51 protein-coding genes (2 of these 51 running past the window's edge) are annotated in these 57,671 nt (G+C 34.1%); 10 read left to right on the top strand and 41 right to left on the bottom strand.

The annotated features are described in order from the left end of the window. From F7O84_RS03380 to F7O84_RS03360, 5 genes are all read right to left on the bottom strand, one after another. Positions 1 to 532, bottom strand: partial view of a glycosyltransferase family 2 protein gene (locus F7O84_RS03380; protein WP_151141958.1) — the 5' end (the start) only. 761 nt of this gene lie to the left of the window's left edge; 532 of the gene's 1,293 nt are visible here — the first part of the coding sequence; its start codon is at positions 530 to 532; its stop codon lies off the left edge, out of view. A gap of 1 nt (position 533) precedes the next feature. Next, on the bottom strand, positions 534 to 2,180 hold the full coding sequence (locus tag F7O84_RS03375; protein ID WP_192451641.1) for a DUF2334 domain-containing protein: 1,647 nt from the start codon (positions 2,178 to 2,180) through the stop codon (positions 534 to 536). Further along, positions 2,173 to 3,036, bottom strand: a complete 864-nt coding sequence (locus F7O84_RS03370; protein ID WP_151141954.1) for a diguanylate cyclase domain-containing protein — start codon at positions 3,034 to 3,036, stop codon at positions 2,173 to 2,175. Before F7O84_RS03370 ends, F7O84_RS03375 begins: the two co-directional genes overlap by 8 nt. Positions 3,037 to 3,062: 26 nt before the next feature. Continuing rightward, positions 3,063 to 4,673 carry a glycan biosynthesis hexose transferase WsfD gene (gene wsfD, locus F7O84_RS03365; RefSeq protein WP_151141953.1) on the bottom strand — a complete coding sequence of 537 codons (1,611 nt, stop codon included), beginning with the start codon at positions 4,671 to 4,673 and terminating at the stop codon, positions 3,063 to 3,065. Positions 4,674 to 4,783: 110 nt separating this feature from the next. Further along, positions 4,784 to 5,149 (bottom strand): phenylpyruvate tautomerase MIF-related protein, encoded by a 366-nt coding sequence (locus F7O84_RS03360; protein WP_330578716.1) that lies wholly within the window; start codon positions 5,147 to 5,149, stop codon positions 4,784 to 4,786. Positions 5,150 to 5,423: 274 nt separating this feature from the next. Between F7O84_RS03360 and F7O84_RS03355 the strand changes: the two genes are divergently transcribed. Then, complete coding sequence (locus F7O84_RS03355) at positions 5,424 to 6,194, top strand: lytic transglycosylase domain-containing protein (protein ID WP_151141951.1); 771 nt, start codon at positions 5,424 to 5,426, stop codon at positions 6,192 to 6,194. A gap of 53 nt (positions 6,195 to 6,247) precedes the next feature. On the opposite strand, the gene nadC is transcribed toward F7O84_RS03355, so the two are convergent. From nadC to nadA, 3 genes are read right to left on the bottom strand one after another with little or no spacing between them, the layout of a single operon-like run. After that, positions 6,248 to 7,108: a carboxylating nicotinate-nucleotide diphosphorylase gene (gene nadC, locus F7O84_RS03350; RefSeq protein ID WP_151143658.1), complete on the bottom strand. Its 861-nt coding sequence runs from the start codon at positions 7,106 to 7,108 to the stop codon at positions 6,248 to 6,250. Beyond that, positions 7,095 to 8,402, bottom strand: a complete 1,308-nt coding sequence (locus F7O84_RS03345; RefSeq protein WP_151141949.1) for an L-aspartate oxidase — start codon at positions 8,400 to 8,402, stop codon at positions 7,095 to 7,097. Before F7O84_RS03345 ends, nadC begins: the two co-directional genes overlap by 14 nt. Then, a complete protein-coding gene (nadA, locus tag F7O84_RS03340) occupies positions 8,399 to 9,307 on the bottom strand; it encodes a quinolinate synthase NadA (protein WP_151141947.1) in 909 nt (302 codons plus the stop codon). Before nadA ends, F7O84_RS03345 begins: the two co-directional genes overlap by 4 nt. A 178-nt stretch (positions 9,308 to 9,485) precedes the next feature. Between nadA and acpS the strand changes: the two genes are divergently transcribed. Beyond that, a complete protein-coding gene (gene acpS / locus F7O84_RS03335) occupies positions 9,486 to 9,896 on the top strand; it encodes a holo-ACP synthase (protein ID WP_151141946.1) in 411 nt (136 codons plus the stop codon). 15 nt (positions 9,897 to 9,911) lie between these two features. Here the strand turns inward: acpS and F7O84_RS03330 are convergent, their stop codons facing one another. Further along, positions 9,912 to 10,850: a TIGR03943 family putative permease subunit gene (locus tag F7O84_RS03330; RefSeq protein WP_151141944.1), complete on the bottom strand. Its 939-nt coding sequence runs from the start codon at positions 10,848 to 10,850 to the stop codon at positions 9,912 to 9,914. Between the two features lie 71 nt (positions 10,851 to 10,921). Further along, positions 10,922 to 12,076 carry a GTP-binding protein gene (locus F7O84_RS03325; RefSeq protein WP_151141942.1) on the bottom strand — a complete coding sequence of 385 codons (1,155 nt, stop codon included), beginning with the start codon at positions 12,074 to 12,076 and terminating at the stop codon, positions 10,922 to 10,924. A gap of 294 nt (positions 12,077 to 12,370) precedes the next feature. Between F7O84_RS03325 and F7O84_RS03320 the strand changes: the two genes are divergently transcribed. Then, the gene (locus F7O84_RS03320; RefSeq protein WP_243140792.1) at positions 12,371 to 12,907 is read left to right on the top strand and encodes a sigma-70 family RNA polymerase sigma factor; all 537 of its coding nucleotides are present in this window, start codon (positions 12,371 to 12,373) and stop codon (positions 12,905 to 12,907) included. Next, complete coding sequence (locus F7O84_RS03315) at positions 12,897 to 14,081, top strand: DUF4179 domain-containing protein (protein ID WP_151141939.1); 1,185 nt, start codon at positions 12,897 to 12,899, stop codon at positions 14,079 to 14,081. Before F7O84_RS03320 ends, F7O84_RS03315 begins: the two co-directional genes overlap by 11 nt. Before the next feature lie 61 nt (positions 14,082 to 14,142). On the opposite strand, the gene F7O84_RS03310 is transcribed toward F7O84_RS03315, so the two are convergent. The 8 genes from F7O84_RS03310 to rsxC form a co-directional block, all read right to left on the bottom strand. Continuing rightward, positions 14,143 to 15,408, bottom strand: coding sequence for an L-rhamnose isomerase (locus F7O84_RS03310; RefSeq protein WP_151141937.1), 1,266 nt, complete (start codon positions 15,406 to 15,408; stop codon positions 14,143 to 14,145). A gap of 196 nt (positions 15,409 to 15,604) precedes the next feature. Next, positions 15,605 to 16,588 carry an AraC family transcriptional regulator gene (locus F7O84_RS03305; protein WP_151141936.1) on the bottom strand — a complete coding sequence of 328 codons (984 nt, stop codon included), beginning with the start codon at positions 16,586 to 16,588 and terminating at the stop codon, positions 15,605 to 15,607. Between the two features lie 89 nt (positions 16,589 to 16,677). Beyond that, positions 16,678 to 17,469, bottom strand: coding sequence for an RnfABCDGE type electron transport complex subunit B (locus F7O84_RS03300; RefSeq protein WP_151141934.1), 792 nt, complete (start codon positions 17,467 to 17,469; stop codon positions 16,678 to 16,680). Between the two features lie 10 nt (positions 17,470 to 17,479). After that, positions 17,480 to 18,055, bottom strand: coding sequence for an electron transport complex subunit RsxA (gene rsxA / locus F7O84_RS03295; RefSeq protein WP_151141932.1), 576 nt, complete (start codon positions 18,053 to 18,055; stop codon positions 17,480 to 17,482). Positions 18,056 to 18,068: 13 nt separating this feature from the next. Beyond that, entirely contained in the window at positions 18,069 to 18,740 is a 672-nt protein-coding gene (rsxE, locus tag F7O84_RS03290; RefSeq protein ID WP_151141931.1) for an electron transport complex subunit RsxE, read from the bottom strand. Further along, positions 18,740 to 19,354: an RnfABCDGE type electron transport complex subunit G gene (locus F7O84_RS03285; protein ID WP_151141929.1), complete on the bottom strand. Its 615-nt coding sequence runs from the start codon at positions 19,352 to 19,354 to the stop codon at positions 18,740 to 18,742. The genes rsxE and F7O84_RS03285 overlap by 1 nt, the downstream gene beginning before the upstream one ends. Further along, positions 19,351 to 20,283 carry an RnfABCDGE type electron transport complex subunit D gene (locus F7O84_RS03280; RefSeq protein WP_151141927.1) on the bottom strand — a complete coding sequence of 311 codons (933 nt, stop codon included), beginning with the start codon at positions 20,281 to 20,283 and terminating at the stop codon, positions 19,351 to 19,353. The genes F7O84_RS03285 and F7O84_RS03280 overlap by 4 nt, the downstream gene beginning before the upstream one ends. Positions 20,284 to 20,295: 12 nt before the next feature. Next, complete coding sequence (gene rsxC / locus F7O84_RS03275; RefSeq protein ID WP_151141925.1) at positions 20,296 to 21,612, bottom strand: electron transport complex subunit RsxC; 1,317 nt, start codon at positions 21,610 to 21,612, stop codon at positions 20,296 to 20,298. 299 nt (positions 21,613 to 21,911) lie between these two features. On the opposite strand from rsxC, the gene F7O84_RS03270 reads away from it, so the two are divergent. Beyond that, positions 21,912 to 23,045 carry a ribonuclease H-like domain-containing protein gene (locus tag F7O84_RS03270; protein WP_192451639.1) on the top strand — a complete coding sequence of 378 codons (1,134 nt, stop codon included), beginning with the start codon at positions 21,912 to 21,914 and terminating at the stop codon, positions 23,043 to 23,045. A 63-nt stretch (positions 23,046 to 23,108) separates the two neighbouring features. On the opposite strand, the gene F7O84_RS03265 is transcribed toward F7O84_RS03270, so the two are convergent. The 11 genes from F7O84_RS03265 to F7O84_RS03215 all read right to left on the bottom strand — a co-directional run bounded on the left by F7O84_RS03265 (position 23,109) and on the right by F7O84_RS03215 (position 34,264). After that, positions 23,109 to 23,882 (bottom strand): CheR family methyltransferase, encoded by a 774-nt coding sequence (locus tag F7O84_RS03265; protein ID WP_151141921.1) that lies wholly within the window; start codon positions 23,880 to 23,882, stop codon positions 23,109 to 23,111. Positions 23,883 to 24,048: 166 nt separating this feature from the next. Beyond that, positions 24,049 to 25,155 carry a 30S ribosomal protein S1 gene (gene rpsA, locus F7O84_RS03260; protein WP_151141919.1) on the bottom strand — a complete coding sequence of 369 codons (1,107 nt, stop codon included), beginning with the start codon at positions 25,153 to 25,155 and terminating at the stop codon, positions 24,049 to 24,051. Continuing rightward, a complete protein-coding gene (gene ispH / locus F7O84_RS03255; RefSeq protein ID WP_151141917.1) occupies positions 25,136 to 25,981 on the bottom strand; it encodes a 4-hydroxy-3-methylbut-2-enyl diphosphate reductase in 846 nt (281 codons plus the stop codon). The genes rpsA and ispH overlap by 20 nt, the downstream gene beginning before the upstream one ends. Continuing rightward, positions 25,978 to 26,646 (bottom strand): (d)CMP kinase, encoded by a 669-nt coding sequence (cmk, locus tag F7O84_RS03250; protein ID WP_151141915.1) that lies wholly within the window; start codon positions 26,644 to 26,646, stop codon positions 25,978 to 25,980. Before cmk ends, ispH begins: the two co-directional genes overlap by 4 nt. 48 nt (positions 26,647 to 26,694) lie before the next feature. Then, a complete protein-coding gene (locus F7O84_RS03245) occupies positions 26,695 to 27,924 on the bottom strand; it encodes a BaiN/RdsA family NAD(P)/FAD-dependent oxidoreductase (protein WP_151141912.1) in 1,230 nt (409 codons plus the stop codon). A 1-nt stretch (position 27,925) separates the two neighbouring features. After that, positions 27,926 to 28,840: a MurR/RpiR family transcriptional regulator gene (locus tag F7O84_RS03240; RefSeq protein WP_151141910.1), complete on the bottom strand. Its 915-nt coding sequence runs from the start codon at positions 28,838 to 28,840 to the stop codon at positions 27,926 to 27,928. 141 nt (positions 28,841 to 28,981) lie between these two features. Further along, positions 28,982 to 30,394: an oxaloacetate decarboxylase subunit alpha gene (locus F7O84_RS03235; protein ID WP_151141908.1), complete on the bottom strand. Its 1,413-nt coding sequence runs from the start codon at positions 30,392 to 30,394 to the stop codon at positions 28,982 to 28,984. 75 nt (positions 30,395 to 30,469) lie between these two features. Then, a complete protein-coding gene (locus F7O84_RS03230; protein WP_151141906.1) occupies positions 30,470 to 31,621 on the bottom strand; it encodes a sodium ion-translocating decarboxylase subunit beta in 1,152 nt (383 codons plus the stop codon). 34 nt (positions 31,622 to 31,655) lie between these two features. After that, a complete protein-coding gene (locus tag F7O84_RS03225; protein WP_151141904.1) occupies positions 31,656 to 32,057 on the bottom strand; it encodes a biotin/lipoyl-containing protein in 402 nt (133 codons plus the stop codon). A 31-nt stretch (positions 32,058 to 32,088) separates the two neighbouring features. Further along, on the bottom strand, positions 32,089 to 32,811 hold the full coding sequence (locus tag F7O84_RS03220; protein WP_192451638.1) for an OadG family protein: 723 nt from the start codon (positions 32,809 to 32,811) through the stop codon (positions 32,089 to 32,091). A 16-nt stretch (positions 32,812 to 32,827) separates the two neighbouring features. Next, positions 32,828 to 34,264, bottom strand: a complete 1,437-nt coding sequence (locus F7O84_RS03215) for an acyl-CoA carboxylase subunit beta (RefSeq protein ID WP_151141900.1) — start codon at positions 34,262 to 34,264, stop codon at positions 32,828 to 32,830. Positions 34,265 to 34,794: 530 nt separating this feature from the next. Here F7O84_RS03215 and F7O84_RS03210 point away from each other — a divergent pair. Continuing rightward, entirely contained in the window at positions 34,795 to 35,970 is a 1,176-nt protein-coding gene (locus F7O84_RS03210; RefSeq protein ID WP_151141897.1) for an IS110 family RNA-guided transposase, read from the top strand. A gap of 147 nt (positions 35,971 to 36,117) precedes the next feature. Here F7O84_RS03210 and F7O84_RS03205 read toward each other — a convergent pair whose 3' ends face one another. The 3 genes from F7O84_RS03205 to F7O84_RS03195 all read right to left on the bottom strand — a co-directional run bounded on the left by F7O84_RS03205 (position 36,118) and on the right by F7O84_RS03195 (position 42,333). Beyond that, a complete protein-coding gene (locus tag F7O84_RS03205; RefSeq protein ID WP_151141895.1) occupies positions 36,118 to 36,834 on the bottom strand; it encodes a DUF4163 domain-containing protein in 717 nt (238 codons plus the stop codon). Between the two features lie 240 nt (positions 36,835 to 37,074). Continuing rightward, positions 37,075 to 40,617, bottom strand: a complete 3,543-nt coding sequence (gene nifJ / locus F7O84_RS03200) for a pyruvate:ferredoxin (flavodoxin) oxidoreductase (RefSeq protein WP_151143655.1) — start codon at positions 40,615 to 40,617, stop codon at positions 37,075 to 37,077. Positions 40,618 to 40,851: 234 nt separating this feature from the next. Further along, the gene (locus F7O84_RS03195) at positions 40,852 to 42,333 is read right to left on the bottom strand and encodes a cell wall hydrolase (RefSeq protein WP_151141893.1); all 1,482 of its coding nucleotides are present in this window, start codon (positions 42,331 to 42,333) and stop codon (positions 40,852 to 40,854) included. Positions 42,334 to 42,629: 296 nt separating this feature from the next. Here F7O84_RS03195 and F7O84_RS03190 point away from each other — a divergent pair, with 296 nt between their 5' ends. Beyond that, complete coding sequence (locus F7O84_RS03190; RefSeq protein ID WP_151141891.1) at positions 42,630 to 46,379, top strand: DUF5722 domain-containing protein; 3,750 nt, start codon at positions 42,630 to 42,632, stop codon at positions 46,377 to 46,379. A 52-nt stretch (positions 46,380 to 46,431) separates the two neighbouring features. Here F7O84_RS03190 and F7O84_RS03185 read toward each other — a convergent pair whose 3' ends face one another. Beyond that, positions 46,432 to 47,169 carry a Sir2 family NAD-dependent protein deacetylase gene (locus F7O84_RS03185; protein WP_151141889.1) on the bottom strand — a complete coding sequence of 246 codons (738 nt, stop codon included), beginning with the start codon at positions 47,167 to 47,169 and terminating at the stop codon, positions 46,432 to 46,434. Between the two features lie 103 nt (positions 47,170 to 47,272). Here F7O84_RS03185 and F7O84_RS03180 point away from each other — a divergent pair, with 103 nt between their 5' ends. Continuing rightward, complete coding sequence (locus tag F7O84_RS03180; protein ID WP_151141887.1) at positions 47,273 to 47,491, top strand: chorion class high-cysteine HCB protein 13; 219 nt, start codon at positions 47,273 to 47,275, stop codon at positions 47,489 to 47,491. Between the two features lie 187 nt (positions 47,492 to 47,678). Here F7O84_RS03180 and F7O84_RS18915 read toward each other — a convergent pair whose 3' ends face one another. Further along, on the bottom strand, positions 47,679 to 47,831 hold the full coding sequence (locus F7O84_RS18915) for a hypothetical protein (protein ID WP_192451637.1): 153 nt from the start codon (positions 47,829 to 47,831) through the stop codon (positions 47,679 to 47,681). A gap of 176 nt (positions 47,832 to 48,007) precedes the next feature. On the opposite strand from F7O84_RS18915, the gene F7O84_RS03175 reads away from it, so the two are divergent. Then, entirely contained in the window at positions 48,008 to 48,469 is a 462-nt protein-coding gene (locus F7O84_RS03175) for a hypothetical protein (protein WP_151141885.1), read from the top strand. A 94-nt stretch (positions 48,470 to 48,563) separates the two neighbouring features. Further along, a complete protein-coding gene (locus F7O84_RS03170; protein ID WP_151141883.1) occupies positions 48,564 to 48,833 on the top strand; it encodes a hypothetical protein in 270 nt (89 codons plus the stop codon). On the opposite strand, the gene F7O84_RS03165 is transcribed toward F7O84_RS03170, so the two are convergent. The 7 genes from F7O84_RS03165 to F7O84_RS03135 all read right to left on the bottom strand — a co-directional run. Then, positions 48,830 to 49,618: a glycyl-radical enzyme activating protein gene (locus F7O84_RS03165; RefSeq protein ID WP_151141881.1), complete on the bottom strand. Its 789-nt coding sequence runs from the start codon at positions 49,616 to 49,618 to the stop codon at positions 48,830 to 48,832. The two genes, F7O84_RS03170 and F7O84_RS03165, sit on opposite strands and share 4 nt — an antisense overlap. A gap of 12 nt (positions 49,619 to 49,630) precedes the next feature. Further along, positions 49,631 to 52,156, bottom strand: coding sequence for a glycyl radical protein (locus tag F7O84_RS03160; protein ID WP_151141879.1), 2,526 nt, complete (start codon positions 52,154 to 52,156; stop codon positions 49,631 to 49,633). Between the two features lie 228 nt (positions 52,157 to 52,384). After that, a complete protein-coding gene (locus tag F7O84_RS03155) occupies positions 52,385 to 53,218 on the bottom strand; it encodes an undecaprenyl-diphosphate phosphatase (protein WP_151141877.1) in 834 nt (277 codons plus the stop codon). A gap of 18 nt (positions 53,219 to 53,236) precedes the next feature. Next, positions 53,237 to 54,793 carry a L,D-transpeptidase family protein gene (locus F7O84_RS03150; RefSeq protein ID WP_151141875.1) on the bottom strand — a complete coding sequence of 519 codons (1,557 nt, stop codon included), beginning with the start codon at positions 54,791 to 54,793 and terminating at the stop codon, positions 53,237 to 53,239. A gap of 340 nt (positions 54,794 to 55,133) precedes the next feature. Further along, entirely contained in the window at positions 55,134 to 56,912 is a 1,779-nt protein-coding gene (locus tag F7O84_RS03145; protein ID WP_151141873.1) for a methyl-accepting chemotaxis protein, read from the bottom strand. Positions 56,913 to 56,930: 18 nt separating this feature from the next. Further along, on the bottom strand, positions 56,931 to 57,434 hold the full coding sequence (locus F7O84_RS03140; protein WP_151141871.1) for a GreA/GreB family elongation factor: 504 nt from the start codon (positions 57,432 to 57,434) through the stop codon (positions 56,931 to 56,933). Positions 57,435 to 57,573: 139 nt separating this feature from the next. Beyond that, on the bottom strand, positions 57,574 to 57,671 hold the 3' portion of the coding sequence (locus F7O84_RS03135) for a DUF3048 domain-containing protein (protein WP_151141869.1). It continues 1,078 nt past the right edge of the window; the window shows 98 of its 1,176 coding nt (coding positions 1,079-1,176); its start codon lies off the right edge, out of view — the gene reads right to left on this strand; it ends in the stop codon at positions 57,574 to 57,576.

The raw sequence follows: 57,671 nt of genomic DNA, 5'->3' as shown, positions 1-57,671 counted from the left end.
TTCTCGTTCGAAATTTGCCAATGACTGCTCCAAGTTTTTCATCCGACATTAGATTTTCTACCAAGATACGTAACGCATCAGGAGCAGGTGTATTATCTGCGTCATAAATGGCTATTACAGAACCCTTGGCAACCGACAAGGCAATATTTAGTGCATTTGATTTTCCTTTTCCACCAACCTGATGATCCGTATTAATCACAATTAATTTTCTGCTCGGATAATTTTCCTGAATCTTTTTTAATACTTCTGCTGAATTATCCGTTGAATTATCGTTAATCACAATGATTTCGTACTTATCTTCTGGGTAATCAAAATTCAAAAGCGCCAATACTGTTCTTCTTATTACAATGCTTTCATTATGAGCTGGCACCATGATACTTACCATAGGGTATTCCTTTAGAGGAATCTTTCCATCCGTTCGATTCACTTTTAGCATATAAATAATCCCACCAATGGATAAGAAAATATTGATGAACATAATACCCCATATGGCTATGATTGAGTATAAGGATAATAAATCTGCAAGTGACATATCATGGCTTCCCCCCTTTTTTCTTACCTTTTTCTTTTTTTATAAAAAATGTCTGTTTGTTTCGATGCCTCGCTGTAAATATAAATGTCAAAAATAAAGAGGAGACAATTGCCACTGCTATCACAAGTCTTTTATTTATACGCGATAAGTCTTTCGAATACCTTTGTAATGTATTGCGATTATATTTAAAATTTTCATCATAATTGGTGGCATTAAAATCTTTTTCCACTCTTTTTTTATTGATAAAAATGATTTGATTTTTATATTCCATAATGTCTTCATCCGTCCAAAAGCTATGATTAATATCCCAAAGACTTTTTAATGGTACAAACGAGGAGATACAAGCCTGAATTTTATCTTTAATTTTCTCCATATCCTCTGTAATATCGAAACAAACAGCAAAGGAGTTTGTAGTTAGATAACTAACTCCACTATCATCTAGTTCAATAACTGGAGCAATCCATTGATGTCCATCCTTATAAACAAGATTGGTAGTAACATCCTCGCTCTGAATCAAGGCATCTTCTTCCTGTGATACTAATACGGTTCGAAAACGACTCATAATCTCAATGGTATCTTTGTTAAACATCCAATTTTTAGGAACTTCAAATCCCATAGGATAAACACCTTGCTCCATGTAGATACGGATTGCTGTTGTGATATATTCATTCACAATCTCCTTGTCAAAATCAGGCATCTGATTGGTGGGACTATGCATAATAATCGTACCCCCATTTGCCTGCGCATAGCGAAGTACTTCGCAAAAGCGTTGCATCGCTGGATAATTTCCATGTTGAAAGATTGGCATAACAGATATCACAAAGGGTTCTTTCTTTTCAATTAAATAAGTTATAATCTCTAAAAGCTTTTGCGCATCTTGAAACGGATAGACTTTATCCAATACAATGTATTGTGCATAGGTCGTAGGTTCTCCATTATAAGGCCACTTCCACTTTGCAGCCTCCTTTATAAATGCAGCTTTTATCAAATGATTGTTCATATCAGTAAGCGGAATATGATACAAAGACTCTACCTTAGCACAAAAATATCCTTTTTCCCCACCAACCTCTAAGCTTCCTACTTGATAATCTAAATTCTCTGTTAAAAATAAGAAATTTTCTTCCTTCACCAAAGCTTCTTTTAAATCAAAATCACTGAAATTATATTGTAATTTTCCCGTTTGCTTCATTGAATCCATATAGGTATCTTTTCTTCCTGTCTCATTTAAATAATAGCGAAGCAGCTCATTACCAACAAACAGCAAGCGGATATCATTTTGTCCAGTAGAATTTTTTATCCCTTCTCTTTCCCTTAGAATTAAATTACCCTTCTCTTCTCTATCTTTTAGCTTATCAACTAGTTCTTTTGGATATCGTTCTACTTTATAACATACAATGAAGTTAAATTTTTCTATTTGATTCAAGCATTTAGATGCAGGTGCATAAGTAACCTGAAATCTTTGATAAGTAAAATATTCCACGATACTCCTAATACTCTTCATATCATCGTTTTTTGCACCGTCGGAATAAATGATTAAGATGTCACCTGCTGGAAGCGATTCTTCTTTTGCTTGTGCAATGTCATAAGAAAACAATAAAAAGATAACGCAAATCGTTGCAAAAACGCCCTTCTTCCATAGACTAGACATCATATTGCAGCTCACTTTCTACTTTTTGTTTAAACGAAATCATATCATTTCCATATGCTTCTTTCTCATATTCTAGATAGGCTATTTTTACCTTTACTTGAATGGCTGCATCTGTTATCCCTTCAAAGGCATCACTTGACTCTAGTCTTGCTTTGATTCTTTTCTTTGCATACTCACTACCTTGTGAATCACAAGTTAGAATAATTCCAATGGTTCCTTGGTTATCGAGTGAATAAGTACGGTCCTCCACGCGAACTACATCCACTACCATTTCCGCCATTCTTTGAATTAACGCTTCATAGTGGCTTCGAGACAGAATACTTTTAAGCTCTTGCTCATAGCGAAGCTTTACAATCATAAGCGAAATAGCCATGTCATTTCGTTGTGCATATGCAATCTGCTTTTGCAAATCATTGTATAAACTTCTAAGATTATATAAACCAGTCATAGAATTAATCATAACCAATTCTTCTACTTGTGATTTTAATATTTCATTTTCTAGTTCTGTCTGTGCATTTCCATAAACAAAAATAATCATCGCCGCAACAGACACCAAAGGAAAAACAATCCAGATATAACAAAGAGACACAATTTCTTTTGAGTAGGCAAAAAACATATAAAGTTTGTAAGCACTATATACTAATATAGAAAAACTTGCTACCACGATTGCTAGATTATTTAATTTGAATCCAGCTAATAATATTGCAAAGAAAGTCGCCATCAGCATAATTACAAACTCCGTTAAAAGCCCACTTCCTCCATAGCCTACCGTAAATGACATTGCAACAATACACAGTAAAAAAAGCACAAGCCCAATATCTTGTAACAAATAACCGGTCTTTCTTTTCTTTAACATAGTTCCCTCCTCAATACACCGGATTATTAGAATATCTTTATGCGGTGAACAATTTCTGTAAATATAATATATGTGATAATATCGATTCCAAAACCAATTAAAAATCCATGTTGTATCATCTGGGAATCACCACTGTTTACTACTATAATAATTGCTTGAGATATACAAATTAAAACAATTAACATCACCGTATCCATAAAAACTGTATTACGTCTTTCTTCATAAAAACGAAGTGAATATCCTTTTCGAAATTGCAATACACAAACGCCAATTAAAAAAACAAAATAACCAATTGTTTTTGGTAACGTATTGCTTTTAAAATTACTCCAAGCTCCCCAAAAAAAGCTTTTTGCTCTCTCTGGAAGTCCTACGCTTTTCTCATAATTTCCACAATATTCTCTTCTGATATCAAAGCAAGACTTTATTGCAACGTCAAGCATGCCAAGAAGAGCACCTGGATGTCTTACATAGTATACTGCTATGTCAAGTTGTGTATACTTTTCTATAAATTCACTTAAAACTGGGTCCGTTGCCTTTACAACTGGTAAATAATCATGAGAAGATGCATCTGCAAGTAACTCATAAGAAGGATCGATATCAAATTCCAAGAGTGTTTCACTTGGATTTTGCGACTCATATAATACACCTCTTGTCATCGCATGAAATTTAGAAGTATTATCAAAATCGGATTCCATATCTAACATATTTATCACAGATACAATACATAAAAATATGGATGACGCGATACATATAACACCCCATATCCAGTTGTTTCGAATAAATAATAATTTCAAACAAAATACCGCTAACAAAAGAGCTATAATTGTTGTTTGGCTTCTTGAAGTTGTTAGTATAATTCCTGAAACAACTATAACCACCAACGCTCCAAAGTCCTTATAAGAGCTTCTTTGATTCTGAAACGAGAGTGCCGCAAAAATACAGTACATAAAACTAATAAACCATAGTGCTTCTGGATAAAAAGAATTGAAGTATGTAATATAACCTACATCTGCAAAAATTAAGACTCCTACAAACCCAATAACAAAACCTTCCGAAAACTCTTGTACACGCATACATGCTTGCTTTATCAATAAGTAAAAGGCAGGAATATAGAATATCCCATACAGCAATGCCAGAAAGCGAATATCAAAAAATTTATCTTTTGTGATTAGATTATCCAAATAAACAGCGGCTTTGACAAACAAAACCTGGCTGTTTAAGAGAGAGTCCCTTGTTTGATAGCCGCTTAAAACATTGGAATAGATTTTTACAAAATAATTATTATAGATTTCAGATATTTCAGACTGCGTGTAATAAATTCCTGCTGAATTCATCACCCTTGATATAGAGCCATCATCTGCTACGCCTAAATAGTTTGGCAAAAATAGCATCAATAGCATAAGGAGGCTTGCGAGTGCAGTCGCAAACAACGCAATCAAAGATGGAGAGTATTTTCCCTCCATTTTTTGATTGATATGGCTCTTAATATGTTTGACGCGTTTTATAAAACGAACCACTTGATCCATGTGATTCCTTATTTTAGCACGTTTGATTTCACTTGATTGTAAGGGTGAAATCATCGTGTTAGGATTAAAAACTTGCTCTTTCAACTTCGATTCTCCATTGTTTTGTGCCAATTTTATACTCCTGATTTCACTGATAGACAATTATAGATATGCAACCTTGCTTCATACTTGTCTCCTACATATAAACATATTACTTTTATCACATCATTACCCTATTAGGTCTAAAAGTTTGTTCCATTCCATCCCCATACACTTACTTCTTCGTATTTTACATAAATCTTGTCAGGTGATATCAAAAGCTCCTCACTTACAATTTCAGTAATCTTTTTTGTTAAAGCCGCATAAGCTTCTTTTGTAGCCTTACCAAATAGTTTCACTTCAATAAATGCAAGATTATTACTGGCATCCCCCTTAAAATATAATGTCTGCTCTCCCTCAAAAGCACACATCAACCAATTCTCACTTTTTCCTGGTATTAATTCAATTGCTTTTCCAATTTTTTCCTTTAATAATATTTCTTTTTCTTTTGTAATTGTTACATTTGTTTTTGTACTAATATATGGCATTTTACTTCCATTCCTTTCCATTCCTTACTTTACCTCATTATAGTTTATCCTCATATTCAAGTCAATTTATTCCTTCGTACATTTCCTGGCATTTTTTTATTTTTTTACTCATATTTATACAAAGAAATCGATAAATCAATCTCTTTCTAGTTTATTTTATCTATGACATAAGTACCAAATGCAAAACATTGTCTTGTATTTATTCAAAAAATACTATAAAATGACATTATATGCATAGTTTAATCGTAAATAAATAAGCAAACTATAATTTAGGGATTATGATTGAGGTGAGTACATGTTAGAAGTAAATCGTGTGAAAGGTTATGAAACTACAAACAATATAGACGTTGGTATTTCCAGTACTAAGAAAACTGGTGCTTTTTCATCATTTTTAGGAGAATCGGAATCCTTAAATGATATCTTTGAAAGAGCCGCTGCAAAATATAATATATCGGTAGATTTATTAAAAGCGGTTGGAAAGCAAGAGTCTAATTTTAATCCAACTGCTGTATCTCGATGTGGTGCACAAGGTATTATGCAATTAATGCCTGCAACTGCTGCTTCGCTTGGCGTTACAGACTCCTTTGACCCAGAACAAAATATCATGGGAGGCGCAAAGTATTTAGCTGGATTATTAGATAACTTTAATGGTAATGTTACCTTTGCATTAGCTGCTTATAATGCTGGTGGTAATAATGTAAAAAAATATGGTGGAATTCCTCCATTTAAAGAAACGCAAGACTATGTGGTTAAAGTAACTGCTTATATGCAAACTGGTGTTGAAGTTCCAAATGCTACCTATGCAACAACCAGATCTTTTGATGATACAATTTCAAAGGATAAGGGCTTATCTGAAGAATTATTAAAGAAAATCGAAGAATTAAAAGAGGCATTTGACTATGAAGATTATTTGACTTTTATTAATTTGTTGATTAATAACAAAGACTTAGATAATAAGGAAGAGGAAGAAGCACAAAAAGCAAATAGTAGCAGTGGTTCGGATTATTCCTCCTTAAATCAAATAAACTACTCTCCTGCTATATTAAATCTTTTAACTTCGCTATAAAATATTTAACCCCGTTGATAATATTTCTATCAACGGGGTATTTTATGCTATTCTTACTGTTTCGTTAATGGTTTTAAGTTTTTTAGTGATATATCCATAATTGGTGCAGAATGTGTTAATGCTCCGCTCGATATAAAATCCACTCCTAAGCTAGCAATTTCCTTGAGCCGTTCCTTTGTTACATTCCCAGAACATTCCGTTTGTGCTTTTGATCCAATGATTGTAAGAGCTTCTTTCATTGTTTCATTGCTCATGTTATCAAGCATAATAATATCCGCTCCCGCTTCAACTGCTTCCTTCACCATTTCTATGTTTTCTACTTCGACTTCTATTTTTCTTACAAATGGTGCATATTCCCTTGCCAATTGAATGGCTTTTGTTACACTTCCTGCTGCTCCTATGTGGTTATCCTTTAATAAAACACCATCGGATAAATTATATCTGTGATTTGTACCACCACCAATTGTCACTGCATACTTTTCAAATGGACGCATATTGGGAGTCGTCTTTCTCGTATCCAAAAGCTTTGTATGAAATTCTTCCAGCTCCTTTACAAATTCTTTTGTATACGTTGCTATTCCACTCATTCTTTGTAAATAGTTTAGAGCCGTTCGTTCTCCCGAGAGAAGTACACGAATATCTCCCTTTATTACACCTAGTAAGTCATTTTTTTTAACCGTATCACCCTCTTGGTAAAAACACTCAAACTCAACCTTCTCATCTAACAGTTGGAATACTCTTTCAAACACAGTCAATCCACAAATAATTCCATCCTGCTTACATATTAAATCAGCTTTTCCGATTATATGGCTTCTCATCACCGCATTCGTTGTCACATCTTCACTTGTAATATCTTCTTTTAAGGCTCGTAAAATATATTCGTCAATATTTACTTTCCAGTTAACACCATGCATCATAGAATTCTTTGTCCTTTCTTTTAATTTCCTCTAATATCAGTTGTTTGTTTATGGCCTCCCAATCATCTTGATTCATATACTTTTCTAGACTAACTTCTACGTAGCCTTCCTCCAAACATGTACCAGCATGCATCAAAACATAATGATTGGCTGCATTTCTTGCAAAAACAAGACTTTCAAGCAATGAATTACTCGCCAAACGATTTGCACCATGTACACCATTACAGGCAGTTTCTCCTACTGCATATAAGTGTTTCATTGATGTCGTACCATTAATATCCGTTTTAATTCCTCCCATTAAATAATGTTGAGCTGGCGTAACTGGTATTAAATCGGTCAATGCATCGTACCCTTCTTCTTTGCATCGTGCATAAATATTGGGAAAATGTCTTAATATCTTATCCTTACTAATATTCTCCATACTTAGATACACATAATCCACCTGATATCTCTCCATTTCCTTATGAATGGCTTGTGTCAAAAGATCTCTAGGTAATAATTCATTGACAAAACGTTTCCCTTCTTCATTCAACAAAATAGCACCCTCACCACGCACCGATTCCGAAATCAAAAAACGTCTTCCTTTCCTTTTTGAATAAAGAACCGTTGGGTGTATTTGAATGTAATTCATATTAGTAACTTCTATGTTATGGCGAAGGGCAAGCGCAATCCCATCCCCTGTTATCTGTGAAAAATTCGTGGAGTTTTTAAAAATGCCTCCCACTCCCCCTGTAGCCAGAAAAACCGCATTAGCATAAAAACAAAGAAGCTTCTCTTTTGTTTTTGCTGCTATTCCAATGCAAGCACCCTCCTGAATCAGTAAATCTATCATGGTTGTATATTCTTGTATTGTAATATTACTTCGTGTCTTTACTTCCTTTAATAACTTTTCAACAATCTCTTTTCCTGTTACATCTTGATGGTGAAGAATCCTATATTCAGAATGGCCTCCTTCTCTGGTATATTCAAAATCACCTTCACTCGTCTTATCAAAATCAACTCCGTATTCTAACAACCTTCTTATCACATCGTTTGAAGACAAGATCATTTCTTGAACAGATTCTGGATTGTTTTGGTATCTTCCTGCTTTTAATGTATCTTCAAAATAAACATCAAAATCCTCTGGTTCAAGTAAGGTAGATATTCCTCCTTGTGCCAGATAGGAATCACTAATATCTGCCTCTTCTTTCGTAACCATCAATATATTACAATTGCAAGGCAATGATAGGGCTGTAAATAATCCTGCCACACCTGTACCAACAATTATTGCGTCATATCTATTATTTTTCATTTTGCCAACTCCAACATCCTTATTAGCGGTCTATAGGCCTTTATTCTTAGATCCTCATCGATTTTTACTTCTGTTTTCATACTTTGCAAACTATCTTTTATTTTTTGCAATGTTATCTTTTTCATATTAGGGCAAAACTGCCTATGTCCTACCGAATAAAAAGACTTTTCAGGATTCTTTTTCTTTAAATCGTGTAAGATACCAAGCTCTGTACAAATCAAAAATTCTTTCTTTTCACTTTTGGTTGCGTAATTTATAATTCCTGAAGTACTGCCGATATAATCTGCAAGTTCTAGAATCTCCATTTTACATTCTGGATGAACCAGTATTTCCATATTTGGCTTAGCCGCTTTGGCTTTTAGCACATTTTCCTTTGTAATACTTGTATGGACATGACAAAATCCTTTATTAAAAATAAAATTTTTATCTGGAACTTGAGATGCAATATAGCGCCCAAGATTTTCATCTGGTATAAAATATATATTTTTTTGCGGCAAAGCCTTAACAATTTTTAGAGCATTTGAACTCGTAACAATAACATCCGAGAATGTTTTTAATCTTGCAGAAGAATTGATGTAACAAACAACTGCAAGATCTTTATACTGCTCTCTTATTTTAAGTATTTTCTCTTCTTCTGCCATGTTTGCCATTGGACAGTCCGCTAACACCTCTGGTAACAAGACTGTCTTGTCAGGACAAAGAATTTTTGCGCTTTCACCCATGAATTTTACTCCTGCAAAGCAAATCGTTTTCTGAGGTAATTTTGTAGCTATTTCACTTAAATAATAAGAATCTCCAATGTAATCGGCAATATCTTGTATCTCATCTGCTACATAATAGTGTGCTAGAATTACAGCATCTTTTTCTTGTTTTAGTTGATTGATCTCTTCTTGTATATTGTCCATGTGTTTCTCCTATTTCTAACAGCATTTCATTTGATATTTCTTAATTACTTACTATGACACGATTTTCGCTTTTTGTCAATATATATGTATATACACTTGACAATGCAGTATATGTTCTATTGCTTTACGGACCAATTTTATATATAATTGCATTATTAGAAAAAAAGGAGAATTGATTATGCTTCATGGAAATGGTGTTGATATTATTAAAATAGATCATTTGAAATATTTCTTAGATAAAATAGAAGATCCCTTTATAACGAAAACCTATACATCAAAAGAATTAGATTTGATTCTAAAAAGGCCCAATCCTGTGAACAGTTTGGCCACCCGCTACGCTGGAAAGGAAGCTGTGTTTAAATGTTTTGGCATACATGGCAATACTATTTTATTAAATGAAATAGAAATTTTAGAAAATGAATATGGTCAGCCAACTGTTTATCTTCATGGAAAAGCTAAGAATATAGCAAATCAATTGCACATAAATAGTATTTATCTTTCTCTTTCCTATGATACGGATTATGCAATTGCATATGCTGTCGCGGAAAAAGAATTTTCATCAAAAAATATAGATGCCTTTCAAATTTGAAAGACATCTTTTCTTTTAATAAAAGTAAACCAATTCTTCTTCTGGCTTCTCACATGCTGAAAGCTTCTTTGCATATAACACTGGCCCTTTACCCTTGTATTCTTTTCGGTATTCCACACGAACCTGAGCAGTTAAACGCACCCATTGTTTATGTTGTAATTTTTCTGCATTCTGACTTTTACAGATAAAGCCAATGAAAGAAATATCGTCTGCACAACAAGTCATTGCATGCCTGCCCGGAACAAAATTATCTTGTGCCAAATGTTTGGATTTGTACACAATTCCTGTAAATTCAACAGTTTTTCCATTGTATTTTTTCGGATTATCCATCGCATCCAAATACCATATACCATAATCCTCATCCGCAATCTCGATGATATCTGCATCCAAATCAAACGGTAGAAATTCCGCAGTATTTTGCGGATCTATATCTTCTCCTTCAAAATATACCTGTGCTTTTTTGTTTACTGCCTTTACACTTCTACGAAATGCCGCAAAATCCATTTCCTTTGAACATCTGTTAAAAATAACCATATCCGATTCGGTATAATGATTTACTAATAAGGAACGCATATTACTCATAAATGCCTCATATGTTTCACCATTAATCAAGGTTATGATTTGAATCACTTCCCAGTATTTAGGAAGCTTCATCTCCAAAATTCTCTTAGTATCCCACATTCCGTTATATTCCACAAATACTCGATCAGGATCGTATTTTACACTAATTTCCTTTAGAAATTCCTCTGTAAACTGTTCTTCTTTTTCCACCATTACAACAAAAGCGTTATTCTTCTTCAAAAAATCTGCTTCTAATTCTTCCATTCCTTCCTCACAAAGTATGATTAACGTTTTCTCTCCGCGCGAAAAATTAGGATCTTGTATGGTTTCTCGAATAAATAAAGTCTTTCCACTCTCTAAAAATCCCGTAAATAAATAAACTGGTATTTCCATATATTTGTACCATGCCTTTCAAATTCCTTTTACATCTAGTAACATTGTACGATTCTAAATTAATCTCTCTATTACAGGTTAAATAACACTTCTAATTCCTGCTCTTTTAGTTGGGTTCCTATCACACACAAACGACCTGTAACATCTGCTTCCCCTTCTCTAATATCATATTCACCTGGAACCAAATCAAAATGAATCCATGTACCCTCCTGCGAAGGAATAATACCTTTTGCTCGTAGTACCACTCCATATTCCGTTGTATCTGCTAATTTTTTTAATATTTCCTCTAACTCATGTTTAGCGAACTTCTTTGGTGTTTCCCTACCCCAGCTTGTAAATATATCTTCAGCATGGTGATGTCCTTCGTGATGATGGTCATGATCATGGTCATGTCCACAACACTCGTGGTCATGGTCATGATGATGCTCATGTCCTTGACCCCCGCAACACTCATGGTCATGGTCGTGATGGTGCTCATGTCCATGTCCCCCGCAGCACTCGTGGTCATGGTCGTGATGGTGCTCATGTCCTTGTCCACCGCAGCACTCATGCTCATGCTTGTGATGGTCATGACCGTGTCCGCAGCACTCATGCTCATGCTTTACTTCATCGAGTAAAGCTTTCGCCATATCTATTTTTTCTTCCATGGTTTCTCGAATAGTTTTGCTATCCAACTGCTCCCATGGAGTCGTTACGATTGTTGCTTGTTCATTATGCTCTCTGATTAATTTTACACAAGCCTCCAACTTATCCTCGCTTAATTTATCCGTTCTACTAAGAATAATTGTTTTTGCATTCTCAATTTGATTGTTAAAAAACTCACCGAAGTTTTTCATAAACATCTTGCATTTCATGGCATCTACAACCGCTACTAAACCATTTAATTTGATTTCCACATCTTTTATACCTTCGACTGCTTTAATCACATCCGATAATTTACCCACTCCTGAAGGCTCAATAATAACTCGATCTGGAGTATATTTATCCAATACTTCTTTTAAAGCTGTCCCAAAGTCTCCAACCAACGAACAGCAAATACATCCTGAGTTCATTTCCGTAATCTCTACACCAGATTCTTTTAAAAATCCCCCATCTATACCAATCTCTCCAAACTCATTTTCTATCAATACTAATTTTTCACCTTCAAAAGCTTGTCCAATGAGTTTCTTTATTAAAGTTGTTTTACCTGCGCCTAAAAACCCAGATATAATATCAATTTTTGTCATGTTAAATCCCTTCCTTTATTTCTTATTCTTGACGATATGTGAAATACTACCAAGTGAAATCCATATTTTTTTATTATACTCTTTTTTGTGAGAATATATCAAGTATTAGTGCTATATTTTTATTATCATTTAAGTATGAGTTTCCAATATATTCTTATGTAGACTTTACTAGTTTAAAACTATTATAATGAAAAATAAAAATACTTGTATCTTTTATCCTCTTTAAAATGTCTAATGTATGAAACTAGTTTCAATAAAAGAACTTCAATTATAACCAAGAGAGGACGTGTAAACTTGAATTCCAAAGAGGAATTACATTTAGTAAAAAAAGCAATGAAAGGTAATCCAAAAGCCTATGGAAACCTAATACATTATTATCAAGACTATTTATATAAAACTGCCTTCCTTTATGTTAAGGATGAAGATAGCGCTTTGGATATCGTTCAAGAAAGTATATTAAAGGGCTATGAATCCATACGCAAATTAAAACATCCTCAGTTTTTTAAAACATGGATTACAAAAATACTAATAAATAATAGCCTTACCGTTTTAAAGAGACGTAATTCAACCATTTCTATCGAAACAATAGAGGATATTACTAAATCTTATCTTCAACCTATGTTAGAAGAAAAATTAGATTTGTATGAAGCAATTGACAATTTATCAGAAATTTATAAAACGATCATAATCTTAAAATATTTTAATGATTTAAAAATCAATGAAATATCCAGCTTAATGAATATACCAGAAGGCTCTGTTAAAGCCTATTTATATCGTGCAAAGAAAGAGTTAAAACAATATTTAAAGGAGGACTATCTCTATGCAAAATGATTTTGATAAAATAAACGTTCCTGATAGATTAGATGAAGTGGTCAACGAAAGCTTGCTTTTAGTTCAAAAAAAACATCAAAAAATGGTACGACATAAACGAATCCTCATATCTGGTAGTATTGTTATAATATCTTTTTCTTTTTTGATTTTTGGTATGTCTAATCCCGTTCTTGCAAGCAAAATACCAATCATTGGTCACATATTTAAATATGTGGAAAAAGATGTTAGTTATAAGGGTAACTTTAGTACAGTTTCCAAGCACCCGTATGACAATACAGATACCATTAATAAACAGATAGAAGAAACTTCCAATTATAATTATTTGTCTCAAACCTCCAATGGAATAACAGTAACAGTCTCAGAAGTATATTATAACAGCAAGGCATTGTATCTTGGTGTAACCATTTTTAATGAGGAAGAATTTCCACCAGATTTTAATCGAACACAAAATATGGAAGATTATATTTTAGATTATGATAGAATCGAACTTTTATCAATAGGAAAACTAAGTTTTACAGAAAACAATCTAAACCCTTATTACATTGAAGGAAAATTTAAAGATATGAATACATTTGTTGGAATCATACGCATTGACCTAGCTCATTTGAACGTAGATGTTCCTGACCAATTTCAGTATGACCTAAATATCACAAAATTTTATGGAGACTTATTTGACCAAATAAGCACGGAAGGCAAAGATTATAATGGTAATGCTATGATTATCTATGATTCTGCCAAAAAAGAATACGAAGGTAACTGGAATTTTCAACTAGATGTATCGATTGATTTGTCTAAAACACAAGTAGTAGAAATAAACGATACTGCTGAAAATGGAATTGGTATTAAAAATGTTGAGAAAACACCTTATGAAATATCCGCAAAAGAAATTTTCCCTTCATCAGAAGTCGCTAACAATTACTTTTTAGCCATTTGCGACAACAATGGTGATTTATTGGATTTTCAGGGAGACTATGCATATACTTTCCAAGTATATGGCAGAGATACAAGTACTGTATCTATTTTTATCTGCGATTACATTCGTTATATGGACGAACTAAAGGGTTACTATTTTTCGGAAGATTACGAAGAGAAAAAGAAAACCAAAACATTTGCGAAGTACTTGGAAGAAAATTGCTTATATAGTACGTCAGTAACCTTTGAAACCAAAGATTGACATGGCAAAGAGCACGACAAAGTCGTGCTCTAACATAGAACTATATTAAAATTGGCAAATTTTAATTTCTTTTTGAAAGAACGTCACTTTCATATGTTTGAACTTCCTTAAGCCATTCAAGACCTACACCTGCATTTTGTTGCTGGCAATAATAATCCCATACCAATGCAAATGGTGCTGCTTTGAATTCTTCTTTGTAAGCCAAACGTGCGCTTACGTCTCCACTCTTTTCAATCTCTTTCATCTTATCAACTGGCTGTAATAATGCAGCTAACATTGCTTTTCTTGTATTTCTCATACCAGTTACCCAAGCTACAATACGATTAATAGAAGCATCAAAGAAATCAGTTGCAACATAAGTATCTTTTAACTTGTCCATACGTACTAATTCTTCCATGATTGCTCTTGTTTCATCGTCAAAGCTTACTACATGGTCAGAATCCCAACGAATTGGACGTGAAACATGAAGTAATACATTATCAGAGAAAGTAAAGATAGATGCTAATTTAGCAGAAACCACTTCTGTTGGATGATAATGTCCTGTATCTAACGTCATAATAATATGGTCTTTGTTTGCTTTCATTACATATCCCATGCAAAATTCATGAGAACCAGCGGTAAAGCTTTCCGCTCCAATACCAAATACTTTTGATTCGATACCATCAATTACACCTTCTACATCTTTTGTTGCCTCAAAGATTTGATCATAACTGTCTTTTAATCTCTGTCTTGGTCCAATGGTATCGATTGGTACTTCTTTATCTCCATCAGGAGTCCAGTGGTTGATTACGCATGGTTTTCCAGTCTTCTTATAGAAATATTCTCCAATCTGACGACAACGGATACCATGTTCAATCCAGAATTTACGAATTTCTTCATCATCAGAGGATAAAGTTGCTTTATCGCTCTTTGGATGTGAAAAATACGTTGGGTTAAAATCAAGTCCGATTCCTTTTTCTACTGCCCAATTCACCCATTTATCAAAATGCTTTGGCTCAATTTCATTACGGTCAACAAAACTATCCGCTTCTTGATAATTTGCATGTAAATTAAGTTTTAATTCACCTGGAATGTATTTCATAGCTGTCTCAATGTCAGCACGTAATTCCTCTCCGTTTCTTGCCTTTCCTGGATAATTACCAGTCGCTTGAATACCACCTGTTAACGAAGTGTCCTCTTTCTTTTCACATCCAGCTACATCATCTCCTTGCCAGCAATGCATTGAAATAGGAGTAGCATTTGCAATCTCAATTGCTTTGTCTACGTCAATACCATATTGAGCATAGAATTCTTTTGCTAATTCATAGCCTTTTTTTACATCGTACATTCTTTTTTTCCACCTTTCATATTATATAAATTTACTTTAATTGATAACTATATTTCACTTCAACTGCTAAAGCATATTGTAATTTGTATAGTATGTTAATAAAAAATCTGCTTTTCGTATTCATTATATACAAAGCAGACTTCTATAACAAGGACGTAATTTTTATATTTTTACGTCCTTATTTTCCTTATGAACTTCACATCGTTTTATCATTTGATTCTTTTTTGTCGCGATATTGTTTGGGACTTAATCCATATCGTTCTTTAAATATCCTATGAAAATAACTTGTATTATCATATCCAACCATATAAATGATGTCTGTAATTGGTAATTTAGTCGCGGATAACAGGTGTGCTGACTGGTTTAGCCTCTTGTTTTGTAATAGTTCTTTAAATGTGCTTCCAGTACTACTTTTTATCATTTTGCTAAGGCTGGAAATGGATTGATTCATACTTTTTGCAAGCGTTGTTAAATTCGCAGTCTTATAATTTTCTTCTATATATTTTAGCACTTTAATTGCAACTGTATTGTAGCTTTGATTTTGTTTATCATACTCAATTCTCTCTGTCTGATTCACTAGTTGCATAAATAAAAGGCCCATTGTTGTTTGGTCAATCTGTCTATGATTATGTTGTTTATTAATTAAATCCCACACTAGATTTTCAATCAAATTTTGAATGGGTATAATATCACATACCTTATAGTGCAGATAACTAGCCTGCGTTGTATTTTGCCTTAGCGTATCTACCAAAAAGTTACTTAACGCATTATCCTTATGAAGCATTGGTAATACTTCATCAAAAAATTCAGGTAAGATAATAAAATTAATACCAATATCCTCCATTCCAGCTGGAAGAATCTCATGATAAGAAAACTGATTTAAAAAGAGTAAATTCCCCTTTTCCAAAACAACCTTTGTATCTCCATTTATGATATGTGTTGTTTTTCCCGTACACATATACATGATTTCAATATAATTGTGTTTATGGGCAGGAAAATCAATAAAACGAGTATGTGTTCGAATATCAATTAAGCGTCCTTTTTCTAGCATTTTATTACTATCAATGGTAAATTCATTACTCGTTGTATAGATTTCTTTATTTATTTTCTTGTCACCAATCAGAATTCTTTTTTCTTCCTCTGTTACTGGTTTCAATCGATCCATTAACTCTGTATTCATGTTCTTCCCCTTTATCCCACGTTATCACTTGTCGTGAATTTAGAAATAGATGTGAGAATCTCACATCTATTTCATCATTGATATTTTATTTATAGAATAATTTTTTTCGGACATTTCTCTACGCATTTGCCACAGTAAGTACATTTATTATAATCAATATGTGCAATATTATCAACTACTTTAATTGCATCAAATTCACATACTTTTTCACACATTTTACAAGCAATACAACCAACCGAACATCCTTTCATAACATCTTTGCCCTTATCCTTTGAATTACATTGAACTAAGTGTTTTGCTGCATAAGGAACAAGTTCAATTAATTTTTTCGGACACTCTGCAATACACTTACCGCAGGCTTTACACTTTTCTTTATCTACCTTAGCAATTCCGTCAATAATGTGAATTGCATCAAAAGGACAGACTTTTACACAACTTCCAAAGCCCATACATCCATAGTCACAGGCCTTTGGTCCACCGCCCGGAACAAAGGCAAGCATCTTACAGTCTTGTACTCCGTGATATTCATAGTTTTGCTTTGTCTTATCACATGTTCCTGCACATTTTACAAATGCAACTTCTTTTATGGTTTCTCCTGCTGCAACTCCCATAATCTCGCCGATTTTGTCTGCTACAGGACTACCTCCTACTGGACAAGCAGAAACCTCTGCTTCTCCTTCTGCAATCGCTTTTGCAAGTGCATCACAACCCGCATATCCACAGCCACCGCAGTTATTTCCTGGAAGCGCATCACGGATTTGTAGTTCTTTTTCATCAACCTCAACTTTTAGCTTTTCACCTGCAATTCCCAGGAATAGACCTATTAACAAACCAGTCACACCAACAATGACAGCCGCTATTATTATACCTATTATACTCATGTGTAACCTCCTATATTAGACCTGCAAATCCAAAAAAAGCAATTGCCATTAGACCTGCAGTAATTAATACGATAGGTGATCCTTTAAACGAAGGAGAAACATCATTATATTCAATTTTTTCTCGGATACCAGCCATGATTACGATTGCTATGGTAAATCCAACGGCAGTTGCAAATCCATTTACAATACCACTTAAAATATTATATGATTTTTGCACGTTTGTTAGAGCAACCCCTAATACAGCACAGTTCGTTGTAATAAGTGGTAAGTATACCCCTAATGCCTGATAAAGCGAAGGACTCGTTTTCTTTAAAAACATTTCAACAAATTGTACTAATGCAGCAATTACCAAAATAAAAACAATCGTCTGCATATATTCTAAACCAGTATTTACAAGTACAAATTTATAGATAACACTTGTAAAGGCTGAAGCAATCGTTAATACAAAAATTACCGCTCCACCCATTCCACCTGCTGTTTCAACCTTCTTAGACACACCTAAGAATGGACATAAACCTAAAAATTGGCTTAATACAACATTGTTTACAAGTGCTGAACTAATTGCAATTATAATTAATTCTTTCATTTATGCCCACCTCCTAATTCAAGCCACAGTGGCTAGAACAGCTATCACATCCATCTTCGCCACATCCGCCACTTGTTTTTTTATCGTTATTTGCTACGTTATTCTTTACTTTATTTTGTATTGCAGTAAGCATGGCTAATACAAAGAATGCTCCTGGTGCAAGAATAAAGATAGTAATCGGTTCATAAGCGCTTGGCATTATTTGTTTTGAAAATATAGTACCTGCTCCGACTAATTCTCTTACTGCACCTATTGCAGTCAATCCAATTGTAAATCCAAGTCCCATACCAACTCCATCAAAAATAGATGGTACTACAGGGTTTTTTGAAGCATAGCTTTCTGCTCTTCCTAAAATAATACAGTTAACAACAATTAACGGAATATAAATACCAAGCGAATCATAAAGGCTTGGTACATAACCTTCTAGTAAAAATTGAACAATTGTAACAAAGGACGCTACAATTACAATGTAAGCTGGCATTCTTACTTTGTCTGGTATAATGTTACGAAGCATAGAAATTATCATATTTGACATAATAAGTACCACTGTTGTTGTAAGTCCCATACCAAGTCCATTTACCGCCGAAGTCGTAACCGCAAGAGTCGGACACATACCAAGCATTAATACAAAGGTAGGATTTTCTTTAATGATACCGTTAAAAAGTCTTTCTACTACTTTATTCATTACTTGCTTCCTCCTTTTGCAATACTATTAAAGTATACGATTCCTGCATTTACTCCATTTGTGATTGCATTCGTCGTAATCGTTGCACCACTGATGGCATCAATTTCGTTTTCAGCTGTTGCACCTGTTTTGGTATATGCAAAACTATCTACGTTCTTATTTGCATACTGGTCTTTAAAGGAAGCATCCTTTGCCTTCATGCCTAGACCTGCTGTTTCACTAATACGAAGTATTTCATATCCATTCACCGTTCCATCCAGACGGATTCCCATTGAAAATGTAATATCCCCTCCATATCCTTCACTCGTTGTAACCTGCATAACATAGCCAAGAATTGTTCCATTCGCATCCAGAGCTTGAACAGCCTCATCTATGGATTCTTGCTCATATCCTGCCTGACTTAATATTTGCATCGCATTTTCTTTATGAAAATTATCCAATTTATTAAATTCAGTCGCATCTTGAAATACTGCTTGAAACGATTTTTGTTTTGTCAAAGCCTGTTGTACTTTAATTGGATTCTTAGTTACTTCATAAACTAACCCAAGTAAAAGACCTGCAATCAACGTTATGATTGTTAGCATCGCTGCGTCTTTCATTATTTTTGTATTCATGCTCTTTTCTTCTCCTTTCCAAATGCTGTCGGGAGAGTAAATCTCTCAATAAGAGGCACTAATAGATTACTAAAGATAATTGCATAGGAAACGCCTTCTGCTGAACCTCCAAACAATCGAAATAATCCAGTAAGAACTCCCAAAATGATTCCGTACACAACTCTACCCTTCTGGGTTATCGGTGATGTTACATAATCAGTAGCCATAAACCACGCTCCAAGCATAAGACCACCGCCACATAACTGTCCCATTAGATAATTTACATCAAATCCTCTTCCAGAAAAAATTCCCACGAAAACAAGAAACGATAAAATGTAAGATGCTGGAATTGTAATTTTGATTACTCCAGTCGCTAATAAGAAAATTGCACCAAGCATAATTGCGATTACGGATGTCTCACCTATTGTTCCTTGCGTAGAACCTAAAAACATCTTCCAAGTATTCACAGTTTCACCACTCTTTAATAAGGCAAGTGGTGTAGCTCCTGATATTGCATCATATGTAAAGTTCGTCATTCTTCCTGTAAAAGATATTAATAGAAAGCAACGAGCACCTAGTGCTGGATTCATAAAGTTTTGACCAAGTCCTCCAAAAACCTGTTTCACAACTAATATTGCAAAGACACCACCAATGACAGGCATCCATATTGGAACGGAAGAAGGAAGATTTAATGCCAACAAAAGTCCTGTTACGGCGGCACTATAATCACCAATTGTAATTGGTTTTTTCATAAAATATTGATAAACGTATTCTGTAAGAACACATGTTATAACGCTTGCAAGAATAATAAATAATGCTTTCAGTCCAAAATTATAGATTCCAAATAAACTTGCAGGTAATAGAGCAATGAAAACCATTAGCATAATATTCCCGCTCGTAAATTTAGCTCTCACATGTGGTGACGCTGAAACGCTTTTTAAATCACTCACTTATAATCCCTCCTATTTCTTTTTATTCGCTAAAACTAGTAGTCGCATTGATTTTATCGACTGCGTTAAATGTCTTTTGGCAGGGCAAATAAAGCTGCAGCAACCACATGCACAGCATTCCAACCCATCATATTTCAAAAAGTTAGCTTCATCATTTCTTTCTGCAAAATCACCCAATCTTGCTGGAATTATTCTTCCTGGACAGACCTCTACACATTTTCCGCAGTTGATACAAGCAGATGGTTCAAACTTTGCAACATCATCTTCTGTTAGACATAACAAAGCAGACGATGTTTTTGTAGCAGGTACATCAATATTGTATATGCTAAATCCCATCATCGGCCCACCCGATATCATTTTTGCTGGTTCTTGTTTGAAGCCACCAGCCTCTTCGATTAACTCACTATAATTTGTTCCTGTGCAGACTAGAAAGTTACGAGGATCTTGAATCGCATTTCCTGTCACGGTTACAATTCTATGCATCAGTGGTTTTCCCTCAAAAACAGCCATATAAATTGCAACAATTGTATCAACATTATTCACAACACACCCTGCATCTGCAGGAAGCATAGAGGAATTAATTGCTCTACCTGTTGCTGCATAGATTAATTGACGTTCTGCTCCTTGAGGATATTTTGTTTTTAAGGCAACCACTTCAATGTTATCTTCTTTCTGTAATAACGATTTTAGCTTTTCTATACAGTCTGGTTTATTATCTTCTACTGCTAGAATTCCTTTTGCCTTATCAAAAAGCTTTAATGTCGCCTTCATTCCTCCAATAATCTTTTCTGGTTCTTCTAACATTCTTCTATAATCAGAAGTTAAATAAGGCTCACATTCAGCACAGTTAGCAATTACATAATCAATGGCATTGTCGTCTTTTGGAGTAAGCTTTACATGAGTAGGAAACCCCGCTCCTCCCATTCCAACAATGCCAGCTTCTTTAATCATTGCTCTAATTTCATCCTTTGATAATGCATCAAGAGGTTTAACATTTTGATACTCAACTTCTTCATAAAGTCCGTCGTTTTCGATGATTATTGAATTTATCATAGTTCCTGTTACGGTTAGTCTTGGTTCAATCGTTTTGACTGTACCAGAAACAGATGCATGAATATTAGCAGATACAAAGCCAGTTGCTTCTGCAATCTTCTGACCCTTTAACACTCTATCTCCTTTTGCAACAATCGGTGTCGCTGGCGCACCAATATGTTGTGACAGGGGATAAACCAGCTCACCTTTTGGTAAAACTGTTTTAATCGGTTTATCTTTCGATAAATCTTTTCCATCATAAGGATGTATTCCACCTTTAAATGTAAATGCTCCCATTTTGTCCGACCTTTCTGTTATATATTATTTTTTACGGAGTAACTTTTACAATCTAAGTATTGCGATACTACTCTGATTATAAATATACTAGATTTTGTATGCAAAATCCATACTTTATTTTTTGTAAAAATTGATGTATAATATATATAAAAATAAATAAATTATGTGAAAATTTTATCAATTTATGTGAGTTCAATCTTTTACTAACGAAAAAGAGAGACTTGCTTTTTTTATTTTTTCTAGATAAGATAAAGGTGTAACTAATATGTAATATATTTACTTACAATTGAGGAATGATAATGTATATAAGAACTTTCGATTTACATAGTGATTTAGACAACTTAAAAGGCTTTCATTTTATTTTACATCAACTCCTTTGTAAAGATGAGTTGAACCCTTGCGATGTCTTGATATTCGATATAGAAACAACTGGCTTTTCTCCTAAAAATACGTTTTGTTATCTGATTGGTTGTATCTATTTTCAAAACAATACCTTTAAACTGATTCAATGGTTTGCAGACTCTAGCCAAGATGAGAAAGAAATCCTAGAAGCTTTTTTTGAATTTTCTAAAGATTATAAAGCACTCCTTCATTATAATGGAAATGGTTTTGATATTCCTTATCTAATTCAAAAATCTTCTAATTATGAGTTAAATCAAACATTTCATTTAAAGGAAAGCATAGATTTATATAAGCTACTTTCACCCTATAAGAAATTTTTCAAGCTAGAAAACTTAAAACAAAAAACAGTAGAGACATTCTTAGACATTACACGCGAAGATAAATTTAGCGGGGGTCAATTGATACATGTTTATTCACAATACTTGATTCAGCCCGATGAAGAAGCAAAAAGACTACTACTTCTACATAACAAAGAAGATCTATGTGGATTATTTGGTTTACTTCCAATTCTCTCTTATCACGCTTTGTTTAATGGCTTATTTTCAGTAAAAGGGTTTGATGTAAAACCATACACAGATATGTATCATGAACAACAATTTGAATTTTTCATTGAACTAAAACTACAAGTGGAATTGCCAAAACGAATCTCATATGGGACTGGAGATTTTTATTTTATTGGTAATAAAAATACTGGCAAATTAAAAATCAAAGTAAACTCTAATGAACTAAAATATTTTTATAGTAATTACAAGGATTACTATTACCTTCCAAATGAAGACATTGCAATTCATAAAAGCGTTGCTTCTTTTGTTAATAAAGAATTTCGCTCAAAAGCCAAGTCATCCAATTGCTATATTAAAAAATCTGGGTATTTTCTTCCTCAGCATCAAACTATCGTTAGTCCTTGCTTTAGGGAAAATTATAACGATAAAAAAACATTTTTTGAACTTACCGATGATATCTTAAACAATGAAGCTTTAATAAAGAAGTATGTTCTACATATATTTGATGTTTTAATCCATAATAATTGACTAAAAAGGGGCTACACACTAGACAAAATTATCTGTGTGTAGCTCCTTTATAATAAAAACGAATTAATCTTTTGAATAAAAAAATGATTTATATCTTCCAAATCCTAATTCTTTGTATTGCATAATTTGTTCCGTACTACCAATAAACAAAATACCATCTTTAGCCAATGCATCATGAAATTTCTTGTATATTTCATCCTTTGCTTCTTCTGTGAAATAGATCAAAACATTTCTACATACAATTAAATTACACCCTGATGGATACGGATCCTTTAATAAATTATGCTGTTTGAATTCCACTCTTTGTTTGATTTCTTCTGATATCTGATAGGACAAACCGACCTTTGTAAAATACTTATTCAAAAACTCTTTTGGTACACTGGCAACACTTTTTGCATTGTATAGACCTACTTGAGCCTTATGTAATACCTGTTTATCAATATCTGTTGCTATAATCTTTATCTGGTTCAATGGCAGAAATTTTGATAATGCCATAACCAAAGAATAAGGTTCATCACCTGTGGAACAGGCTGCACTCCATATTTTTAAATTTTTGCCATTGGTTGATATCAATTTAGGAAATACCTCTTTCTCAAGTAGTTCCCACTGTTCTGGATTTCTGTAAAATTCTGACACATTAATGGTCAAATAATTAACAAACTCTTCAAACATCTTCGCGTCAACTTTAATGGTCCTTATGTAGTCATCATATGTTTTTATATTATTTTTTGTAATCAGTGTGTCAATACGTCGTTTCATCTGACGTTCTTTATATGCATCTAAATCAATTTTTGTAAGTTTGAAGACGTCGCCTTTAAATTTTTCATAACCTTCCATTTAGACAACTCCTTTGTATGTTATAGTCACGATATAATATTGGAAAAAGGGTATTTTACCCTGAAAACAAATTTATTTTCATATAAATAATAAGGAAAGCCTGTCTAACAGGTTTTCCTTATTATACTTATCATAAACAGATCATCATCATCTGCATATTATAAACTTATTCCTCTATTGATTCCTCAACTTCAGCTGTAGAATCTCCAGCTTCTTCGGCATTTTCTTCTAATGCCTTGATACTTAAACTAATTTTCTTGTCATCTGCATTAAAATCTACAACTTTTGCAGTGATTTCTTGATTGATTTTCAATACATCTGATGGCTTTTCAACGTGCTCTTTTGAAATCTGTGAAACGTGAAGCAAAGCATCTACACCAGCTTCTAATTCTACAAATGCACCAAAATCAGTCATTCTTGCAGCTCTACCTGTTACGATACTACCAACTGCATATTTTTTTTCAGCATGAATCCATGGATTAGTATTTTCAAATTTAAGGCTAAGTGCAATTTTGTCACCACTGATTTCTTTAATAAGAACTTTGATGGTTTCCCCAACTTTAAATACTTTCTTTGGATTTTCTACTCTCCCCCAAGACATTTCTGAAATGTGAAGCAGACCGTCAGCGCCGCCTAGGTCAATAAATGCACCAAAATCAGTTACATTTTTAACTGTACCTTCTACTACGTCACCAACTTTAATTTTTTCAAATAATTCTTTTTGTAATTCGTTTTTCTTAGCAACTAATAATTGCTTACGATCACCAATGATTCTTCTTTTCTTAGGATTGAATTCGCTAATTACAAATTCAATTTCCTCACCTGCATACTTTGCAAGATTTTTTTCATAAGTATCAGATACTAAACTTGCTGGAATAAATACTCTTGCTTCATCTACAACAATGCTTAATCCACCGTCTAAAACTTTATCAACTTTTGCTTTTAACACTTCTTTGTTGTTAAATGCTTCTTCTAATCTCTTGCTACCTTTTTCAGCGGCAAGTCTCTTATAAGTTAATAAAACCTGTCCTTCGCCGTCATTTACTTTTAATACCTTTACTTCCATTGTATCTCCAACAGAAACTACTGTTGTTAAATCTACGTTTGGGGTATTTGTATATTCGTTTCTAGTGATAATTCCATCTGACTTGTAACCTATATTTAAGATGATCTCATCTTCTTTGACATCGATAACAGTGCCTTCAACTACCTCCCCTGTACGTATTGTTTTCAATGATTCTTCAAGCATTTCTTCAAAACTCATTTCTGACATTTGAATGAACCTCCTCAATAATATTATTTGGGGTTGAAGCCCCTGCTGTAATACCTACGCTACCAAAGAACTGCAAGGACTGCGTATCCAAGTCATCTAGTGTCTGTATATAGTAAGTATTTTCACATTCATCTTTACAAATTTCAAATAACTTTTGCGTATTGGAACTATGCTTGTCTCCAATGACAATCATAGCATCAACCTGACTGGCAACTCGACTGGCTTCTACTTGTCTTTCCTCCGTCGCATTACAAATCGTATTTAAAACAATTATATCATAACCCTTTTTTGAAATAATTTCAACTAAATCTTTAAATTTATTGTAGTTAAATGTCGTTTGTGACACAATACACACTTTTTGATTATTTGATGCACTATAATTATTTGCTTCTTCTATATTTTCAATCACACTAACTTTAGAATCGCACCAACCTTTTATTCCTTCCACTTCTGGATGCTTGTCATTACCAATAATAACAATTTCATACCCTCGTTGTCCATATTCTTTTACAATTTTATGAATTTTTTTTACAAATGGGCAAGTTGCATCCACATAATTGATTCTTTTTTCGTTTAAAATATCGTATATTCTTTTTGCAGTACCGTGAGATCGAATAATAACGGTACCCTCTGTGATTTGATTTAATTCTTCTTCTGTGTGGATTACCTTTACACCTTTTTTCTCCAAATCCTTTACGACTTCTTCGTTGTGAATGATTGGTCCATAGGTATAGATGTTATCCTTTCCCACTTGTTCATATACAGTTTCAACTGCTCGTTTTACACCAAAGCAAAAACCTGCTGTCTTTGCTAATACTACTTTCATTTATTTCCTCCATTCACCATTTTAATAACCGTATTGATCACTTGTTCAATACTCATATCGGAAGAATCAATAAGAATTGCATCTTCTGCTTGCTTAAGAGGAGCAAACTCTCTTGTACTGTCTCTTCTATCTCTTTCAATAATATCTTTTTCTATTTCTTCTATATTACAGGACAATCCCTTCTGCGTCAACTCTTCATATCTTCGTTTTGCACGAACTTTTGAGCTTGCAGTCAAATATATCTTAATATTGGCATTTGGTAAAACATAAGTACCAATATCTCTACCATCCATAATAACATCTGCCTTACTCGCCAATTGACGTTGCAAATCAACAAGTTTAAATCTTACATCTTTATTTGCCGAACTTACAGATGCCATGTTCCCTACTTCTTCTGATCGAATAAATGGATTTACATTCTCTCCATTTAATATTACCAATTGTTCTCCATTATAATACTCAATTGTAATATCTACCTCTTTACTAGCAAGACTCATTTTGTCTGTTTCATCAGGCTTAATATTCTTTCGAATCATATAAAGTGCCATTGCACGATACATTGCACCTGTATCTACATATATATATCCTAATCTTTTCGCTATTTCTTTTGCTATTGTACTTTTACCTGCTCCTGCTGGTCCATCAATTGCTACACTAAAGCTCATACATTTTATCCTCTTTCCTATTTATAATATTATCCTTACGAATGGTATTTACCATATACTACTTCCCGCAGCATATGCACTTGACCAGGCAATCTGTAAATTAAATCCGCCCGTGAGTGCATCCAAATCCAAAACTTCTCCAATAAAATAGAGTTGCTTCACCAATTTTGATTCCATTGTAGATGGATTAATCTCTTTTACTGACACTCCACCTTTTGTTATAATAGCTTGGTTATAATCACATAATCCAATCAGTGTTAATTCTAAATTCTTTATTAAGGATACAAATGATAATCTTTCTTCTTTTGTGATCTCATTTACTTTTTTATCTGGATGAATGCCGCTTAAATCAATCATAATCGGTATTAGTTTAGATGGAAACAAGCTTGTTACTGCATTCTTAAATTGCTTGTTTTTATAGTTCTCAAACTCTCTTACAAGTCTCATGTCAAGTTGTTCCTCTGACAAAGCAGGCTTTAAATCTATAATAAGCTTTAGAGAATTCTTTTTTATTTTATCTGCCGCAAAGCTACTTGCACTAAGCATCAAAGGGCCACTTACACCAAAATGGGTAAAAAGCATTTCACCAAAATCACTATAAAGCTGTTTTTTCCCATCCAAAATACTTGCTTTCACATTTTTAAGAGAAAGTCCTTGTAATTCCTTTACAAAGTTTTCCTTTACTTTAAATGGAACTAACGAAGGGGTTAATCTGGTTATCGTATGTCCTGCTTTTTTAGCAAAATCATATCCATCCCCCGTAGAACCTGTCGTTGGATATGACAAACCTCCTGTCGCTATGATTACATGTTCTCCATATACTTTCTTCCCATTATCTAGGCATAGCCCCTTTGCTTGTCCTTCCTCAATTATGATGTTTTTTACCTTAGTTTTTAAATTTACAATTACTCCATTTTTTTGTAATTCTTTGCCTAATGCATTTATTACATCAGATGAGTGGTCAGAAACAGGGAATACACGATTTCCGCGCTCTATTTTTGTTTTTACTCCTAATTCTTCAAAGAAATCTATTACATCATAATTATTATATCCATAAAATGCACTATATAAAAATTTTCGATTCGAAATCACATGATCAAATAATGTATCCATATCACAAGCATTGGTAATGTTACATCTTCCTTTCCCTGTGATGAAAAGCTTTTTTCCTAACTTTTCATTTCCATCAAAAAGAATTACCTCATTATGATTTCTTGCTGCATATATTGCAGCAAACATTCCGGCAGCTCCTGCGCCTACGATTAAAACTTTACTCATTTTATTCTCCTGGTCCAAACTCTTCCATCAAATGATTTCCCAAATAATTCATTTCATCATTATTATAAATCTGGTATTCATTCCATATACGCTCTAGCTCTTCTAAATTGTGAATTACTTTATTCTTTTGTTTCATGCATATCCCAACTACTAACGCATTGATTACACTCAAAGGGGCTACCAGGGAATCTACAATGGAAACCATATCACTTTTCGCAACCAAATTACAAGACGAATATAAATTAATCGGTGCATGTATATCATTGGTAAGAGTAATAACCTTTGCGTTTCTATTATTTGCAAATTCTAAGGCCTTTAACGTACGCATAGAATATCTAGGAAAGCTTATTCCAACTATTACATCATCACTGTTGATTCTCATCATCTGTTCAAAAATTTCTGTTGTACTGTTTGTATCAATAACTAGAACATGGTCTAGTATCATATTCAGATAGAATCCTAAAAAACTGGCCAGTGGAGCGCAACTTCTAAGTCCAATAATATAGACTCTCTTAGCTCCAATCAATATGTCAGCAGCCAACTCAAATGCTTTTGCATCCAAATGCTCCATCGTATGTTTAATTTTTTCCATATCCGAAGTAAGAACATTCTCCAAAAGTTGTGACTGGCTATTATGCCCATATGTAACTTCCATTTTTTCCATTCTACTTAATCGCTTACTCACAAGCTCTTCAAGCGCCTTTTGAAACTCTGGATAGCCTTTAAATCCAAGCCCCATAGCAAAACGTACCACTGTAGATTCGCTGACTCCTACCTCTTTTCCTAATTTGGTCGCAGTAAAAAAAACTGCTCTATCATAATTTTCTAAAATATACGCAGCCAGTCTCTTTTGTCCTTTGCTAAGCGTATTATATTTTAAATTAATCACACGAATCAAATCTTTTGTATTCTTCATATACAATACCAAGTCTTTTCTTTCTTAGAATATTCAACGATTATTGCATTTTTCAGTATAACATATAATCAAAAAAAAATATACTGCAAACATGGTTTGCAGTATATTTAATATTTCAATTCAGCTTCATAGGTCTTTTACTTAAACGGGATATGAACCGTTTACTACATCTGCAACCGTAGGATCTATCTTCGTTTTTTGCGCCTGTCTATATTTAAAAAACTCCAATGCAACTTGTGGAAACAATGCGTAAGTCAATACATCCTCGTCCTGCTCTTTCCACTGTGCCATCTCTTCTTCTATAGCAGGTAATTCATCCTCTAACAAATCGGCAGGTCTGCAAGTAATTGGTTCCTTATCTCCTATGACCTTTCTTTGTATCTCTGGATCAAATGGTTTCACAGTCACCCCATACTCACCGCTAAGTACTGCCTTTGTTTCTTTGGTTGCAATTTTATAGCGTTCTCCCATAAGTACATTTAATACTGCCTGCGTTCCAACAATCTGTGAGGATGGCGTAACAAGTGGTGGTTCACCCAGATCTTTTCGAACTCTTGGAATCTCTTGTAATACCTCGTAATACTTATCCTCTGCATTTTGTTCTTTTAATTGAGAAACCATGTTGGATAACATTCCTCCTGGAACCTGATATAACAATGTCTTAATATCCACTCCTAATACCTTATTACTCATAAGTCCACTATCAAGTGCTTCTTCTTTAAATGGCCTAAAATATTCTGCAATTTCTGCTAGTATTTTTTGATCAAGTCCTGTATCAAATGAACTTCCTTTTAATGTCTCCACCATTACTTCTGTTGCTGGTTGACTGGTTCCTAGTGCGAATGGTGAAATTGCTGTGTCAATAATATCACATCCTGCCTCAACAGCCTTTAGATACGTCATAGAGGCCACTCCACTTGTATAGTGTGTGTGTAATTGAATTGGTATACTTATCGCTTCCTTTAAGGCCTTTACAAGCTCTTCAGCTTTATATGGCAGTAATAGCCCAGCCATATCTTTGATACATAAAGAATGGGCTCCCATATCCTCAATCCTTTTTGCAATCTCAATCCAGTAATCCAGAGTATATGCATCACCTAATGTATAAGCCAAGCCAACCTGAGAGTGTCCTCCCTCTTTGATGGTTGCTTTCACTGATGTCTGTAGGTTTCGAAGATCATTCATACAATCAAATATGCGGATGATATCAATTCCATTCGCAATCGACTTTTGAACAAAGTATTCTACCACATCATCAGCGTATGGTCTGTAACCTAATATATTTTGTCCTCTAAAAAGCATTTGTAATTTGGTGTTTTTAAATCCAGCTTTTAATTTTCTAAGCCTATCCCATGGATCTTCCTTTAAGTATCGCAGTGAGGCATCAAAAGTAGCACCACCCCAACATTCGACACTGTAGTATCCCACTTTATCCATCTTTTCAATAATTGGAAGCATTTGGTCCGTTGTCATTCTCGTAGCCATCAAGGACTGATGTGCATCACGTAACACTGTTTCCATAATCTTGACTGGTTTTTTATCTACTTCTGTCATCTCCTAAACCTCCTATCAATTTTTTCAATCTTGTAATTTGTACGAATGAACTAGATAAGGTAAATCCACTCTCTATTAAAAAACTCCGAAAATCGCCATAAATGTTCCAGCCGCTACTGCCGTACCAATAACTCCAGCAACATTTGGTCCCATTGCATGCATTAATAAAAAGTTCGTTGGGTCAGCCTCTGCCCCTACCTTTTGTGATACTCTAGCAGCCATTGGTACAGCTGAAACCCCTGCAGAACCAATTAATGGATTTATCTTTCCTCCGGATACTTTGCACATTATTTTACCAAATATTACTCCTCCTGCAGTACCAAAAGCAAACGCAAACAAACCTAAAACAACTATTTTCAACGTGTTTAAATTTAGAAATGCCTCCGCACTCGTAGTTGCTCCCACTGATGTTCCTAGTAAGATAACTACAATATACATCATCGTATTCGATGCAGTTTCCACTAACTGCCTCACCACACCAGACTCTTTAAATAAATTGCCAAGCATTAACATACCTACAAGAGGCGCCGTAGATGGAAGAATTATTACAACTACTATTGTAACAACAATAGGAAATAAGATTCTTTCTAGCTTAGATACATGCCTTAATTGTGCCATTTTTATTTTTCTTTCATCCTCAGTGGTTAATAGCTTCATAATTGGTGGTTGTATAATAGGTACCAAAGACATATAAGAATAAGCTGCTACTGCAATTGGTCCCATCAAAGCACTTTGTCCTAATTTTCCAGCAAGAAAGATTGAAGTAGGACCATCTGCCCCGCCGATAATTGATATGGCTGCTGCTGCCTTATCACTAAATCCTAATAATATGGCTATCAAATAAGCCATAAATATTCCTAATTGAGCGGCTGCTCCTAACAAAAAACTACTAGGATTTGCGATGAGAGGTCCAAAATCAGTCATACACCCTACTCCTAAAAAGATTAACGGTGGTAGAATTGCCCATTCATCTAACAAATAAAAATAATGTAATAACCCACCTACTCCATTTGAAGAATCTTCTATAGATAACATAATATCTGGATATAAATTAACTAATAACATACCAAACGCAATCGGAACCAATAATAATGGCTCATACTCTTTGCGAATTGCCAAATACAAAAAAACACATGCAACTACTATCATCAAAAAGTTTCCCCATTTTAAATTAAAAAAAGCTGTTTGATGAAGCAGGTTACTCATCGTGTCTATCACGTATTCCATCCTTTTAACCTCCCATTAGAATTAACTATTTTTTCTAGTTTAACGTTGCTAATGTTTTACCTGCTTCAATTGCATCTCCAACCGCTACGTCTATACTAGCAACAGTGCCATCTTCTGGGGCAACTACAGGAATTTCCATCTTCATAGCTTCAATTACAACGATAGTATCCCCTTTCTTAACCGATTGACCAACACTTGCTTCTACTCTAAATACCTTTCCTGCCGCTCCAGCTTCAACAATAATTGCTCCCTTTTGTCCAACAGATGGAATCGAAGGTTTGGTTGATGATGTAGTTTGATGTGGTGTTATCGTAGGAACTTTTGGTACACCCAAAGCAGCTGGCTTCCCAGCTATATTTGCTCCTTCATGCTTTGTTACTTCCTCCACTGTTACATCATAAACATTTCCGTTAACCGTAATTGTATAATTTTTCATTCTTGTATCCTCCTATTTACTAGTATAACCATCATTTTTTATCTCTTCTTTTAATGGATCTAACTACAAAGCCATCAACAGAGGTATTGGTTGCCGATGCAATGGCTGCTGCAATAACTGCGACCAGTTCTAAATCATCCACCTCTTCATTTAATACTTCTTCCTTCACTGCGGGTTGTGTTTTTTCCACTTCTATTTTTAAATTCTCATTTTTACTCTTTCCTCGTTCTTCCCATATTCGAATGTATTTGAACAAAGAAATTAAAAATGTAATAAAAATTAATATTGCAAAAACAGTCCCCATTCCCATTAGGGTATTTAATCCGGCTTTACTCATTTTCTCAATCAAAGAATTTTCTTTCTCCATCAAAATACTAAGTACGGTCAAATTTTCATCAAATACTACAGTTAACGTAATATCTTTTTGGGTATAATCAATCAATAATTTTGTTGTGATTACATTTTCACTCTCTTCGACTGCAAAATCTCCAAATGCAACAAATTCTCCAATTTCATCTTTGACATCAGCCCATGACTGAACCGCTTGCGAAGTAATGGTATCTGCACTTTTAATATATTGTTCAATCTCTTCCTCTGTAAAACTTGATAAGCTTGTATACAAACTTTCTGAATTGGATTTTAGATCTTCTGCAGTATAACCATTATAGCTTTTTGTTTCAGAATTTGCACTGGTGTACAATAACGTAGAAAAAACAAGGGTAAATAAACATAATATTGTTATTATTTTTTTCATATTAAGCATCACCTCATCAAACCGTACCGTGCTTTTTATTCGGACGATCCTCTTTCTTCGTGAATAGCATTTCAAAGGCTCCTATCACATACTTTCTTGTATCCTTTGCTTCAATGATGCTATCTACATAACCTCTTTTAGCTGCCGATAATGCACTAGACTGAAGCTCTCTATATTCGCTTGCTTTTTCATTCATTACAATAACATTTTCATCTGCGTACATGATTTTAGCTGCCAATTTAGCATCCATCATTCCTATTTCAGCTGAAGGCCATGCATATACAATATCCGCACCAATCGCTTTACTATTCATGGTAATATAGGCGCTACCAAACGCTTTTCCAATTATAACATTTACTTTCGGAACGTTTGCATTTGCAAAAGAATAAGTTAATTTTGCAACTGCTTTGGCAATACTTTTTTCAGAAGCTATGGAAGCATCGTAGCCTGTTACATTGGTAAAGGAAAGAATTGGAATATTGAAAGCATCACAAAAATTTACAAACTTTGCTGCTTTTTCACATCCACTCGGACTTAACACTGAGTCAAATTCTTTATCGATTGTTCCATCCAAGGCAAACACTTGTGTACGATTTGCCAAACAACCAATGGTAACTCCATTTAATCGAATAAACCCTGTTATCATTGACTTGTCAATATTAGACTTCACTTCAATAAATACATTATCATCAGCTATATTAGAGATTAATATAGACGTATCACCGATACAATTTTCAAGTTCTTGACACACACGATTTAAATCATCCGTACACTCTTCATATTGTAAAGTATCCTTGTTACTTGCCGGTAATACTTTTATGAGCTGTCTGATTTGTTCAAAAATCTCGCTTTCTGAGCCGATAAAATCAACAATACCACTTTCTTCACTTTGGAATTTTGCCGAGGAAGTATTGAATTTATCTTGTATGTTTCCTTCTAACGAATTCGGGGAATTAACGAATAATTTAGCCTTACTTTCTTCCATAAAAGTAAAATCAGTTAAAGTTGGCATAATCGCCACACCGCCTCCACAGTTTCCCATTATTGCAGTAATCTGTGGAATCACTCCTGACGCCAAAGACTGTTTTAAATAAATCTCTCCAAAACCATTTAATGCATCTGTTGCTTCTTGAAGTCTTAAACCCGCACAATCAATCAACCCAATAACTGGAGCACCCATTTTCATAGCCATCTCATATATTCTAACTATTTTCTTAGCATGCATTTCACCTATCGACCCGTTAAGAACCGATGCATCTTGACTATATATGTATACAAGATTTCCATCAATTACACCATAGCCAGTAATTACTCCATCTGCAGGGGTCTTTTTTTGCTGTAAATTAAAATCGGTCGCTCTGGCTGTAATCATTCCACCAATTTCAACAAAACTATTCTCATCAAGTAAAGATTGGATTCTTAACATTGCTGAGTTTTGTGCTGTACCGCTCATTCTTTAGCCCTCCAATTTTCTATATTCTTAAAGTAAAACCAATTTTCTGCCAATTATAATTTTATCCCTTTTCTCTTTAAATTTCAATAGTTTGATAATATTTCGACTAATATTTTCTAAATATTGTTAAATTGTAACAATATTTATTCTCATTTTATATAATGTTGCACAAATGAAAAATTTTATCTTGACATACAATTTTTACAAACAGGATGCCTAACTCACCTTCCTATTTGTAATAAAAAAGACCGAAACACAAAAGTTCCAATCTTTAAAGTACCTTCTCGTATTATATAGTAGTAGTGTTTATAGTCCCTCTCCAAGGACTGTATGCTATACTAATGGAGATACTGTGGATTGGTGCTCACCTTCTACCACTTGATGGTTACAGAAAGACTCCAACCACAATCTCTTTGTATATTTGTTAATCAGTTAGATACCGCATGACGGTTTATTTAGAACGAGAATACAATCGCAAGGAGTATCCGTGGTTCCAAACAGTATCAAATACATTTCAAAGGAGAATTGCTATGATATACGCAGGAATTGATATTGCAAAGGATAAGCATGATTGCTTTATCACTAACTCAGATGGTGAAGTGCTCTTTAAAGCATTTACCTTTCCAAACAACCGAGATGGTTTTGATGAACTCTATCAGAAAATCATATCCGTTACAGATGATTTAACCGAAGTAAAAGTAGGACTTGAAGCCACAGGACACTACAGTTATAACATCTTGGGATATCTTCTTGATAAAGGTCTGACCACCTTTGTTATCAACCCGTTACATACCAACCTTTACAGAAAAAGTCTAAGCCTTAGAAAGACGAAAACGGATAAAGTTGATGCCCATACGATTGCTACAATGCTTATGTCTGATGTGAACTTAAAGTCCTACTCAGACACATCTTACCATAATGAAGAATTGAAGTCACTAACTCGCTATCGTTTTGATAAAGTTAAGGAACGTGCCAAGTTAAAAACCTCCATTTCCCGTCTTGTTACAATTCTTTTTCCAGAACTGGAGAAACATGTGCCAACACTCCATATGGCATCTGTTTATGCTTTATTATCTGAGTTTCCAAGTGCATCTGATATTTCATCAGCTCATTTGACTAGGCTGACAAATCTACTTTCTGTTTCTTCTAAAGGTCACTATGGAAAAGATACTGCTAATCTTTTCAGAGAAGCAGCAAGGACATCCATTGGTTCTCATATGCCTGCCAAATCTCTGGAACTAAAGCATACCATCAGACTGATTAAGGAACTAAATTCTGAAATCAATGAAATTGAATCCCAAATCAAATCTATCATGGACAATATCAATTCACCAATTCTAAGCATTCCAGGTATCAACTACCGTATGGGTTCCATGATTATTGCTGAAATCGGTGATTTTTCTTATTTTGATTCTCCTGATAAGATACTCGCTTATGCAGGTTTATCACCATCTACTTATCAATCCGGTCAACTAGATTCTTCCTATGCACGCATGGAAAAACGGGGTTCCAAATATCTACGATACGCTCTATTTAACGCAACTATATTTGTGTGTCATTGGGATCCAACCTTTTCAGCTTACCTTGCCAAAAAACGCTCTGAAGGTAAGCATTATTATGTTGCAATATCACATGCTGCTAAAAAACTCGTCAGAGTAATTTACCGGTTAGAAAAATCCGGACAATCCTACATCAAAGCAGCTTAAGTTTTTAATAAAAATGTCTCCTTATTGAGCACCTGTTAAGATGCTCTATTTGTCATGCAGTTTTCAATGTTCAAATATATGAAATGCATATCCGCAATTCATTCAAAAAAATATCATTTTAGACTTGACTTTTAATAGTTAGTCTTTCTATTTTTCTTCTTCATCTAACGCTAAAATTACATAGTCACCCAAATCATGCGGTACTTCTATACACAAATGTAATTGATTATGTTCAAAAAAAGAATAACCATATTCTTGTTGTGTCTCTTCATCATAATCAAAATTAATTAACATCTCTGCTAAGAATTCCTCATTTTCAAAGGTGCTATAAATATATTTCATAAATTCTTCATCGACATCAATATCGGATTCCATTTGAAAGCCTTGCTTGTTATAAATCATCTCAGCTAACTTTGTAATATCTCTTTGATCGCTTAAACGTATACTTTCTCCCGTTTCTAATGAAATATTATATGTATAAATAAAATGATAAGGTTGTGCTGCTCCATCATAATAGCAACTTCCAACCAGTTTTAGTGATAGCTCTTCTTTTGTGTTTGTCGCCACCTCATAATCTAAATTATATACATCTGTTTCTTTCAGTAATTCTAAGTCTTTTAAGATTCGCTCTTCGATTATTTTATTCCATTTAGCCTCTATTTTTTCATTTTCAAAACCGATTAGTTTGGGATATTTAATTTTTATTTTATCTTTTTCAATTGATACTGCCTCAACATTCGCACTATCTTCTTTTATCTCGACAAAAGCTTCTGCCGTATCTTGTAACGATTCTTTATTTTGGCATCCTACAAGCAATATTAATACCAATATAATACACGATATTTTTTTTATCTTTTTATTCATTCATTCTTCCCTCATTTTGTTGCACTTAAAAAAGCATTTGCTATTCCATCAAAGCCAAATAATTTCAAGACGGTATGAATACCATCTTTATTATCTATTTCAATTAAATCATTGACATGTCAATTAAGTATAATTAAAATCTTCGTTAATTATATCACACGACATATAATATTTCCATCAAAAAAAGACCACCAAAAGATGGTGGCCTTTTTATATTTTTACAGAAGTCTGTTACTAGTATTATTCTTCTGTATTATCATAAAGCTTTACTAATTTAGTTAAATGTGTAAATTTCTCCGCTGCTTGTTTTTCAGCTTGATCAAATAGCTTCTGAGCTCTCTCTGGATTTTGTTTTAGCAAGGAACTATAACGAACTTCATTTGTTAAGAATTCCTGATAACTTGTTGATGGAGCTTTACTATCTAACATAAATGGATTCTTTCCTTCTTCTTTTAATCTTGGATCAAATCTGAAAAGATTCCAATATCCTGAAGTAACCGCTTTCTTTTCTTCTGTTTGCGCTCCAGTCATACCACCTTTAATTCCGTGGTTAATACATGGTGCATAAGCTATAACAATAGATGGACCATTGTAGCTTTCTGCCTCAGTCATTGCCTTGATACATTGATTCATATCTGCTCCTTGTGATACTTGTGCTACATATACATAACCATAGCTCATAGCAATCTGTGCAAGGTCTTTCTTTCTAACACCTTTACCACCTGCAGCAAATTGTGCAACAGCACCAAGTGGAGTTGCTTTTGAAGATTGTCCACCTGTATTAGAATAAACTTCTGTATCAAATACTAAGATATTTACATCTTGTCCACTTGCAATTACGTGATCTAAGCCACCAAATCCGATATCATAAGCCCAACCGTCTCCACCAAAAATCCATTGAGATTTTTTAGAGATAAAGTCTTTCTTTGATAAGATTTCTTTTGCAGCATCGCTTCCATCTTTTGCTAATACATTGATTAGGTTTGCAGATGCAATTGCATTTTCAACCCCTGACTCAAATGTATCCACATACGCTTTACAAGCTTCTACTACTGCAGAATCTTTTGACTCTGCTGCCAACGCTTCAATTTTACTCTTAATGCTCTTTCTTAAAGCTAATTGTGCTAACTTCATACCATAACCAAACTCAGCATTATCTTCAAACAAAGAGTTTGACCAAGCTGGACCACATCCTGCTTTATTCACTGTGTAAGGAGTAGATGGTGAAGAGTTACCCCAGATAGAAGAACATCCTGTTGCATTTGCAATGTACATTCTATCTCCAAATAACTGAGTAACTAACTTAGCATATGGTGTTTCTCCACATCCTGCACAAGCTCCTGAGAACTCAAGTAATGGCTGTTTGAACTGGCTACCTTTTACAGTAGTAGGTTTGAATTTTTCAAGAACTTCTTGTTTTTCTTCTAATTTCACTGCATAGCTAGCAACTTCTTGCTCATGAAGCTGAGTTTCTAATGGTTTCATTACTAATGCTTTTTCACCCTTCTTACCAGGACATACATTTGCACAAGAGCCACATCCTGTACAATCAAGTGCTGAAACAGTGATAGCAAACTTAAATTTATCAAGTCCTGTCATTGGTAATGACTTCATTCCTTCTGGCGCATTCGCATATTCCTCATCTGTCATAACTGCAGGTCTAATTACTGCATGAGGACACACATAAGAGCAGAAGTTACATTGAATACAGTTTTCTGGAATCCAAGTAGGTACATCAATTGCTATACCACGTTTTTCATAAGCAGAAGTTCCAGATGGAGTTGTACCATCTACGTAATCAACAAATGCAGAAACAGGAAGTGAATTACCATCCACTGCATTTACTTTCTTTTGAATTGTATTTACGAAATCAACTACTTCTTTTCTTCCTTCTAAGTTATTAGTGTTATCATTTGAATCACTTGCATCAGCCCATGACGCAGGAATGTCAATCTTAACCACTTCCTCTGCTCCACGTTCAATTGCCTGATAATTCATATTAACGATAGCATCACCCTTTTTACCATAGGAATACTTAGCTGCTGCTTTCATATATCCAATTGCATCTTCAACTGGAATAATGTGCGCTAATTTAAAGAATGCAGATTGAAGTACTGTATTAATACGTCCTCCAAGACCAATTTCTTTACCAATCTTTATACCATCAATTGTATAGAAATTAATATTATGTTTTGCCAAATATCTCTTAGTACGAGCTGGTAATTCATTCTCTAATTCTTCTGGAGTCCAGCTACAATTTAATAAGAATGTTCCACCATCCTTTAAATCTTCAACCATGTTGAATTTATGGATATAGGAAGGATTATGACAAGCTACAAAATTTGCTTTACTTACTAAATAAGTAGAACGAATTGGTTCTGTACCAAATCTTAAGTGAGATACAGTTACACCACCTGATTTCTTTGAGTCATAATCAAAATATGCCTGTGCATATTGATCTGTATTATCACCGATAATCTTAATTGAGTTTTTGTTTGCTCCAACGGTACCATCAGAACCTAATCCCCAGAATTTACAGCTCTTAATTTTATCACTAGATGAATCAAAGCTATTATCTACATCTAATGATAGATTTGTTACATCATCAATAATACCGATTGTAAAGCTTTCTTTTGCTTTGTTATCATAAACTGCTTTAATCTGTGCAGGAGTAGTATCTTTTGAACCTAATCCATATCTTCCTTTGAAAACAGGAGTATCTTTGAATTTTGTGTTCTTTAACGCAGCAACAACATCTAAATATAAAGGCTCTCCAATTGCTCCTGGTTCTTTTGTTCTATCTAAAACACTGATTTGTTTTACTGTATCTGGAATTGCTGCAAGGAAGTGTTCTGTACTGAAAGGTCTGTAAAGTCTTACCTTAATCACACCAACTTTTTCTCCTGCTGCCACTAAAGCATCAATTGTCTCTTCAATTGTTTCGCAAACAGATCCCATTGCTACAATTACGTGCTCAGCATCTTTTGCTCCATAGTAATTGAACAAACCATAGTCTGTACCAAGTTTTGCATTTACTTTAGCCATATATTCTTCTACAACTGCAGGAAGTCTATTATAATACTCATTGGAAGCTTCCTTTGCCTGGAAGAAAATATCAGGATTTTGTGCGGATCCTCTGTGAACTGGGTGATTTGGATTTAGTGCATTTGCTCTAAATGCATCAATTGCATCTTGATCAACCATTTCAGCTAAATCTTTGTAATCCCACACTCCTATTTTTTGTAACTCATGTGAAGTTCTAAATCCATCAAAGAAATTTAAAAATGGAACTTTACCCTTTAATGCAGCACAATAAGAAATAGGACTTAAATCCATTGTTTCTTGAACACTGGAGCATGCAAGCATTGCAAATCCTGTTTGTCTACATGCATATACATCGGAATGATCTCCAAAGATAGATAAAGCATGCGTTGCTAATGCTCTTGCTGATACGTTGATAACACATGGAAGTAATTCTCCGGCAATTTTGTACATATTAGGAATCATTAACAATAACCCTTGAGAAGCAGTAAAGGTTGTGGTTAAAGCACCTGCTGCCAATGAGCCGTGGATTGCACCTGCTGCTCCAGCCTCAGATTGCATCTCTTGTACTAAAACTTCTTCACCGAAAATATTCTTTAAACCATCATTAGACCAGCGGTCTACTAACTCGGCCATGGTAGAAGACGGTGTAATTGGATAGATTGCTGCAACATCAGAGTAAGCATACGCTACATGAGCTGCGGCTGTATTTCCGTCCATTGTTTTCATTTTTCTGTTCATCATGAATCCTCCTTGTATATAGTCACTACATTTACAATTTTATACCCAAACCCAAGTATTGTAAAGTAATTTTACTATAGTATTTACGAATAATGCCAATTTCACACAAAATTTTTCATTTTTATTAAAATTGTACTAATAAAAGAACAGAAAAGCCCTATTTAAGCTTTTCTGCTCCTGTTTTTTTATGTAGAATATAATATTTCATTTTCGATTCGAACACCTGATTACCAATTATTTTGAAATTACTTTCGTATAATTAAAGAATACGTGTCCTTGTAATATTTCATATTCAGAACTATCATAAACATTAAAGAAATTTGTTTTTTGTGCATAGGATAACGCCCAAAAATTCTTCCATATGAAGTCAGAACGTTTAAACCCTGGTACGCTGTTCTCATTTTTACTTACATCATTTAAAATAATTTTTGCAGCATTCTTACATTCTGCTGACACTAAATTATAATTTTTAAGATATTTTGTCAGTACCCCAGTTCTTGCTGGCTCAAACTGATTCAATTGATAGATTACCTCTTTATAACTCATGTTACTCTTTAATCGATTTGCAATTACATATCCAACACCTAATTGTCCCTTGTATACCGTAACATTTTTACCATTAACGGTTCCAGTAACTGGATATTGCTTTTGATTCCCTGATTCACAGTAAATAATAGTTGCCAATAACTGTTCTGTACTTACCTGTGGATCTGTTTTATATTGTGCATGTACTTTTACACCGTTTACCACTAGGTAAGAATCATTTAGACATACACCTTTGCTATCAAAGGTATAATATGTACCGCCAATTTTTTTGGTGGTATTCTTATACATCTTTCCACTTGATGCAAAATAATATTTAAGTCCACCTATAGTTTGCCATCCAGTGGCCATTACACCATTTGAATCAAAATAATATCTGCTTTTGCTAATGGTTGCCCAGCCAGTTTTCATTCGGCCCTTTTTATCAAAATAGTACTTCTTTGATCCAACTTTAGTAAAGCCAGTTTGCATGACACCTTTTTTGTTAAAGTAGTATGTTTTATTCTTTACTACTTGGAAGCCTTTTTGCATGGCGCCCGTACTATTAAAATAATATTTTTTACCTTTTATAGTAAGAAAACCAGTCTTCATTCGGCCCTTTTTATCAAAATAGTACTTCTTTGATCCAACTTTAGTCAATCCGGTTTGCATGACACCCTTTTTATTAAAGTAATAGGTCTTCTTTTTAATTACTTGAAAGCCAGTCTGCATCGCACCATCTTTATCAAAATAATACTTTTTATTCTTAATTGTATTGAATCCCGTTTTCATTACACCTTTACCATCAAAATAGTATTTTTTTGAATCAATTGTAACGAACCCGGTTCGCATAACCCCTTTTTTATCAAAGTAATAGGTTTTCTTTTTAATCACTGTAAATCCAGACTGCATTACACCAGATTTATCAAAATAATATTTCTTATTATTGATTGTTTGCCAACCTGTTTGCATTACTCCTTTTTTATCGAAGTAATATTTGTTTCCCTCAATGACTTGCCAGCCTTTTTGCTTCACACCATCTACGTAGTAGTATGTTTTCCCCTTCTTTGTTTTCCATACCGCGTTTTCTTGTGTCTGCTCTGTTGGTGTATCATCATTTGCTTGCACTGGTATTGCTGTAAAAATGACCAAAGAACACATCAACAGCATAAACATCTTCAGTACTTTTTTCATCACTTTCCTCCTTTAATTTTCCTCCTTAATTTGCAGAATTAAGCTTTAATTTATAATTCTATATTCTTACTATAATATATCTATAAATAGAATTCAACCATACATGCTATATTCCACTATTAACCATTTTACAGTATCCATAACAAATATTTTTTTACAATTTTATTTCTTTTTTATTAATATCTATGAAACAATGGAAAATATTGATAGAACCTATTATAATTAAAATCTGTGATTCTTTTATTAAAAGCGCAATCTCAACTAATACACTAAGATAACTAGGAGGATTATATATTATGAGAGGTTTTTTTTCTAAATCATTCCATAAAAAACGATTACCTTTTTTATTACTGATTTGTATCTTAACAGAGTCAGTAATTTTTCCTGATATGACACTCGTTCATGCCACTGAGACGGCAAATGAATCCATTATGGAGGATGCCACAAAAGAAAATGATGCTACTGACTCAACACAAGAGGCGGACGATACAAATGAGGTTCCCCATACTCCGGACTCCAAAAGTGATGATACTTTATCCTTAACAGATGAAGAGATCTCAACCAATGATGAACGCTCAACCAATAATGAGATACCTAAAATCGACGATAAAGATACCGATGCTAAAACTAGCACCCTGCTAGCACTTACAAAAGAAACATTCCCCGATGATATTTTTCGCGATTATGTCTATCAAAACTTTGATTTGGATAAAGATTGCAATTTATCAGTTGAAGAAATTGCAAAGGTAGATAGCATAGATGTTTCTTATAAGGGAATCTATGATTTAACAGGAATTGAGTATTTTACGAATCTTCTTTATTTATACTGTAATGGCAACAAATTAAGTGCATTAGCAGTTGATACTCTTACGAGTCTGACCACACTAGACTGTTCACATAATTATTTGACAAATATTGATTTAAGTAATTGTTCTTCCTTAAGCTTTTTGGAAGCGAGCAATAATGCAACTGTAATCTCTCTTGATGAACAAAATGCTTTTGATTTATCCTCATTGAAAGACTTTCGTATCTCGCAGTCATTTGACTGGTCGGAAAATGCTACCATAACAGACAAGCAATTAACGGTTTCACCAGATTCAGATTCAATGCTTGTTACCTACCGTTATAAAGTAAATGCTCCGTTGCTAGAAGATGTATTTTTTAATGGTTCTTTGGTAATTGATGCTACCACACAATCAGACATTGAAATAAACGAAGCTAATTTTCCAGACACTGCACTTCGAAATCATCTAAGTGACACTTATGATTTAGACCATGATTTGTCTTTATCTGGTGATGAGATAAAAAATATTACCTATCTCTACATTCCTAAGTTAAATATTTCATCACTTACAGGTATCGAGCATTTTAGTAATTTGGTATCATTAAATTTTGATGACAATGCAATCACTTTTGCAGATTTAAACCTTCTAGTAAACCTAAGAAATGTTTCATGCATCAACAATGAACTCACCAAGCTTTCAGTGGAATCCTTAAAGCAACTTAATACACTTTATTGTAGCAACAACCAACTTTATTCACTCGATTTAAGCGGATGTTCTTCACTTGAAATCTTAGACATTGAAAGTAACATCCACGAAGCAACAGCGACAAACGGGGCGCTTAATTTATCTTCACTTACAGATTTTGACTTTAGTTACACCCGCAATTGGTCGTCAGGTACATTAACTCCTGATTTTCGCTTATTATTAGAGGAATTAAATGATGAAACCAATGTTACTTATGAATACTTAACGCATTCACCAAATGAAACGTTTAGTTCTATTACTCTTACACTAAAGGTTATTCCAAAGGAAGAAGAGCTAAAAGAAACTGCCCCTACTTTATCTGAAGAACCCTCTTTAGATACTAATACTGAAACTGTTCCTGATACACAACCGCCATCACAGCCTCAACAAAATGCAGCTACCAAGGAGGTTCCTGCTGTATCAAGTTCTAGCCCAGCAGTGACTTATACCGTAGCGTTTAACAGTAACGGAGCAAGTAGCATTGCAACACAATCTGTCCCTTCTCAAGGAATTGCTACCATTCCGCCTGAACCAGTGAAAGCAGGATACCTATTCAAGGGATGGTACAATCAAGATACACCTTATGACTTTCAAACACAAGTTACAAAAGATATTACATTAACTGCACAATGGGAAAAGGTTACACCGAAAAAGCCAACAATAAAAAGTTTAAAAAATAGTTCTAAGTCTAAGATGAAAATTACGATTAAGACACAAAAAAATGTGGATGGCTATGAAGTGTCCTACAGTACTAATAAAAATGCAAAGAAAAATGCTATCATTGTTGATACTGTTAAAAGTTCAATCACTGTAAAAAACCTCATAAAAGGCAAAACTTATTATGTGAGAGTAAGATCCTATTCTTACGATTCAATCGGGCAAAAAGTATACAGTAGCTATAGTAAAATTAAGAAACTGTCCATAAAAAAAGGGCTGACGGAAGAAAAACCGACCAGCACTTCTGCTACCATTAAAAGTTGTAAACTCAGCTCAAAAGATACAATTGTAGTGGAGGCAAAGACGAAAAACATTATAAAAAGCAGTGACAACTATTATTATTTATTTGCACTTCCCTCTTACAAAAAGGGGATTGCAAAAAACTCTAAACCTTTGGCATCTATGATTAAAACTACATCTTTTAAATTTAATACCGCTTTAAACCTAAATACATCGCAAAGCCTACTACATTCAAAATTTGTTGTTGCTATTAAAGTAAAATCAGGATATAAAATCGTAAGTAAAGCAAAGTTTATTACAAATCCACAAAAAATAGCTGATTTTACATATTCCTTTCCTACTGCCTCCAGTAAAAAGGGGCTACAAATTAATGCAGGTATGTTAAATGATGCAAAGGACTTAGGCATAAAGCATGTGGCTTATAATATCCCACTTAATCTTATTATTGCTGCACCAGGTGAGACCAATTATCGTTCTAGTGTGGATTACGAATATAACGGAGAGACCTATTGGTTTCGAAAAGGTATGATTGCTGCGTATGACTCTTTGTTTCGAAATTTAGAAAATCAAGATATGGTTGTGAGTGCAATAGTTCTTTTAGGATGGCGAGATGATTTGACTTATCTAATCACACCCTCTGGCAGAGAACCAGGGCATAATTATTATAACTTTAATACCTCAAGTAAAAATGCAAGAAATCAACTAGAAGCTACTTTTTCATTTTTGGCAGAGCGTTATGCGAGCGGCGCTCAAAATGGTAAAGTCGTTAATTGGATTATTGGAAATGAAGTCAATAGCTTTGACGCATGGAATTATGCTGGTACAAAATCCTTATCAAAATATACACAGCTTTATGCAGACTCTTTTCGACTTGCATATAACGCAATCAAAAGCGTCTACAGTAACGCCAGACTATATGTACCACTAGATCAATGCTGGACAATAAGTAACTCTGCTACCTTTGGTGGAAAAGAATTTTTAGAAAAGTTTGATTCATACATAAAAGAAACTGGTAAAATTAGCTGGAACTTAGCTTATCATGCTTATCCATCTCCGCTTACCGAGCCACGTTTTTGGAAAAATGCAAATGGTCAATCTCAAAACAATGATAATTCACCTGTAATATCCATAAGTAATATTTCTGTATTAACAAAATATATTAAAAAGCATTATGGAAAAAAGACAAGGATTATTTTATCGGAACAAGGGTTTACTTCTGCTTCTCCGTATGGTGAGAAAACACAAGCCGCAGCAATTGCTTATGCATATTATCTGACAGAATTTAATTCTATGATTGATTCACTCATATTGTCTCGTCATGTAGATAACATAGCAGAAACAAAGGATGGACTAAATCTTGGATTGTGGTCTAATAGACCTGGCCACATTGAAGAGGCATATCAGAAAAAATATGCTTGGAAAGTTTTTAAATATATGGACACACCAAGTTCAACAAGCGTTACAAAATTCGCCTTAAAAATTATTGGCGCCAAGAATTGGAAAAAAATTGTTCCAGGCTATAAAGCAAATAAATTCAAATCCATGCCAAACGTAAACTAACATTTTTAAAATGATGCAAAAGCATTGCTTTTGCATCATTTCATTTATAATATTACACAAATAATTGATTCGTTACAGCAGGCAAAACTTCTACTACTTTTTTGTGAATTACAAAATCTGCTAATCGATCCGTATAATGCTCTTCTTCATTTATCAAAACCAATCGATTACCGCTATAATACTGCAATAGTTTTTCCGCTAAAAAAACATTCAAATTACAGCCTATCACCAGCAAAACTTCTGCATTTGTAATAGCCCATGCTGCTTCCGTAATTGAATGATTTGATACCATCTCACCTAACAAAGTAACACCTGGCCGTATGGTGACGTTACATGTTTCGCATAAAGGAACTTTTGACGTACCTGCAATATAGTCAACCGAATAATGCTTATGACATCTGGGGCAAGTATTATCACTTACACTTCCTAATAAATTTACTACTTTTTTACAACCTGCACTTTCTAACGTTGGATGTACACTTCGAGTGATTGTGCATTTTAATTTTCCCATTTGCTCTAGTTGAGCTAACGCTTCAAACGATTGGTTTGGCTTCACGTTAAGTTGAAGCACCTTATGCCTATAGTATTGATAAAAAAGTTTTGTTCTTGTATGAAAAAAGGTGGAGCTATACAATTCTTCGGGTGAGTATCCATAACTCATTTCAATTTCATAGGCTTCGTCATCATCCCTAAAATCAACATAACCATTCTCTTTATAAGTCCCATGCCCGCATAAGCATACAATGCGATTGGTGCTTTTAAGCATATTTACCAACATTTCGTAAGCCATGAAGTATCTCCCATAATTTTTTTAATTTTTTAAATTTTAGTGTCAACAAGTACAAACATAGTATCATATTATTAACTGTAAACAAATTATTGGAGGAAATTAAATGAGTGATTTAGCTGCAACAGGTTGCGGATGCAGTAACAACAATGGATGTAATTCAATTATTTGGATTATATTATTGCTTTGTCTCTGCGGTGGAAATGGTTTTGGTGGAGGCGGATGTAATGACGGATGTGGCGATAATAGCTGTTTCCTTATTATCATCTTACTCTTCTGCTGTGGTGGATTAGGCAACAATGGCTGCGGAAATTCTTTCTGCTAATCTCCATATTCTCTCACAAAAATGCATTCCGTTCTGGAATGCATTTTTTGTTTTTATATAATAGGAAAGTTCGTAGAACTCCTATTATATAAAAACCACGTGGGGATAGCAAAGGGGCGGATTTGGAAGTTATTGCTTCTAATAGAAATTGCATATACTTTTTCCATCGTTTTTTCCACTAAAATAATTAATTTTTACAATTCTTGTTCCTATTGCTCGTATTGGTTCTAACTCTATTTTTTCTTTCTTCCATTACTATTTTTTGTTTTTCCATTCTTTTTATACACTCTTCATCAATTTCATAAATTGTATTATCTTCTATAATAATCTTATTGCCCATAAAAATCCTTTCCTTTCCTATGAAGCATGATAAAATACTGCAACCAACCATGCCTAAGAAATTTTTTAGAAATAAAACTACATAATAATATATGTTTCATAACTCATTCTTGTCATATTATTCCTTCAATATGAATATTATTTTCTAGAGTAAATAAAAAAAGGGGGGGACAACAAATGGAGGAAGAAAAAATCAAAGCAAAGACAGCTTTTGATGCAGCTACCCAATCTCATCACCTAGAAATTATAAAAGCTGCCATCCCCTATATTAATAACTCGGAGCAAAGAGTTATCTCCGTATATGTAAAAGCTTCTGAATTAGCAGAAACAATTTCCTTATTCAGAAGGCCAAATACCAATATCGGTATTACCGCACAGGGGAGCGGTAATGGTGGTAGTATGATGGATATGCTAAATGATATAAAGGCTGTATGCACAGCAAGAGAACAAGAAGCAGTAAATATGTTTATTAATTTTTTTAATGCATATGAAATGTATCGCACTTACAATCAAACGTTTGGAGATGGAGACTCTCAATCCCAAAACAATTCTTCAAATATGTTTGATAGTATAAAAGGTATGTTATCACCTGAACAGCAACAAATGTTTGATACTTACTCATCTATGTTAAATACATAATAGTCAAAATTCTCTAGATTCACATATACTAAATTATAGTATCAAGCAAGAGGAAGCAAGTCTCTTCACTTGTCAAGATTAATTGGAGGAATGTATGAATTCAAAACAATGGTATAATAACGATTCGTTAAAAAATATCGATATGCAAAAGATGTTGATGCTACAAGAATTGATGAAACAATCAAATGGTAAAAAAACATCTGATATGCTGCCATTTTTAATGGCAGCATCAAGACAGGCAAATTCGAAAGGAATGAATTTTTCTAAGGAAGAGATGCAACTAATTATTAACGTCCTAAAAAAAGATATGTCTCCTGCTGAACAAGAAAGAACCAGCAAGATGTTATCAATTCTTGGATTCTAGCCACCTATTTGGACTCTAAGCCCTGTTTTTAGTGCTTCTTCTTTCAGAAGTTGCATCCATTCATTGTTTGGAGGTTTCAAATTTTTCAGTTCATATTCTCTACTTAGGCCAACATATTTGTCACTGCCTAATCTATGGTAAGGGAGCAAATGTAGTTCCTCCACTCCAGGCAACACTTTAGCATATTCTGCTATTGCTCTGATTTCCTTTGGAGTATCATTAAAGGTAGGAACTACAGGCACCCTTATGATTAAATGCTGTCCACTCATTGCAATTTTCATTGCATTGGTAAGTATCCGCTCATTTGGTTGATTCGTAAATTGTTTATGCTTTACTGTGTCCAAATGTTTAATATCCATCAAAAATAAATCCAAATAAGGAAAAAAACGTTCAATTATTTCGTAGTCTACAATGGCAGTTGATTCAATGGCCGTATGAATTCCTTTTTCTTTTGCTGCCATTAATAAAGCAATTGCAAAATCAGGCTGTAGCAAGCATTCTCCACCTGATAAGGTCAGTCCGCCACCTGATCTGTTGTAATAAGGGGCATCTTTCATTACTTCATGCATTACTTCTTCGACCGTAACATCTTTTCCTATTATTTTATTTTTTCCTTTGACTTGCATGTTTTCTATGTCATAGCTTTGTGATTCTGGATTACAGCACCATTTACATTTTAATGCACAGCCTTTTAAAAAAACAATTGTACGTATTCCTGGACCATCATGAATCGAATACCGCTGAATATCAAATATTCTTCCTTTTACTTTTAAAAATTCGTTCATTTCATCCTCCAGTTAAAAACCCTGTGTTGTTCTATTAATAATATCATCTTGTAAAGATCTTGATAATGTTGTAAACAATGCACTATAACCAGCCACACGAACGACCAGATTTTTATAATTTTCTGGATGCGCCTGTGCATCTAATAGGGTATCTTTACTTACTACATTAAATTGCATGTGCATCCCTTTTTCATCAAAAAAACCTCGAATTAACGACGTAAAATTTTGCAATCCTTTTACTCCACTGAGTGCTGAAGGATGAAATTTCTGGTTGAATAATGTACCATTGGATGCAATAAAATGATCTAATTTTGCCACAGAATTTGCTGTGGCAGTAGGGCCTTTATTGTCCCTACCAGAAGCTGGTCCTACTCCATCTGCAATTGGTGTATTGGCGAAACGTCCATCTGGTGTTGCACCTGTTTGTGCTCCTAATGGAACATTCGCAGATACTGGGTATAACCCTGCTTGATACTGCCCACCACGCGGATTTTTATATTTTTCCAAAGGTTTTGTATACGTATAGGCTACATCTCTAGCAAATAAATCAACCTCTTCGATATCATTTCCATACTTTGGAAGCTCATCAATCCATTCTAATAACTGCTCATATTTCTTTCTATCTGTTTCTGAAATATAGTTATCACAGATCATTTTAAAAATATCAGCGATTTGTGATTCACTTACTGGATTACCTGCTTTTACTATCTCTTTTACAATCTCGGTAGTAATAAGTTCCGCCTTTTTCTTTGGCATACCCTTACCAAAGTTATTCTCTAATGCTTTTTTGTATTCTGACAAAGTTAATTTCTTTTCATCAAACACTAATACTTTAATGGCCCATAATGCATCCGTCATATTTGCAATTCCAAATCCTTGCGGCCCTGTAAAATTATAAACAGCTCCACCTTCTTGAATGGACTTTCCTCTTCCAATACAATCTTCTATCATACTTGATTGATATGGCAATGGACATCTTTGAGCATGAGCCAAATCAATTGCATTAATAGCATTCACCATTAGCTCAATAAAATAATTCATTTGCTTTTTATAAGCGTCATAGAATTCTTCAAAGCTTTTCATCAAAGACACGTCGCCAGTTTGTAATCCAACTTTTTCTCCATTCTCATATCCATTTGAAAACACCATTTCCAATGGTCTTAGCATATTAAAGAAAGCCGCATCATGCCAACCATCCGTTTTTCCAGCCTTTTGCGGTTCCACGCAACCGATGATATTATAGGTTCTTGCATCTGCTAGTAAAACACCTCTGTTTACCAATGCTGGAATAATAACTTCATCATTATAATAAGCTGGAAGACCAATTCCTGTTCGAGTAAGCGTAGCTGCTTTCATCAAGAATTCATCTGGTGTCCCATTCCAAACTCGAACCGACAAAGAAGGCGCAGGTAACATTACATGCATAGATGCTTCAATACACATAAAGGATAAATCATTTGTAACATCGTTTCCTTCTTCATCCTGCCCACCTGCTATCAGATTCTGGAATAAGCTATATCCTGCAAATCCTTCTGCCGAGCCAGCATCTCTAACCTTATTCAAATCATTTAATTTGACCCAAATACAATCCATTAACTCTTGTGCAAATTCTCTCGTAATGATTCCCGCATCTAAATCTTTTTTATAATATGGGTACATATATTGATCAAAACGTCCTGGAGAAATGGAATGTCCGCTGGATTCTGTCTGCAACAATAGCTGTACAAACCAAAAGGATTGACAAGCTTCATAAAAGCTTGTAGCTCCATACTCTGGTACATTTGCACAATTTTGCGCTATCGTAATTAATTCTTTCTTTCTGGTACGGTCCTTGCATTCTTGCGCCATATTCATTGCAAGTTCTGCATATCTTCTTGCATATTTAATTGCCGCCTTGGAAGTTATGATTACCGCTTCTAAAAATCTAGCTCTTTTTGCATAATCTCCATCCGTTATACTTAGCTGTTTTAGAGCCTCCTTGGCTTCTTTTATAATCCCTTTATATCCAATGGCCAATACTTTTTCGTATTGTACAGTCAAATGACCAATTCCATTATAAAAATAGTTGCCAGGAGTAAAAATATTATGTTCCATTGCAGTAAGGGTTTCTTGCTCCATATAGGAACTTGCCAACTCACTTGTCGTTTTTCCCTTCCAATACTGATACACCTCATGAAGCTTTTGTTTCGTATCTTCTGCTATCTCAAACGGATCCGCACTTCTTGTTGCTACGGTATCAAATTCTCGCTCCAGCCATTCAAATGAATACTCTGGAAATACCTGACATCCTCTAGGTGCTTTGCTATTACTACCAACAATTAATTCATCTGGTCGAATGGTAATTGGTAGTTCCTCACATATCGCACGAAAGGCCTTTGCTCTTCTCATAATGATAGGCTCATTTTCAGTTTCTTTATAAACTCTAGTAAGAATGACAGCTCTATCTGCCTCAATCACAGGAAGTTTCGCATATAAATGTTCAATTAGCTTCGGTATTCTTGAGCTTTTCGCAATTTCTGAATCATAATATTTTTTCATCTTCACTAGCTCCTTTTCATAACAATGTTAACCCTTGCTTTTTGGTATATCCCCACAAAATCTTATGTTAAATTGTACTATATTTACATCAAAAAGTCAACAAAACATATCATAAATCAAAACAAATCAAACACAAACAAACATATTTATCATTATAATAGGGTGAGCTTCAAAAGAAACTCACCCTATTATATAAATTATGATTCACTCTTATATTATGTAGAGTTATTAATTAAACACTCCAATTAAACCACAAAATATTACGATTGAACCTAGGATAATGCGATAAATACCAAACGCTGTAAAATCATGCTTTTTAATATATCCTACCAAGAATTTAATTGCCCAAACAGAAACAATAAACGCTGTAACCATTCCAAGTATCAAAGCAACAAATTCTGTTGAAGAAAATCCAAACCCAAATTTTAAAAGTTTTAAAAGACTTGCCCCAAACATAACTGGTATTGCTAAATAGAAAGTAAATTCAGCTGCTACCGTTCTTGATGTTCCAATCAATAATGCTCCAATAATAGTAGCTCCCGATCTAGAAGTGCCAGGAATTAATGCTAATACCTGAAAAACACCAATGATTAATGCCGTCTGATAACCAATCTGATTTAAATCATTTATCTTTGCTTTTCTTCCCTTGTTCCATTTTTCAATGATAAGGAACAAAATACCGTAAATAATCAAGGTAGCAGATACCGTTTGGTAATTATAAAACATCTCCTCCAATTTATCATCAAAAAGTAGGCCAATAACGGCTGCTGGCGCACAAGATACAATAATTTTAAACCAAAGGTTCATAATATCCATATCAATGGAAAATGACTTTTTTTTCATCTTGAAAGGAAAAATTTTATTCCAAAACAAGACAACTACCGCCATGATTGCTCCAAGCTGAATTACAACAAAAAACATTTCCTTAAAATCTTTTGACATATTCATTTGAATAAATTCATCCACTAAAATCATATGTCCTGTACTACTAATTGGTAGCCACTCTGTAATTCCTTCCACTATTCCCAGAATAATTACTTTTATTATTTCAATTAATTCCATTCTATTATACCCCTATTCCTAATTTGTCTGCATCGTATTATTTTGTTCTGTGTTATTCAAAGTTGTACCATCCTCTACAGTATTATTAGGTATCGTATTGTTGTTTGGCATTGTAATGTCAGTTGGACTTGTATTTGGCTTAGCAGTATATGTTTCCGTTCCTGGTAGTTCATATACATAAACACCTACACCTCTTGCAATACCTTCATAGATTGTCTTAGCAACATTTGGAGGAAGATTAATACATCCATGTGAGCCATTTGTCATATAAATGTCTTTACCAAACTCTCTTCTCCATGGCGCATCATGCATACCAATATTTCCGTTAAAAGGCATCCAGTAAGATACTGGGGTTTCATAGTCCTCTCCAACTAACGTAGCATTTCTTTGGCGATATTGAATTGGATAAGTGCCAACAGGCGTTCCATATTCCTTTTTTATATTACCAGATACGAAATCTGATTCAATCACCAATTCACCATCTTTATAGAAAAATAAATGTTGAGCTGTCAAGTTTATCTCTACATAAGTATCTCCAACATCATCTTTTCCATAATGCGCGGCAGTTTGAAAATAAACTGGTTCTCTTACACCCTTTGTTCCAGCTTCAATGGCTTCCATTAATTCCTTAAGTTCTGTGCTTCGGTCAAGCCAGTATCCATAGTCGCCTCCTGAAATTTCAATGGTCTTGCCATAAGAGGTTTTTAATGTTCGCACCTGACCAAATGTATTATATGTTTTGCCTATGTAATCTATGAACTCTTTTACTTTTGTCTCATCCAAAGATACATTATAATTATCATCTACTGTAAGCCATTTATGTATTCGTTCTCCATCCACTACTTCTTTATCATCATCAAATTCATAGACTATCTCAGAGCTTACGAGATGATTCAATCTGTCTACTGCTTTCTTTAAGGATTCATTGTCTGCGATTAAAGCAGGTGCTTCATAACAACCTTCCTCCTCAATAGATACCGTTGGTTCCATTGCCAGTATCTTTTGTTTTATTATTTCATAAAATTCTTGTTTTTTAACTAAGTTTCCTTGCTCGGCGTCAACAATATGATAAGAACCATTTTCATATTCTGATATATGAGCATCTTTTGGTGCAACTATCTTGTCTTCATCAAAACATTGCAAATAATTATAAAAGCTATCTAGCAAGTCTTTGTCATAATCAAGCATTGTTCCTATTTCGTAATCATGTTTTTTAAATAGGGCAATTGGCCACAATAATCCACTTTGCTTTTCTTTTAGACTATCTAGTCCACCGTCAAAATATATCTTAAGACCAATATCGCTACCCTTAATCTGTTCTGATACATTGTTTCTTTCTTCAATTGTCAATATGTATTCTCTTACTTCTTTGGAAATTACATTCTCTGCCTTTTCTACAGACATGTTCGAACTCTTTACACCATTTATGGTAGTTCCCTGATAAAAATGCCAGTTATAATAGAATGCACCCGCAAGATAAATAAGTAGTACTGCTGCACCTGTTATAATCCCCGCCCTCATTTGAAGTTTTTTAACCTTCTTAGACCCTCTGCGTTTTTTTCTTTTTTTTACCATAATTCTATCCTACCTAAATCTATACTTTTATTGGTTTCTGCTTTAGAATTTATATAAGATAAGCTTTTTCATATACATGAAAGAGCTTACTTATTCTATCATATGATGATGATGATTTTTATTATAACATAATTTAAAAACAAGTTTAACCCACTTTACTCATTATTTCATAGGTGTTACATAGAATTAATATAATTTTATTGGTATTACTGGGATTTTTTACTGTCATGTAATATCTTACATATTTCTTAACCACATTTTTTAATAGAAAATACACTTATTTTCCAAAAATGCCCACACGACTGTGCAGGCATTTTATGGATATCTTATAATACTTATTTTATACTTTAAAACTGTTTACTTGCTGTTTTAAGCGATTTGATACTTCATCTGATTTTACTACTTCTTGTGTTACTAGATAAGATTGATTCATTATGTCGCCTGAGCGTGTTGCAATTTCAGTCGTTCCAGTCGCCACCTCTTGTGATGCATTTGTGATATCTTCGATTGATTTTAGGACACTTTCGATAGAGGCTAATAACTCTTGAGAAGTTGCACTAAAATCTGTAACTAATTCATCTACAAAACCAGCATCATTTTTGTAAGAATCTGAAATATTATCAAACAAATCAAAGGTCTCTAAAATATCCTTAGAAACAAACTCCAATAGCTTTACCGCATCCCTAGAAAGTCTCTCCACAGAAGAAGTTACCCCTGTGGTTACTTCTTGGATTCTAGCTACTGCATTCTTAGATTGCTCTGCAAGCCCTCTAATTTCATCTGCAACAACAGAAAAACCTTTTCCAGCCTCTCCAGCTCTTGCTGCCTCAATTGCCGCATTTAGCGCTAACAAATTGGTCTGTTGTGTAATACTCATGATAGAGTCAGACAAAATATTTATCTGGTCTACGACTTTCACTTCTTCCAATGCACTTTCTAGACTTTCACTGATTTCACCATGGATTTTTCTTGTAGTCTGTCGTCTGCTAACCGTATCTTCCTTTGCTTTTTCAGCCCTATTAAATATATCATCTACATGCGTAGCTCCTTCATTGGAACGTTTCGCTATATTTCTTGTTGCTGCGTCAATTTCTTGTGACATTGCTGTAATCTGCTGTGTTGAAGCAGCGGTTGCTTCTGTACTTGCAGCAAGTTCCTCCGTTGTTGCAGATATCCCTTCAATCTCTCCATTTAATTGCGACATATTCCGTTTAACATCGGATACGACCTCACTTATCTGATTTGATTCATTTTTTACGCTCTCTAATAAGGTAGCAATCTGTGTCTTCATTTTATCCATTTCCTGTGACAGTGTACCAAATTCATCTCTTCTTTGTAAAATCTTATTCGGTAACTTCTCCGAAAAATCACCTTTTGCTAATACCTGTATGTAAGCTACTGATGTCTTTAATGCACTTAGAATACTAATCGTAATCAAAGAAGAAATTACAATCAAGGCGAGCAAACATGATATACTGATTATTACAATCATAAGTATTCTTTGATTCATGTGCTCTCTTACTGTATTCGTTTCACTCGCTACAGCTGCATCAATATAATCTGTATAATTTCCTGTTCCTATTACCCATTGAAATGCCTCATAGGACTTACTATAGGATCTTTTTGGTGAAGAGTGACTTTCACCTTCCTTTGGAAATACATAATCTGTATACCCACCATCTTCTAGTTGCCCAACTCTTATTATTTCTTCAACCATTTTATAACCATTTGAATCTGTGGTATTGAGTCGGTTTGTTCCTTCTTTATCTCCACCTAGCAAAACAACATTGGTGCCATCGTATGTATCAATCCAAAAATATCCCGCTTCCCCATACCTTAATTCTCTTACCAAATCTGCTGCTAACTTTTTTGCCTCTTCTAAAGTATAATCACCAGCTTCATGCTTTTTATTTACCGTATCTATCAACGATATAACACTATCCACCTGCTCTTTGATGTTCAAATCATAGTCTGTCCGAATGGTTTCCTCTAATTTTATAAGCGCTGCATTTCCAATATCATACATATTTTTTACACTTAAGACTGCCAGCACTGCAATTACAATTGCAGATATTACACAAATCAATAATATCTTCGTACGTACTTTTAAATTATTCATCTTTTTCTCCTCTAAAGCTTAAAAGCTTCTAAGTTTATCGCTTCCATCATCTACTGTCTTGTTAATTTCTTTTATTACGATATAGTAACCGTAATCCTCACTTACTTTTACAAAAACTCTGTCATTCACTTTACGCCCAAGTACGGCTTTTCCAAGAGGTGATTCAATGCTAATTAATCCTGCCAAGGAGTTTCCTCTCACTGTTGTAATTAATTTATATGTCTCAATTAAATCATCTTCCTCAAAATAGACCTTGATTGTATTATTAATACCAACTTCATCTTCTTTTGAATCATCTGAAATGATTTTAGCCGTTTTAATCATTTTTTCCAGATATCGAATCCTACTTTCATTGCTATTTTTATCTTTTTTAGCTGCATAATACTCAAAATTCTCGCTCAAATCACCATGTGCTCTTGCTTCCTTTACTGCCTCCAATGCTTCTTTTCGAACCACCAACTTTCTATATTCAATTTCTTCTTGCATTCTTTTAATATCACTCTTTGTTAATTCATCATACATACTCAACACCTCTTTTAATTTCGATTACATAAAAATGTACCCCTGCTATTAGTTTACACCAATAGCACGAGTACATCAATCCTTTTAACAAGGTGTTTTCTGTAAAAAACACAATTTAAAATTACGCACTTTTTAGTTATTATTGAGCTGATTTGTTTTTATTTGAGAAATATTTTTCTCCGTTAATGATAACGGATTTGTCATGTTCAACAACTGCAATATACGTCTTACCTGTAT

It is taken from the genome of Candidatus Galacturonatibacter soehngenii (assembly GCF_008830185.1).
Taxonomy (GTDB): domain Bacteria; phylum Bacillota; class Clostridia; order Lachnospirales; family Lachnospiraceae; genus Lachnotalea; species Lachnotalea soehngenii.
This window is presented reverse-complemented; position numbering and strand designations above follow the sequence as displayed.

Excerpts from the sequence above, each read along its gene's own strand:
- rsxC (WP_151141925.1), bottom strand. The coding sequence starts at position 21,612 with ATGGGAGCATTTACATTTAAAGGTGGAATACATCCTTATGATGGAAAA.
- F7O84_RS03170 (WP_151141883.1), top strand. The coding sequence starts at position 48,564 with ATGAATTCAAAACAATGGTATAATAACGATTCGTTAAAAAATATCGAT.
- F7O84_RS03165 (WP_151141881.1), bottom strand. The coding sequence starts at position 49,618 with ATGAACGAATTTTTAAAAGTAAAAGGAAGAATATTTGATATTCAGCGG.
- F7O84_RS03240 (WP_151141910.1), bottom strand. The coding sequence starts at position 28,840 with ATGAAGAATACAAAAGATTTGATTCGTGTGATTAATTTAAAATATAAT.
- F7O84_RS03145 (WP_151141873.1), bottom strand. The coding sequence starts at position 56,912 with ATGAATAATTTAAAAGTACGTACGAAGATATTATTGATTTGTGTAATA.
- F7O84_RS03190 (WP_151141891.1), top strand. The coding sequence starts at position 42,630 with ATGAGAGGTTTTTTTTCTAAATCATTCCATAAAAAACGATTACCTTTT.
- F7O84_RS03195 (WP_151141893.1), bottom strand. The coding sequence starts at position 42,333 with ATGAAAAAAGTACTGAAGATGTTTATGCTGTTGATGTGTTCTTTGGTC.
- F7O84_RS03345 (WP_151141949.1), bottom strand. The coding sequence starts at position 8,402 with ATGAAAAATAATAGATATGACGCAATAATTGTTGGTACAGGTGTGGCA.
- rpsA (WP_151141919.1), bottom strand. The coding sequence starts at position 25,155 with ATGTCAGAAATGAGTTTTGAAGAAATGCTTGAAGAATCATTGAAAACA.
- rsxA (WP_151141932.1), bottom strand. The coding sequence starts at position 18,055 with ATGAAAGAATTAATTATAATTGCAATTAGTTCAGCACTTGTAAACAAT.
- cmk (WP_151141915.1), bottom strand. The coding sequence starts at position 26,646 with ATGAGCTTTAGTGTAGCAATTGATGGACCAGCAGGAGCAGGTAAAAGT.
- F7O84_RS03150 (WP_151141875.1), bottom strand. The coding sequence starts at position 54,793 with ATGGTAAAAAAAAGAAAAAAACGCAGAGGGTCTAAGAAGGTTAAAAAA.
- acpS (WP_151141946.1), top strand. The coding sequence starts at position 9,486 with ATGCTTCATGGAAATGGTGTTGATATTATTAAAATAGATCATTTGAAA.
- F7O84_RS03325 (WP_151141942.1), bottom strand. The coding sequence starts at position 12,076 with ATGACAAAAATTGATATTATATCTGGGTTTTTAGGCGCAGGTAAAACA.
- F7O84_RS03220 (WP_192451638.1), bottom strand. The coding sequence starts at position 32,811 with ATGAAAAAAATAATAACAATATTATGTTTATTTACCCTTGTTTTTTCT.
- F7O84_RS03155 (WP_151141877.1), bottom strand. The coding sequence starts at position 53,218 with ATGGAATTAATTGAAATAATAAAAGTAATTATTCTGGGAATAGTGGAA.
- F7O84_RS03360 (WP_330578716.1), bottom strand. The coding sequence starts at position 5,149 with ATGGAAAGGAATGGAAGTAAAATGCCATATATTAGTACAAAAACAAAT.
- F7O84_RS03285 (WP_151141929.1), bottom strand. The coding sequence starts at position 19,354 with ATGAATACAAAAATAATGAAAGACGCAGCGATGCTAACAATCATAACG.
- F7O84_RS03310 (WP_151141937.1), bottom strand. The coding sequence starts at position 15,408 with ATGTACGATGTAAAAAAAGGCTATGAATTAGCAAAAGAATTCTATGCT.
- F7O84_RS03305 (WP_151141936.1), bottom strand. The coding sequence starts at position 16,588 with ATGAATACAGAGTTAATGGATCGATTGAAACCAGTAACAGAGGAAGAA.
- F7O84_RS03300 (WP_151141934.1), bottom strand. The coding sequence starts at position 17,469 with ATGAGTATAATAGGTATAATAATAGCGGCTGTCATTGTTGGTGTGACT.
- F7O84_RS03245 (WP_151141912.1), bottom strand. The coding sequence starts at position 27,924 with ATGAGTAAAGTTTTAATCGTAGGCGCAGGAGCTGCCGGAATGTTTGCT.
- F7O84_RS03265 (WP_151141921.1), bottom strand. The coding sequence starts at position 23,882 with ATGGAAGGTTATGAAAAATTTAAAGGCGACGTCTTCAAACTTACAAAA.
- F7O84_RS03175 (WP_151141885.1), top strand. The coding sequence starts at position 48,008 with ATGGAGGAAGAAAAAATCAAAGCAAAGACAGCTTTTGATGCAGCTACC.
- nifJ (WP_151143655.1), bottom strand. The coding sequence starts at position 40,617 with ATGAACAGAAAAATGAAAACAATGGACGGAAATACAGCCGCAGCTCAT.
- F7O84_RS03355 (WP_151141951.1), top strand. The coding sequence starts at position 5,424 with ATGTTAGAAGTAAATCGTGTGAAAGGTTATGAAACTACAAACAATATA.
- F7O84_RS03210 (WP_151141897.1), top strand. The coding sequence starts at position 34,795 with ATGATATACGCAGGAATTGATATTGCAAAGGATAAGCATGATTGCTTT.
- F7O84_RS03270 (WP_192451639.1), top strand. The coding sequence starts at position 21,912 with ATGTATATAAGAACTTTCGATTTACATAGTGATTTAGACAACTTAAAA.
- ispH (WP_151141917.1), bottom strand. The coding sequence starts at position 25,981 with ATGAAAGTAGTATTAGCAAAGACAGCAGGTTTTTGCTTTGGTGTAAAA.
- F7O84_RS03205 (WP_151141895.1), bottom strand. The coding sequence starts at position 36,834 with ATGAATAAAAAGATAAAAAAAATATCGTGTATTATATTGGTATTAATA.
- F7O84_RS03225 (WP_151141904.1), bottom strand. The coding sequence starts at position 32,057 with ATGAAAAATTATACAATTACGGTTAACGGAAATGTTTATGATGTAACA.
- F7O84_RS03140 (WP_151141871.1), bottom strand. The coding sequence starts at position 57,434 with ATGTATGATGAATTAACAAAGAGTGATATTAAAAGAATGCAAGAAGAA.
- F7O84_RS03215 (WP_151141900.1), bottom strand. The coding sequence starts at position 34,264 with ATGAGCGGTACAGCACAAAACTCAGCAATGTTAAGAATCCAATCTTTA.
- F7O84_RS03180 (WP_151141887.1), top strand. The coding sequence starts at position 47,273 with ATGAGTGATTTAGCTGCAACAGGTTGCGGATGCAGTAACAACAATGGA.
- F7O84_RS03230 (WP_151141906.1), bottom strand. The coding sequence starts at position 31,621 with ATGGAATACGTGATAGACACGATGAGTAACCTGCTTCATCAAACAGCT.
- F7O84_RS03330 (WP_151141944.1), bottom strand. The coding sequence starts at position 10,850 with ATGGAAATACCAGTTTATTTATTTACGGGATTTTTAGAGAGTGGAAAG.
- F7O84_RS03185 (WP_151141889.1), bottom strand. The coding sequence starts at position 47,169 with ATGGCTTACGAAATGTTGGTAAATATGCTTAAAAGCACCAATCGCATT.
- F7O84_RS03375 (WP_192451641.1), bottom strand. The coding sequence starts at position 2,180 with ATGTCTAGTCTATGGAAGAAGGGCGTTTTTGCAACGATTTGCGTTATC.
- nadC (WP_151143658.1), bottom strand. The coding sequence starts at position 7,108 with ATGCATGGTGTTAACTGGAAAGTAAATATTGACGAATATATTTTACGA.
- F7O84_RS18915 (WP_192451637.1), bottom strand. The coding sequence starts at position 47,831 with ATGGGCAATAAGATTATTATAGAAGATAATACAATTTATGAAATTGAT.
- F7O84_RS03370 (WP_151141954.1), bottom strand. The coding sequence starts at position 3,036 with ATGTTAAAGAAAAGAAAGACCGGTTATTTGTTACAAGATATTGGGCTT.
- rsxE (WP_151141931.1), bottom strand. The coding sequence starts at position 18,740 with ATGAATAAAGTAGTAGAAAGACTTTTTAACGGTATCATTAAAGAAAAT.
- F7O84_RS03160 (WP_151141879.1), bottom strand. The coding sequence starts at position 52,156 with ATGAAAAAATATTATGATTCAGAAATTGCGAAAAGCTCAAGAATACCG.
- nadA (WP_151141947.1), bottom strand. The coding sequence starts at position 9,307 with ATGGACAATATACAAGAAGAGATCAATCAACTAAAACAAGAAAAAGAT.
- F7O84_RS03235 (WP_151141908.1), bottom strand. The coding sequence starts at position 30,394 with ATGACAGAAGTAGATAAAAAACCAGTCAAGATTATGGAAACAGTGTTA.
- F7O84_RS03315 (WP_151141939.1), top strand. The coding sequence starts at position 12,897 with ATGCAAAATGATTTTGATAAAATAAACGTTCCTGATAGATTAGATGAA.